At 46.1% G+C, this 55969-nt stretch carries 60 protein-coding genes and 9 tRNA genes (2 of these 69 running past the window's edge); 29 read left to right on the top strand and 40 right to left on the bottom strand.

Annotated elements, in window-relative coordinates; all coding sequences use genetic code 11:
* The 3 genes in view from CSHOW_RS03710 to CSHOW_RS03700 are tightly spaced (each overlapping or abutting the next) and all read left to right on the top strand, a layout consistent with a single transcriptional unit that may run on beyond the window.
* On the top strand, positions 1-30 hold the final stretch of the coding sequence (locus CSHOW_RS03710; RefSeq protein ID WP_002946363.1) for a hypothetical protein. Its footprint begins 465 nt before the window's first position; 30 of the gene's 495 nt are visible here — the last part of the coding sequence; the start codon falls outside the window, past its left edge; it ends in the stop codon at positions 28-30.
* A complete protein-coding gene (gene maf / locus CSHOW_RS03705; protein WP_002946361.1) occupies positions 30-575 on the top strand; it encodes a septum formation inhibitor Maf in 546 nt (181 codons plus the stop codon). The genes CSHOW_RS03710 and maf overlap by 1 nt, the downstream gene beginning before the upstream one ends.
* Positions 572-2497 (top strand): transglycosylase domain-containing protein, encoded by a 1926-nt coding sequence (locus tag CSHOW_RS03700; protein WP_002946358.1) that lies wholly within the window; start codon positions 572-574, stop codon positions 2495-2497. Before maf ends, CSHOW_RS03700 begins: the two co-directional genes overlap by 4 nt.
* 37 nt (positions 2498-2534) lie before the next feature.
* On the opposite strand, the gene CSHOW_RS10525 is transcribed toward CSHOW_RS03700, so the two are convergent.
* The 25 genes from CSHOW_RS10525 to CSHOW_RS03580 all read right to left on the bottom strand — a co-directional run bounded on the left by CSHOW_RS10525 (position 2535) and on the right by CSHOW_RS03580 (position 25508).
* Positions 2535-2657, bottom strand: coding sequence for a hypothetical protein (locus tag CSHOW_RS10525; RefSeq protein WP_002946347.1), 123 nt, complete (start codon positions 2655-2657; stop codon positions 2535-2537).
* Positions 2658-2882: 225 nt separating this feature from the next.
* Positions 2883-3977, bottom strand: coding sequence for a hypothetical protein (locus tag CSHOW_RS03695; RefSeq protein WP_002946339.1), 1095 nt, complete (start codon positions 3975-3977; stop codon positions 2883-2885).
* Between the two features lie 378 nt (positions 3978-4355).
* Positions 4356-6728 carry a tetratricopeptide repeat protein gene (locus tag CSHOW_RS03690; protein ID WP_002946337.1) on the bottom strand — a complete coding sequence of 791 codons (2373 nt, stop codon included), beginning with the start codon at positions 6726-6728 and terminating at the stop codon, positions 4356-4358.
* A 278-nt stretch (positions 6729-7006) separates the two neighbouring features.
* Positions 7007-7765: a hypothetical protein gene (locus CSHOW_RS03685; RefSeq protein WP_002946335.1), complete on the bottom strand. Its 759-nt coding sequence runs from the start codon at positions 7763-7765 to the stop codon at positions 7007-7009.
* Positions 7766-7849: 84 nt separating this feature from the next.
* Entirely contained in the window at positions 7850-8533 is a 684-nt protein-coding gene (gene cuyB, locus CSHOW_RS03680) for a cysteate racemase (protein ID WP_002946334.1), read from the bottom strand.
* A gap of 63 nt (positions 8534-8596) precedes the next feature.
* Complete coding sequence (locus tag CSHOW_RS03675; protein ID WP_002946333.1) at positions 8597-9940, bottom strand: anaerobic C4-dicarboxylate transporter; 1344 nt, start codon at positions 9938-9940, stop codon at positions 8597-8599.
* 90 nt (positions 9941-10030) lie between these two features.
* On the bottom strand, positions 10031-11431 hold the full coding sequence (locus CSHOW_RS03670; protein ID WP_002946332.1) for an aspartate ammonia-lyase: 1401 nt from the start codon (positions 11429-11431) through the stop codon (positions 10031-10033).
* 870 nt (positions 11432-12301) lie between these two features.
* Positions 12302-12634, bottom strand: coding sequence for a cupin domain-containing protein (locus CSHOW_RS03665; protein WP_002946330.1), 333 nt, complete (start codon positions 12632-12634; stop codon positions 12302-12304).
* Positions 12635-12775: 141 nt separating this feature from the next.
* Complete coding sequence (gene rplS / locus CSHOW_RS03660) at positions 12776-13132, bottom strand: 50S ribosomal protein L19 (RefSeq protein WP_002946329.1); 357 nt, start codon at positions 13130-13132, stop codon at positions 12776-12778.
* Positions 13129-13833: a tRNA (guanosine(37)-N1)-methyltransferase TrmD gene (gene trmD / locus CSHOW_RS03655; RefSeq protein ID WP_002946328.1), complete on the bottom strand. Its 705-nt coding sequence runs from the start codon at positions 13831-13833 to the stop codon at positions 13129-13131. The genes rplS and trmD overlap by 4 nt, the downstream gene beginning before the upstream one ends.
* Positions 13833-14360 carry a ribosome maturation factor RimM gene (gene rimM, locus CSHOW_RS03650; RefSeq protein WP_039895017.1) on the bottom strand — a complete coding sequence of 176 codons (528 nt, stop codon included), beginning with the start codon at positions 14358-14360 and terminating at the stop codon, positions 13833-13835. The genes trmD and rimM overlap by 1 nt, the downstream gene beginning before the upstream one ends.
* Positions 14353-14595, bottom strand: a complete 243-nt coding sequence (locus CSHOW_RS03645; RefSeq protein ID WP_002946320.1) for a KH domain-containing protein — start codon at positions 14593-14595, stop codon at positions 14353-14355. Before CSHOW_RS03645 ends, rimM begins: the two co-directional genes overlap by 8 nt.
* Positions 14596-14601: 6 nt before the next feature.
* A complete protein-coding gene (rpsP, locus tag CSHOW_RS03640; RefSeq protein ID WP_002946317.1) occupies positions 14602-14832 on the bottom strand; it encodes a 30S ribosomal protein S16 in 231 nt (76 codons plus the stop codon).
* A gap of 67 nt (positions 14833-14899) precedes the next feature.
* Positions 14900-16240, bottom strand: a complete 1341-nt coding sequence (gene ffh, locus CSHOW_RS03635; RefSeq protein ID WP_002946315.1) for a signal recognition particle protein — start codon at positions 16238-16240, stop codon at positions 14900-14902.
* A 66-nt stretch (positions 16241-16306) separates the two neighbouring features.
* Positions 16307-17065, bottom strand: a complete 759-nt coding sequence (locus CSHOW_RS03630; protein ID WP_002946313.1) for a pseudouridine synthase family protein — start codon at positions 17063-17065, stop codon at positions 16307-16309.
* The gene (gene waaA / locus CSHOW_RS03625) at positions 17062-18201 is read right to left on the bottom strand and encodes a lipid IV(A) 3-deoxy-D-manno-octulosonic acid transferase (protein ID WP_039895013.1); all 1140 of its coding nucleotides are present in this window, start codon (positions 18199-18201) and stop codon (positions 17062-17064) included. Before waaA ends, CSHOW_RS03630 begins: the two co-directional genes overlap by 4 nt.
* A 9-nt stretch (positions 18202-18210) precedes the next feature.
* On the bottom strand, positions 18211-18921 hold the full coding sequence (locus tag CSHOW_RS03620; protein WP_002946305.1) for a zinc ribbon domain-containing protein: 711 nt from the start codon (positions 18919-18921) through the stop codon (positions 18211-18213).
* 9 nt (positions 18922-18930) lie between these two features.
* Positions 18931-19668: a Nif3-like dinuclear metal center hexameric protein gene (locus CSHOW_RS03615; RefSeq protein WP_002946302.1), complete on the bottom strand. Its 738-nt coding sequence runs from the start codon at positions 19666-19668 to the stop codon at positions 18931-18933.
* A gap of 6 nt (positions 19669-19674) precedes the next feature.
* On the bottom strand, positions 19675-20559 hold the full coding sequence (glyQ, locus tag CSHOW_RS03610) for a glycine--tRNA ligase subunit alpha (protein ID WP_002946299.1): 885 nt from the start codon (positions 20557-20559) through the stop codon (positions 19675-19677).
* A gap of 19 nt (positions 20560-20578) precedes the next feature.
* The gene (locus CSHOW_RS03605; protein WP_002946296.1) at positions 20579-22117 is read right to left on the bottom strand and encodes an AbgT family transporter; all 1539 of its coding nucleotides are present in this window, start codon (positions 22115-22117) and stop codon (positions 20579-20581) included.
* Positions 22118-22123: 6 nt separating this feature from the next.
* Positions 22124-22540, bottom strand: a complete 417-nt coding sequence (locus tag CSHOW_RS03600; protein WP_002946294.1) for a GyrI-like domain-containing protein — start codon at positions 22538-22540, stop codon at positions 22124-22126.
* A 2-nt stretch (positions 22541-22542) separates the two neighbouring features.
* Complete coding sequence (locus tag CSHOW_RS03595) at positions 22543-23016, bottom strand: DUF3972 domain-containing protein (protein ID WP_002946292.1); 474 nt, start codon at positions 23014-23016, stop codon at positions 22543-22545.
* Between the two features lie 10 nt (positions 23017-23026).
* Positions 23027-23524 (bottom strand): 5-(carboxyamino)imidazole ribonucleotide mutase, encoded by a 498-nt coding sequence (purE, locus tag CSHOW_RS03590; protein ID WP_002946291.1) that lies wholly within the window; start codon positions 23522-23524, stop codon positions 23027-23029.
* Positions 23521-24780, bottom strand: a complete 1260-nt coding sequence (locus tag CSHOW_RS03585; protein ID WP_002946290.1) for a peptidase U32 family protein — start codon at positions 24778-24780, stop codon at positions 23521-23523. Before CSHOW_RS03585 ends, purE begins: the two co-directional genes overlap by 4 nt.
* Positions 24780-25508, bottom strand: a complete 729-nt coding sequence (locus tag CSHOW_RS03580) for a hypothetical protein (protein WP_002946287.1) — start codon at positions 25506-25508, stop codon at positions 24780-24782. The genes CSHOW_RS03585 and CSHOW_RS03580 overlap by 1 nt, the downstream gene beginning before the upstream one ends.
* 126 nt (positions 25509-25634) lie before the next feature.
* Between CSHOW_RS03580 and CSHOW_RS03575 the strand changes: the two genes are divergently transcribed.
* The 11 genes from CSHOW_RS03575 to CSHOW_RS03525 all read left to right on the top strand — a co-directional run bounded on the left by CSHOW_RS03575 (position 25635) and on the right by CSHOW_RS03525 (position 28912).
* Entirely contained in the window at positions 25635-26414 is a 780-nt protein-coding gene (locus CSHOW_RS03575) for a histidinol-phosphatase (RefSeq protein ID WP_002946284.1), read from the top strand.
* Between the two features lie 85 nt (positions 26415-26499).
* A complete protein-coding gene (gene glnA / locus CSHOW_RS03570; protein WP_002946283.1) occupies positions 26500-27930 on the top strand; it encodes a type I glutamate--ammonia ligase in 1431 nt (476 codons plus the stop codon).
* A 210-nt stretch (positions 27931-28140) separates the two neighbouring features.
* Positions 28141-28216: transfer RNA gene (locus tag CSHOW_RS03565), tRNA-Lys, on the top strand.
* A gap of 12 nt (positions 28217-28228) precedes the next feature.
* Positions 28229-28304 (top strand) — tRNA-Glu (locus CSHOW_RS03560).
* 15 nt (positions 28305-28319) lie between these two features.
* A tRNA-Val gene (locus tag CSHOW_RS03555) sits at positions 28320-28395 on the top strand.
* Between the two features lie 7 nt (positions 28396-28402).
* Positions 28403-28479: transfer RNA gene (locus tag CSHOW_RS03550), tRNA-Asp, on the top strand.
* A gap of 3 nt (positions 28480-28482) precedes the next feature.
* A tRNA-Lys gene (locus tag CSHOW_RS03545) sits at positions 28483-28558 on the top strand.
* A gap of 19 nt (positions 28559-28577) precedes the next feature.
* A tRNA-Val gene (locus CSHOW_RS03540) sits at positions 28578-28653 on the top strand.
* An 8-nt stretch (positions 28654-28661) separates the two neighbouring features.
* Positions 28662-28738: transfer RNA gene (locus CSHOW_RS03535), tRNA-Asp, on the top strand.
* Positions 28739-28741: 3 nt separating this feature from the next.
* Positions 28742-28817: transfer RNA gene (locus CSHOW_RS03530), tRNA-Lys, on the top strand.
* A gap of 20 nt (positions 28818-28837) precedes the next feature.
* Positions 28838-28912: transfer RNA gene (locus CSHOW_RS03525), tRNA-Glu, on the top strand.
* A 358-nt stretch (positions 28913-29270) separates the two neighbouring features.
* Here CSHOW_RS03525 and CSHOW_RS03520 read toward each other — a convergent pair.
* Genes CSHOW_RS03520 through CSHOW_RS03510 form a run of 3 tightly spaced genes read right to left on the bottom strand, consistent with a single transcriptional unit; the run spans position 29271 to position 33449 of the window.
* Positions 29271-31187 carry a DEAD/DEAH box helicase gene (locus CSHOW_RS03520; RefSeq protein WP_002948617.1) on the bottom strand — a complete coding sequence of 639 codons (1917 nt, stop codon included), beginning with the start codon at positions 31185-31187 and terminating at the stop codon, positions 29271-29273.
* Entirely contained in the window at positions 31177-32400 is a 1224-nt protein-coding gene (locus CSHOW_RS03515; RefSeq protein WP_002948614.1) for a M16 family metallopeptidase, read from the bottom strand. Before CSHOW_RS03515 ends, CSHOW_RS03520 begins: the two co-directional genes overlap by 11 nt.
* Positions 32400-33449 carry a dehypoxanthine futalosine cyclase gene (locus CSHOW_RS03510; protein ID WP_002948612.1) on the bottom strand — a complete coding sequence of 350 codons (1050 nt, stop codon included), beginning with the start codon at positions 33447-33449 and terminating at the stop codon, positions 32400-32402. Before CSHOW_RS03510 ends, CSHOW_RS03515 begins: the two co-directional genes overlap by 1 nt.
* Before the next feature lie 309 nt (positions 33450-33758).
* On the opposite strand from CSHOW_RS03510, the gene CSHOW_RS03505 reads away from it, so the two are divergent.
* On the top strand, positions 33759-34130 hold the full coding sequence (locus tag CSHOW_RS03505; RefSeq protein ID WP_002948611.1) for a putative periplasmic lipoprotein: 372 nt from the start codon (positions 33759-33761) through the stop codon (positions 34128-34130).
* 211 nt (positions 34131-34341) lie between these two features.
* Here CSHOW_RS03505 and CSHOW_RS03500 read toward each other — a convergent pair whose 3' ends face one another.
* From CSHOW_RS03500 to CSHOW_RS03490, 3 genes are all read right to left on the bottom strand, one after another.
* A complete protein-coding gene (locus tag CSHOW_RS03500; protein WP_002948608.1) occupies positions 34342-34695 on the bottom strand; it encodes an endonuclease V in 354 nt (117 codons plus the stop codon).
* Positions 34696-34773: 78 nt separating this feature from the next.
* Entirely contained in the window at positions 34774-35172 is a 399-nt protein-coding gene (locus tag CSHOW_RS03495) for an NfeD family protein (RefSeq protein WP_039895211.1), read from the bottom strand.
* Positions 35169-36089 carry an SPFH domain-containing protein gene (locus tag CSHOW_RS03490; protein WP_002948605.1) on the bottom strand — a complete coding sequence of 307 codons (921 nt, stop codon included), beginning with the start codon at positions 36087-36089 and terminating at the stop codon, positions 35169-35171. The genes CSHOW_RS03495 and CSHOW_RS03490 overlap by 4 nt, the downstream gene beginning before the upstream one ends.
* A 107-nt stretch (positions 36090-36196) precedes the next feature.
* Between CSHOW_RS03490 and CSHOW_RS03485 the strand changes: the two genes are divergently transcribed.
* Together CSHOW_RS03485 and CSHOW_RS03480 are read left to right on the top strand one after the other, a co-directional pair.
* Positions 36197-36649, top strand: a complete 453-nt coding sequence (locus tag CSHOW_RS03485) for a copper resistance protein NlpE N-terminal domain-containing protein (protein WP_002948603.1) — start codon at positions 36197-36199, stop codon at positions 36647-36649.
* Positions 36650-36688: 39 nt separating this feature from the next.
* Complete coding sequence (locus CSHOW_RS03480; RefSeq protein ID WP_002948600.1) at positions 36689-37891, top strand: MFS transporter; 1203 nt, start codon at positions 36689-36691, stop codon at positions 37889-37891.
* A gap of 136 nt (positions 37892-38027) precedes the next feature.
* Here CSHOW_RS03480 and CSHOW_RS03475 read toward each other — a convergent pair whose 3' ends face one another.
* The 9 genes from CSHOW_RS03475 to CSHOW_RS03435 all read right to left on the bottom strand — a co-directional run bounded on the left by CSHOW_RS03475 (position 38028) and on the right by CSHOW_RS03435 (position 45911).
* Complete coding sequence (locus CSHOW_RS03475; protein ID WP_002948592.1) at positions 38028-38834, bottom strand: CheR family methyltransferase; 807 nt, start codon at positions 38832-38834, stop codon at positions 38028-38030.
* Positions 38827-39390, bottom strand: coding sequence for a CheB methylesterase domain-containing protein (locus tag CSHOW_RS03470; protein ID WP_002948589.1), 564 nt, complete (start codon positions 39388-39390; stop codon positions 38827-38829). Before CSHOW_RS03470 ends, CSHOW_RS03475 begins: the two co-directional genes overlap by 8 nt.
* A gap of 533 nt (positions 39391-39923) precedes the next feature.
* Positions 39924-40193, bottom strand: coding sequence for a FlhB-like flagellar biosynthesis protein (locus CSHOW_RS03465; RefSeq protein ID WP_002948585.1), 270 nt, complete (start codon positions 40191-40193; stop codon positions 39924-39926).
* A 2-nt stretch (positions 40194-40195) separates the two neighbouring features.
* The gene (gene fliK, locus CSHOW_RS03460) at positions 40196-41893 is read right to left on the bottom strand and encodes a flagellar hook-length control protein FliK (RefSeq protein ID WP_002948583.1); all 1698 of its coding nucleotides are present in this window, start codon (positions 41891-41893) and stop codon (positions 40196-40198) included.
* 30 nt (positions 41894-41923) lie between these two features.
* Complete coding sequence (locus CSHOW_RS03455) at positions 41924-43120, bottom strand: MFS transporter (RefSeq protein WP_002948581.1); 1197 nt, start codon at positions 43118-43120, stop codon at positions 41924-41926.
* The gene (locus CSHOW_RS03450; RefSeq protein WP_002948579.1) at positions 43110-43868 is read right to left on the bottom strand and encodes a hypothetical protein; all 759 of its coding nucleotides are present in this window, start codon (positions 43866-43868) and stop codon (positions 43110-43112) included. The genes CSHOW_RS03455 and CSHOW_RS03450 overlap by 11 nt, the downstream gene beginning before the upstream one ends.
* Positions 43865-44143: an AtpZ/AtpI family protein gene (locus tag CSHOW_RS03445; protein ID WP_002948578.1), complete on the bottom strand. Its 279-nt coding sequence runs from the start codon at positions 44141-44143 to the stop codon at positions 43865-43867. The genes CSHOW_RS03450 and CSHOW_RS03445 overlap by 4 nt, the downstream gene beginning before the upstream one ends.
* Positions 44143-45558 (bottom strand): glutamate-1-semialdehyde 2,1-aminomutase, encoded by a 1416-nt coding sequence (gene hemL, locus CSHOW_RS03440; protein WP_002948577.1) that lies wholly within the window; start codon positions 45556-45558, stop codon positions 44143-44145. The genes CSHOW_RS03445 and hemL overlap by 1 nt, the downstream gene beginning before the upstream one ends.
* A complete protein-coding gene (locus CSHOW_RS03435) occupies positions 45555-45911 on the bottom strand; it encodes a c-type cytochrome (RefSeq protein ID WP_002948576.1) in 357 nt (118 codons plus the stop codon). Before CSHOW_RS03435 ends, hemL begins: the two co-directional genes overlap by 4 nt.
* Positions 45912-45993: 82 nt before the next feature.
* Here CSHOW_RS03435 and folD point away from each other — a divergent pair, with 82 nt between their 5' ends.
* The 12 genes from folD to CSHOW_RS03375 all read left to right on the top strand — a co-directional run.
* Entirely contained in the window at positions 45994-46845 is an 852-nt protein-coding gene (folD, locus tag CSHOW_RS03430; RefSeq protein WP_002948575.1) for a bifunctional methylenetetrahydrofolate dehydrogenase/methenyltetrahydrofolate cyclohydrolase FolD, read from the top strand.
* 3 nt (positions 46846-46848) lie between these two features.
* On the top strand, positions 46849-47715 hold the full coding sequence (lepB, locus tag CSHOW_RS03425) for a signal peptidase I (protein WP_002948574.1): 867 nt from the start codon (positions 46849-46851) through the stop codon (positions 47713-47715).
* Complete coding sequence (locus CSHOW_RS03420) at positions 47712-48365, top strand: site-2 protease family protein (RefSeq protein ID WP_002948573.1); 654 nt, start codon at positions 47712-47714, stop codon at positions 48363-48365. Before lepB ends, CSHOW_RS03420 begins: the two co-directional genes overlap by 4 nt.
* 110 nt (positions 48366-48475) lie before the next feature.
* Positions 48476-48916: a ribose 5-phosphate isomerase B gene (gene rpiB, locus CSHOW_RS03415; protein WP_002948572.1), complete on the top strand. Its 441-nt coding sequence runs from the start codon at positions 48476-48478 to the stop codon at positions 48914-48916.
* A complete protein-coding gene (locus CSHOW_RS03410) occupies positions 48913-49242 on the top strand; it encodes a membrane protein (protein ID WP_002948571.1) in 330 nt (109 codons plus the stop codon). The genes rpiB and CSHOW_RS03410 overlap by 4 nt, the downstream gene beginning before the upstream one ends.
* A 20-nt stretch (positions 49243-49262) precedes the next feature.
* Positions 49263-49811, top strand: coding sequence for an adenine phosphoribosyltransferase (apt, locus tag CSHOW_RS03405; RefSeq protein ID WP_002948570.1), 549 nt, complete (start codon positions 49263-49265; stop codon positions 49809-49811).
* A gap of 1 nt (position 49812) precedes the next feature.
* On the top strand, positions 49813-50418 hold the full coding sequence (locus tag CSHOW_RS03400) for a DedA family protein (protein WP_002948569.1): 606 nt from the start codon (positions 49813-49815) through the stop codon (positions 50416-50418).
* The gene (locus CSHOW_RS03395; RefSeq protein ID WP_002948568.1) at positions 50396-51847 is read left to right on the top strand and encodes a leucyl aminopeptidase; all 1452 of its coding nucleotides are present in this window, start codon (positions 50396-50398) and stop codon (positions 51845-51847) included. Before CSHOW_RS03400 ends, CSHOW_RS03395 begins: the two co-directional genes overlap by 23 nt.
* Positions 51847-52950 (top strand): redox-regulated ATPase YchF, encoded by a 1104-nt coding sequence (gene ychF, locus CSHOW_RS03390; RefSeq protein ID WP_002948567.1) that lies wholly within the window; start codon positions 51847-51849, stop codon positions 52948-52950. The genes CSHOW_RS03395 and ychF overlap by 1 nt, the downstream gene beginning before the upstream one ends.
* 460 nt (positions 52951-53410) lie before the next feature.
* Positions 53411-54829, top strand: coding sequence for a tetratricopeptide repeat protein (locus CSHOW_RS03385; protein ID WP_002948565.1), 1419 nt, complete (start codon positions 53411-53413; stop codon positions 54827-54829).
* Complete coding sequence (locus tag CSHOW_RS03380; protein ID WP_002948563.1) at positions 54819-55394, top strand: hypothetical protein; 576 nt, start codon at positions 54819-54821, stop codon at positions 55392-55394. The genes CSHOW_RS03385 and CSHOW_RS03380 overlap by 11 nt, the downstream gene beginning before the upstream one ends.
* Positions 55395-55624: 230 nt before the next feature.
* Positions 55625-55969, top strand: partial view of a DNA alkylation repair protein gene (locus CSHOW_RS03375; RefSeq protein WP_002948561.1) — the start only. Its footprint extends 393 nt past the window's final position; the window shows 345 of its 738 coding nt (coding positions 1-345); the start codon lies at positions 55625-55627; its stop codon lies beyond the right edge, outside the window.

Here is a 55969-nt window from a genome sequence, read left to right as displayed (position 1 = left end):
TATCTTGGCGTATCTTATAGGGAGTTTTGATGATTATTTTGGCTTCGAGCTCGGTTACGAGAGCTAAGGTTTTACGAGATCACGGTGTTAAATTTGAGCAGGTTTTTTTCGACTACGACGAGAGCGGCGTAGATAAAAATTTACCGCCGCACGTTTACGTTCAAAAGATCGTCGCGGCAAAAAAAGAGCAATTTTTAAAAGCGAATGAAAATGCAAAAAACGTCGTTTTCGCCGATAGCGTCGTCGTATGTGGCGGTAAAATTTTAGGCAAAGCAAAGGACGAAAAGGAAGCTCTAAAAATGCTACAAATGCAAAGCGGGAGTACCGCCAGGATCGTAACTGCGATGATATTTTTGGGCGAGAAATTCGAGCTTTTTAACGTCAGCTTTGCGGAGTATAAATTTGCCAAATTTGACGAAGCCGACCTACAAAACTACCTATCGGGCGATCTTTGGCAGGGCAAGGCCGGAGCCATGACGATAGAAAATTTCAACAAAAAATACATCCTAAGCCAAAACGGCGAAACTAGCACCGCAATGGGGCTAAACGTGAAAATTTTAAAGGCCTTTTTATGAGAATTTTAGCTTCGATTTTGTTTATTATCTTCGTTTCGCTGAGTGCGGCGTTTGTTTATCTTTATTCGCAAGTTACCTTTGATGCGTCAAATATCATCGATTTTAAGCCAAAGCTCACGACTCAAATTTACGATAGAAACGGCGAACTCATCGCAAATATCTTTGACGAAAACAGGATCTACGTCAAGTACGAAGACATTCCGCCGCGCGTCATCGAGGCGCTGGTAGCGATCGAGGATACGAGCTTTTTTGAGCACGGCGGCGTAAATCCCGAGGCTATCACGCGAGCTATCGTTAAGGACATAAAGGCGGGCAAACTAGTCGAGGGCGCTAGCACGCTAACGCAGCAGTTAGTTAAAAACATGGTATTAACCAGAGAAAAAAAGCTAACCCGTAAGCTAAAAGAGATGATCATCTCGATGAAGCTGGAAAACGAGCTAACCAAAGAGCAAATTTTAGAGCGCTATCTAAATCACGTCTATCTAGGACACGGCTATCATGGCATAAAAACCGCAGCAAAGGGATACTTTAGAAAGGAGCTTGACGAGCTCACGCTAAAAGAGATTGCTATCCTAGTGGGCTTACCAAAAGCGCCCAGCACCTACGACCCGACCCGCCACCTAGATCTATCGCTTAGCCGCGCAAACAACGTCATAGCAAGGATGAACGCACTAGGCTGGATCAGCGACGCAGAGTACAAGGCCGCGCTAGTCGAGCAGCCCGTAGTTTTTGACGATACGCTCACGCAAAATAAAGCCCCGTACATCGTGGACGAGGTGCTAAAAGAGGCCTCAAAGCGCTTTGAGGATATAAAAACCGGCGGCTACGTCATCGAAACCGGCGTCGATTTAAAGGTGCAAGATATGGCGTCCGAGGCGCTAAAATACGGCTACAACGAGATACTAAAACGTAACAAAGACGCAAACGCCAGCATCCTAAACGGCGCTATCGTCGTTACGCTACCTAAAACGGGCGAGATCCTCGCGCTAGTAGGCGGCGTAGACTACTCCAAAAGCAGCTATAACCGCGCCACGCAGAGTATGCGCCAACCGGGATCTAGCTTTAAGCCCTTTATCTATCAGATTGCTCTAGACATGGGCTACTCGCCTATGAGCAAGGCTGCTGATATATCAAGGGTTTTTAACGAAGGTAGCCAGTACGAGTGGCGTCCAAAAAACTACAGCGGCGGCTTCCAGGGCTATATCACGCTGCGTGAGGCTCTGCGTCAGTCGCGCAACCTCGCCACGATAAATTTGCTCGACGAGATCGGGCTTGATACGGCGTATAAAAAGCTAACCGAAATGGGCTTTAAAAATATACCTAAAAACCTCTCCATCGCGCTTGGTAGCTTTGGCATCTCGCCATTGGAGTTTGCTAAATTTTACTCGATGTTTCCAAACGGCGGCGAGATCGTGGAGCCAAGCCTGATAAAACGCATCATAAACTATCAAAATTTAGAAGCGGTTTTTGAGCCTGAGCGGACGTTCGTCACTGAGCCCGAGCAGGCATACCTGATGACCGATATGATGAAAACGGTCGTGGAGCGCGGCACGGGACAAAGCGCGAGGCTAAACGGCGTGCAGGTAGCGGGCAAAACAGGCACGACAAATAACAACATAGATGCGTGGTTTTGCGGATTTACGCCTGAGGTCGAGGTGGTCGTATGGTACGGCAACGACGACAACACGCCGATGAGAAAGGTAGAAGGCGGCGGACGTACCGCGGCGCCGGTGTTTAAGAAATTTATGGAAAGCTATATGAAGGAGTACCCGCTAAAACAAAAAACCTTTATCGAGCCAGAGGGCGTCTTTCACACTGCGTACGAGGGCCTGATCGAGGTCTATACGAAGATCTCGCCGGTACCGAAACAAGACGCGCAAGATACGCTTATAAAACAAGACGACGAGGGGTTGATTTTTTAATTTTACCCCAGAATGCCGGCTAAATTTGAGCGATTTGCTATGCAAATTTAGCCACCGCCTCGTCAAATTTGAACCCATTTTCAAAGCCGCTTTTTACCCTTACTTCAAATTTACGTTCAGGTTTTACGGTCAAATTTGATCTCACACGGTTAAAACCCAATTTTAAAAGCGCTTTTAAATTTGCTTGTTGATTTCTAGTCTCGTCAAATTTAAACTTGCCCGCAAATCCAAAAAATTTGAAGCCAAATTTAAACGGTCCAAATTTTACACTATCTTAGGTGCCAAATTTAACCAAGCCTCAAAAACAAGCAGTGTCCATACTGTTTATATTTACCGCCCCGCCAAGAGCAAAAACCGCATCAAACGCCGCTCAAATTGTACGAAATTACGCTTCGTCTTTCGGGATATACGTACTTCGGTTAAACAGATAGCATGCCGCAAAGATAACCAGACAAGCCGACAATACGTTTGAACCGCTCAAAAGCAAGCTCATTGTCTTTTCGTCATTTCTAGCGATCAGAGCTGCTATTATGAGCACAAGCGGATACAAGATCAAAGCAATACTAGCTAAATTTTCAACCGTAAAAATCGTCAAACAAAGTCGCTGATTTTTTATGAAAAATTTGCTGTACTTTTTCGTAGGGTGGCTTTTTAGGTAAATTTTCGTGAAAATATACGGCAAAATTAGCACCACGGCAAGGTATGCAACTCCTAAGATGTTTCCTATAAAGCTCGCAAACCACGAAACCATGAGCGTAAATCCGATAAATGCCATACTAGCGCGCCTGATAAGCCTATGCACGTCGTAACGATTTTTTAAACCCCAAGGTATTTGATCAAATTTTGCGTCCAGGTCATTTAGCTCGTCTAGTTTTTCCTCTGCGGACTTCGCGCTTTGAGCCGCTAAGCCGGACTCCCTGCGCAGATCTGCCCCCTCGGGTGCGGGCTCATATGAGCTTATGTTCAAAGAGTAGCATACGGCAAAAACAAGCAAGCAAATCGGAGCCGCGACAAGGCCGTATAAAAACGCATAAACACCGTATCCGCCGCCGCCCCTTGCGAAAAATGACCCCAAAATAAGCAAAATCGGATATAAAATCAAAACTATACTTGCAAAATTTTCTATCCTAAAGGCCAGGAAGCTAGCGCGCTGATCTCTCACGAAAAGATAGCTGTATCGCTTGGTTTTACTTCGCCTTAAAACATAAATGGTGGCGCAAATAGGCACAACTATCTTCACAGCACCCCGAATATAGCTAAAAATTTCAGGCGGCAATTCTATGCCATTGTTTACAAAAAATGATTTCAAATACGGCGCCAACATCGCAAAAAGATAAAAAACGACAAACGTCGATGACCAGTACGTCATAATCGCCCGCCTGATAAACCTATGCCTATCATACCGCCTTTTTGCGTCCTCAGAGATAGCGGCAAATTTCTCGTCCAGCTCTTTCATCTCGGCTTGAAATTTTACGTTCACGGCTAACTCCTTTTACAAGCGCTTATTTTAGAAATTATATCAAATTTGACGTAGTAAGGCGCCAAAATTCGGGGATTAAATTTGATAGCAAAAACGTAGCTACGTTTTGAAAATTTTACGTTTTACCGCCGCTTGGCAAATTTAATCAAGCAACAACAAAGAAAAAGAACTTAAATTTGACTCGTTTGTCGTAAAAAGATCCACGAATAAAAATATAGTGTAGCGTCCGCACAAGCTAGGGTATGGCGATAAAATAAAAGCGCACCGCCTATTTACGGCGATCAAACTCAAATTTAACCCGAGCTTCCCGGCTAAATTTGAGCGGGTTTTTCAGTCAAATTTTGGCCGAACTTAACGTAAAAAGCAAAAGCTCAAAATTTACTCCACGAGCTTCATCTGCTCGGCGCAGATGGCCTTCCACGAGCTTTGCAAGTTTGAGCCGACGCACTCCTGTAGATACGGCTTTGCTTCGCTTTCGCGTTTTAGTTTGATGTAGATTTCCGATATCTGAGCTAGCGCTCGCAGCCTGTTTTCGGGATCTAGGCGCGTATCTATGAGCTCTTGCGCGGCCTGTAAGGCCTCGTCCAGCCTATCCAGCTTGCTTAGCGAGCCGATGTACTCAAAGTCGATTTTCGGGCTAAAAGTGGCGATATGTAGGCGTTTTTGTAGGTCGATCGCCTTTTTGGCGTAAACCGACGCGTTTAAAAAGTCGTTCGCGCCATACGTCGCCTCGGCCATGCGGTCGTAGAGCTCGATGACCTTAAAGTCGTTTTTGCGTAGCGTCTCGACAGCCGTTATCGTCGCGGCGGCGTCGGCGAGCCTGCCTAGCCCCATCAGCGCTTCAAATCTATAAAAAAGCACGGGCGAAACGTCGGCGTACTCCTGCCTAGACGCGATAGCTAGGGCTTCGTCTGCCACGAGCAAGGCGTCGTTATACTTTTCCGTTTTTATCAAAACGGAGGCTAGTTTGATGAGCCACTCCACGCGGTCGAGCATGTCGGGCGCAAGGATATTTTGCGAGGCGAGCTCGTGCGCGGCGGCGAAGCGCGATAGACGCATATAGCAGTCAAAGAGCTTAAATTTAGCCCCGATTTTCTCGCCTACGCCGTAGTTTTCGGTCAAATTTACAGCCATAGCGCAGTCGTTTTGGCGAATGGCTTCACTCGCTAAATTTAGCGCAGCCTGAGCTAAAACGGCGCTTGCGTCCGTATCGTTTAGATCGCGCACGGCCTGGGTATAGCGCAGGACGGAGTCAAATTTACGCTCTTTTAGATAGAGCGCGACCTGCTCTTTTAGCGCCTTGGCGCCGACGTCCGTTTTGCCGTATTTATCTATAAGCGCGTCGTAGTGCTCGTGTAACTTTGTCGCGTTATTCTCGTCGTTTCTTGCAAAAAATAGCTTATCTAGCGCATTTTGTACGGCGGCGGTATACTGCCCGTCCGCAAACTCGTTTTGGTATCTTTTTAGGTATTCGTATGCTTTTTGCGTATCGGGAGTGCCCGCTAGAGCGATGCCTAGATTTTTTAGCACGGTTTCGTAGTCATCATCGTTTTTGTCTAATCTAGCGAGTAAAATTTCATAAATTCTCGCGGCGATATCGTCCATCTTTTTCTCGTGAAATACCCCCGCCAGCGCCATTAGCTTGGATGCGTCGTTTAGTAGGTACTCTTGATTTCTGTTTAAAATCTTAAGCATAAAGTCCTTGGCGCGGTCAAATTTGGCCTTGTCGATGCTACCTTGCACGAGGCTAAGAGCCGCGCGGCTAGCTACGTCTAGCGTCTGCGCCGAGTACAGCACGTCCTCGTACATCCTCACGGCCTCGTCCTGCCTACCGGAGGCGTAGAGCTTATCGGCAAACTCAAGCTCGGCTAGCTTGGTGAAATTTGAGTTTGGATGCTCGCTTTTAAGGATATCTAGCGTGTAGTTCGCGTCGCTAACGAGCTCCTGCCTGAGGTAGGCTTTGGTCACGAGATAGAGCACCTCGGGGTAGTTTTCGTCCGATACGAACCTGCGCATCCACGCGCGCCCCTCGCTTGCTACATCTGCTGCACCAAGCCCATCAAAGCTATTTTGCGAGTCTAAAATTTTATCCAAGGCGCGCAGTCTATAGAGCAAAAACTCGCTGGCGAAAATGCTATTTGGATATCGGCGTAGCGCCGTCTGCGTCGTGCTTATCGTCTCGTCGTAGCGCTTGGCCTCATAGCTTTTTTTCACATCCAGGTACATGTTTATATCGTTGCTGTCGCCGCTTTCTATAGGGGCCTTGTTTAGATCTAGCGGTCCGATGCTAGGTGCGGTCATCTGCTCAAATATCGGGGCAAAATTTATCCCCGCATTTGCTTGCTTTTTAAATTCGTTTAAATTTTGATCTATCACGATGGCGTGGCGTTTGGCTGCACCGCCGTTTTTGCTAAACGGCACGGCGGATGCGCCGTAAAGAGACTCGCTAGAAGATATCAAGCGGGAGCTCGCGTGCGGCACGATATAGACCCGCATGCCGCCTTTTTCCTCGCGGAATCTCACCTCCGCAAGAGCCAAAATTTTATCCTCGACCTTCGGCAACGCGCCGCCAGGAAGATCGCAAAAATAAAGCTTACGGTCGTAGGCGAGGATCTCCTCTTTGCAGACGAGTCCCTTCTCGTCGCTGACGTTTATCACGGTGTAGGGCCTGCCGTCCTCTGCGCCCGAATTTACGCTCAGGCTAAAAGAAAACGCCAAAATCGGTAAAAAAAGTAAAAAATATTTTCTCATGCGACCATTATACCCTTTTTCGTTTAAAAAGCGCTATAAAAGCGAATATTACGCGCTTTAAAGGCTATTTTTTTACTAAATTTAGCGCGTTTGGATAAAATTTTATTTAGCCTAAATTTAACTTTGGCATACCCAGGAAATTTGGATTTTAAAGTGTCGATTGCGGGCAAATTTTAGTTCGGCGGTCAAATTTGACGCTACGACGCCGCGTTTTTAGATTAAATTTAGCGTAGCGCGCCTCGGCGGATAAAACTATCCGCCAAATTTAACTGCACTAGCTACTGCGCCATTTTTACGATTTTAACCAGCTTAAACGCGTATCCGCTAAATTTCGCCCTGCAAAGCGCAACCGTGCCCTTCATCTGTGGCTCTAGCCTAATTTTAGCCTTTGCTTCTACGCCCTTAGCCTGCACGCTTACTATATCGCCGTCTTTTACCTTTGCAGCGGCGGCAAACGACGCCGAGCCGATTAGCTCCTTTACCTCGCCGCTCAAATTTGGCCCGTCCGCCTCATCCATAAAAAACACGACGCTGCCGTCAAAGCTCTCAGGTTCTTTTAACGGCGTTAGCTCGCCGTCCGTTTTAAACTCGCCCTGCTCTGCGTCAGCCAAAACGACGTTTCTACCGAGCATTTGCAAAAACTCTAATATATTTTTCGCATCCGCATGGGATAAAAAGGAGCTATCGATCACGATATTTTCGCACCCTTCTAAAAACTCCGCGATCTGCTCAAACTCCTCCTCGCCGACGTTACACTCGCCGCTTAGGTATCCTTCGTCTAGCCCCTCAAAATATTCGCGCGTTTGCTCATCAAATTTAGCCGCGTCGAGCGAATATTTGCAAAGCAAAGCCAGCACGTAGCTAGCCGATCCGATCTCACAGCGAACGAGATTTTCTGTACCTAAAATTTTATCCTCAAAGCAAGAAATATATAAAAATTCATTTTGCTTTATCTGCTTTGCTAGCTGCAGGTTTTGCTCGCAAAGTAGGCTCGCCAGGCTTAAAGTTTTTGCATTTTTAAATTCGCCAAATTTCATCGTTTATCCTTTAAATTTAGCTTGGATTTTATAAAAATTTGTTTTAAGAGGGGGTAAATTTGCGCCGATTAGACGCAAATTTAGTTATTTTTCTAGGCCGAATTTGACGGCTGCTTTAGCAAGCTCGAGGGTAGCGTCTACGAATTTATCTTTTTTCGTCGCGTACGGCAAAAACAGCGGTATCTCCGTGCAAGCCGCGATATATGCGTCAGCCTCGATAGCCGCGATCGTGTCGTTAAAGAGCTCAACGTACTCTTTTAGCTTGTTTGCTTTGGCGCCCTTGTAAATGCAGTCCATGATGTTTGTCATCAAATTTTCGGGGATTTTTACGCACTCTAGGCCTGCGGCGATCAGCTCATTTTCGTAAATTTTAGCCGCGGTCGTGCCTGTGGTGGCGATGACGGCGATCTTTTTAGCGTGCGGGAAATTCGACTTTATCGACGCGGTCGCAATTTTAGCTATGTGCAGGATATTTACGCCGCACTCGTCGGTTAGACGCTTGGCAAAATAGTGAGCCGTGTTGCAAGCTATGCAGATAGCCTCACAGCCCGCGTTTTTGAGCCTCGTCGCGGACTCTTTCATAAAAGGAAACGGATCCTCGCCTCCGTGCAGGATATACGCCGTGCGGTCGAGGATCTGCGGATGGTTGTCGATTACGATGGGGATATTATCCTGATCTTTTGCGGCGTTTGTGAGTTCTACGATCTTGGCGTACAGATCTATCGTAGCTAGCGGCCCCATGCCGCCTAAAATTCCGATTCGTTTCATGAAAAAGTCCTTAAATTTAAAAAAGCCGAGAGCGAAGTCTCGGCTAAATTTGGCTCAAAATTCTTAGAGAAGAACAGGAGCGATGAGGAATGCTAACGCAACCGAAAGAGCAACCATGATGGTGCCAGGTACGAAGAATGAGTGGTTAAATACAAATTTACCGACTCTAGTCGTACCGGTATCGTCCATAGCGATAGCGCCCAAAGTCGTAGGATACGTAGGAAGTACGAATAGTCCTGAAACAGCGGCAAATGAAGCTACTAGGATCCAAATTTGACCTGAGTTTTCAGGCGTAGTCATACCTAGCGCAGCAGCGACTGCAGGCATCATAACGCGAGTGGTTGCGGCTTGAGAGTATAGCAAGCAGCTTAGGAAATATAGCGCGACGGCTAATATAAACGGATACTGCGTAACGACGTTTTTAGCTACCTCTTTGATGCTATCGATGTGGCCGTTAACAAAAGTAGTGCCTAGCCATGCGATACCGATGACGCATATGCACGCATTCATACCGCTTTGGAAAGTGCTGGTTGAAAGCAATTTGCTAGTGTCGACCTTACAAAGCGTAGCGATAAGGAAGCCGATAGTAAGCATAAAGCTGATGATAGCAGCGTCTCTAGAAAGGATAGGTTTTTCCACGATACCAAGGCTCTTTGAAATAACGAGCGCATAGCAAACGACGACTAAAACGCCGACGGCAAATATTGCAACCGATCTTTTTGCATAAGGTTTTAGCGCTTGATACTCTACCTCTTTTATCTCTGCAACCGCGCCTCTAGCAAGTCTGTCTTGATAGATAGGGTCTTTTGAGAGGTCAAGATCGTAAAATTTATTTACGATGAAGGCCGTAATAATCATAGCTACGAAAGTAGTAGATATGCAGATGAAAAGTAGCATCGGATAGCTAGCGCCAAGAGGCTCGCAAACGCCCGTCATCGCAACGAAAGCCGCAGATATAGGGCTAGCGGTGATCGCTACTTGAGATGAAACGACCGAGAGCGCAAGAGGCGCGCTAGGCTTGATGTTTTGCGTTTTAGCAACCTCTACGATAACAGGGATCATAGAAAACGCAGTGTGACCGGTACCTGCTAGGATCGTAAGCAGATAGGTAACGATAGGCGCTAGGTAGTTGATTTGTTTTGGGTTCTTGCGCAAAATTTTAGATGCGACCTGGACCAAATAATCAAGTCCGCCCGCGACTTGCATCGCAGTGATGGCCGAAATAACGGATGCGATGATTAAAATAACGTCCATCGGGATATCTTTCATATCCACTTTCATGCCGAGCATCGCCAAAATAACGACGCCAAGACCACCGGCGTAACCTACGCCCATACCACCTAGCCTAACGCCTAGATAGATACCTCCGAGTAGGACTATAATCTGTAAAATCAGCATTATATCCATAGGAAAACTCCTTGTATTAAATTTTATTTTTCACTTACTAAATTTAAAAGGCGCCGAATTTGACTTCGGCGCTTTAAGACTTTTGCTCAGTTATTTGCCCATGTGAGGGTTTAGCATATTTTTAGGTTCTAGGATCTTGTCTATCTCCTCTTTTTTCAAATATCCTCTCTCTAAGCAAATGTCGCCTACAGCTTTACCTGTTTGCAATGCTTCTTTAGCGATGCTTGCAGATTTTTCGTAACCGATGTATGGGTTAAACGCAGTTACGATACCGACTGAGCCAAGCACTGATTTTAGGCATGCCTCAGGGTTTGCGGTTAGTTTTCTGATAGCTTTTTCGGCTAGGGTTTTCATCGCGTTTTCAAGGATAAAGATAGAGTTAAATAGCGCGTAAGCGATACCCGGCTCAAACGCGTTTAGCTCAAATTCGCCTCTCTCGCTGCAAAGCATGATGGTTACGTCGTTGCCGATTACCTCGTAGCATGCCTCGCCTACGACCTCTGCGATGACTGGATTTACTTTACCAGGCATGATAGAGCTACCAGGCTGCATCTGTGGTAAATTTATCTCGCCAAGACCGCATCTTGGGCCTGAGTTCATTAGTCTTAAGTCGTTTGCGATCTTGCTTAGGCGAACGGCAGCAGTTTTTAGTGCGCCGCTAACGTGAACAAAATCCGCAGTGTCTTGAGTAGCCGCGATAAAATCATCGGCAGGTTTAAAGTTTACGCCTGTGATTTGGCTCAAAATTTTATGAACGGCCGCTTTGTAATCAGGATGGCAGTTTATGCCTGTACCGATCGCAGTTGCGCCCATATTTAGCACAGCCATAGACTCTCTTGCGGCGGTGATTTTTTCGATATCGCTTTTGATATAGCTTGCAAATGCGTTAAATGTGTTGCCAAGAGTAGTAGGAACGGCATCCTCTAGCTCGGTTCTACCCATTTTGATGATATCTTTGAAGTCTTTTGCTTTAGCCTCTAGCTCGCTTTTTAGCAGCTCCATAGCCTTTAGAAGGTCGGTTAATTTCGCATAAGCAGCGACTTTAATTGAGCTTGGGTAAGAGTCATTGGTGCTTTGACCGAGGTTTGTGTGGTCGTTTGGATGCAGGTACTGATACTCGCCTTTTTTGTGTCCTAGGCTCTCGAGCGCGATGTTTGTGATAACTTCGTTCGAGTTCATATTGGTGCTAGTGCCGGCACCGCCTTGAATCATGTCTACTACGAATTGATCTAAATATTTACCCGCAATTATCTCGTCGCACGCTTTTGCGATTGCGTCGGCTTTTTGCGCATCTAGAACGCCAACCTCTTTGTTTGCTAGAGCTGCGGCTTTTTTGATTTGGGCGAATGCTTTTACAAAATACGGATAGTCTTTGAGCTGTCGTCCGCTCATATGGAAATTCTCAAGCGCCCTAAATGTTTGCACGCCGTAATATACATCATCAGCTATCTCTAGCTCACCTATGAAGTCGTGTTCTCTTCTGGTTCCCATAATGGTACTCCTTGTGATGAAATTGAATAGTGAAACTATAGCGCAATTAAACTGATATTTAAATTAAAAGTTTAATTTTCTATTTATTTTTTTATTACTATTTTGTTATTTTTATCTATTTATGATAGCTTAATTTATCTTTAAAATAGCGTAAATAACGCAATATTTTTTGCTTTTCAATATTATATATTTTTTAAATATAAGCACCAAATAAATTAGATAATGTTTCTAAATTTTAAAGTATTAACTTTTTTATTTTATTATTCTGAAATTAAAACAGAGCTTAAGCTTAAAATGTTATATTAATTTTTCTTTAAGAGGGTCGTTGGTTTAAATTTTGATTTTTGAATATATTGACAGTTGTAAAATTTGATTTTTGTCAAGGCATAAAAATAGTTTTTTTAAATTTATAAAATCTTTAGTATAAAATTTAATTTGTCTTGTTTTTGTGTACCGTTTTTCATTTTGGCTATGTTTCAAAATTTCTAGCCAATTTAATGCAATTCTTTCAAATATACACTATCACTTAAATTTTATAAAATTTAAAGACTCATTGGTTTAAATAGATACAGCATGGTTTTACATACTAAAGGGCTTGCATAGAAATAATGCAATCAATCTTGCCACCCATATTTAGGGCTTACTTGTCTGCATTAAAATGCTTTCCACAATAGCAGAAGTGTAGTCAAATTTGAATGAAAGGCAACTCCAAAAGCAAATTTGTGGAGCCACTCGTCTTAATACATTTTTGTGGTTGTATTTTATAAGAATATAAATCTATGCAGCACCGCTGCGATCATTCTAAAAGTACAAATTTATCGATAAATTTTATTCCCAACCTGATATTCTAGTATGCATAAAAATCAAGCACTAGGATTTTAAAACTCTAAAAACCCTACTTACGTCATCATTTTTACTTAAGCTAAGCCTTACTATGCTATTTTCCAAAGCAGTCAAAGCATGCATGACGTTTGGCTCTAGTGTAATCATATCAAGCGCACCCAAGATAACATTTTCGTTACCAACGCTAAAATCTACCTTGCCGCTTAGAACCTGCACCATGATAGCACCAGGTGCCTTATGCTCCTTCATTTGAGCGCCTTTTTCTAAATTTATGCGTATTTCCTTGCTGTGCGGCCCATCAAAAAGCTTAGCTATAGTAACGCCGTTAAATACGTCATTTTGCCATACGATTTTTTCCATTTACAACCTTTATTATAAAATAGTCACGGTATTGTAACTATAATTTTAAATAAAAGTGTTGATTTTAATTAAGCGATTTTTGAAATTTAAGAAAAGAGATAGCAGCAAAAGCCTAAAACTAGACTTTTGCAAGGAGTAAAATTATTTTTTAAGCTCTTTAATGCGAGCGGCTTTACCACGTCTATCGCGCAGATAAAATAGCTTAGCACGGCGAACGCGACCTTGTCTTAGAACAGTTATGCTCTCTAGGCTTTCGCTATAGATAGGGAAAATTCTTTCTACGCCTACGCTGTTTGCGCCAATTTTTCTGATGATAAATGTTTCGCCAGTTCCGCTTCCGCGTCTTGCTATGCAGATACCTTCAAAATTTTGAATTCTCGTTTTATCGCCCTCTTTGATGCGGATAGCTATACGCAAAGTATCTCCAGCACGAAAATCAGGCACAGACTTTTGGGCTATTTGAGCTTGCTCAAACGCCTCTATATACTTGTTTCTCATATTTTTTCCTTAGTCGGCGGCTCAAATTTTCGGTATAAATCCGGACGAAAAAACCTAGTTTTTAAGAACGCCATATTATTTTTCAAAGCTCTGATTTTAGCATGGTCTCCCTTTAAAAACGCTGAAACCACACCAGAACCTTTGTAATCACTGGGTTTTGTAAAAGACGGAGCCTCAAGTAAATTTCCTTCAAAACTCTCAACTTCAAGACTTTCATTGTTTCCTAAAACGCCGACTATATTGCGAGAAATCGCATCAGAAATACAAAGCGCCCCCAGCTCGCCACCCGTCATCACAAAGTCGCCAATACAAAAAATTTCATCTGCATATTTTTCAATTATACGCTCGTCTATACCCTCATATCTACCGCAAACTAAGCAAATATGCTCTTTTTTTGCCAAACGTCTAGCGTCGTTTTGAGTAAATTTTTTCCCGGCGGGTACAAGAAAAATAGTATGGGGGTTTGGCTTATTTTTTAGTAAAAATTTTAAAGTATCATCAATAGGCTGACACGTCATGAGTAACCCTGCGCCGCCTCCAACCATATAGTCATCTACCTTTTTATGCTTATCTACGCTAAAATTACGAGGATTTAAAAAATCAACCGAAATAAGCTTCTCTTTTTTGGCGCGACCTAAAATACTATCTTCAAAATAAGGCCGTACAAGGCTTTCAAAAAGCGTAACAAAGGTAAATTTCATTAGGAATTTTCCAAAATCAAGATAGCGTTTTTGGTGTAAATTTTTTTATTTTCTACATCTACTTTTTCTATATAAACGTCGATATACGGAATGTAAAAACTTTTTTCCAACCCTTTGGAAATCAAATTTTCATCTGTTTTTACCAAAAAAAGATGATTCGCCCCAACCTCGTCTATATCCTCTACTTCACCCAGCCTTTGATTATTTTCGTAAATTTCGCAACCGATGACATCAAAATAGAAAAATTCACCCTTTTTTAGTTTGCAGTTTTTTCTAGTTTCTTCTTTTGTAGTGTAGATTGTTTTATTTGTGAGAGTTTTTGCGCTGTCTATATCTTCAAAACCGTAAAAAGAGATCGTATCGTTTGCGTGATTGTAGCTTTTTACGACAAGTTCTTTACCGTCTTTATCACAAAATGTAGCATTTTTTTTAAACTGGTTAGGAAAGTCGCCTTTATTATGAAGCTTGACAAATCCCTTTAATCCTACCGTTTTGCCAAGCAATGCGACTTCTATAAGTTCATTCAAGAGGCTTTACCGTAACGCGGTATGACGTCGCATCTTTGGCTTTATAGCCTACGATTACAGTCTTTATCGCGTTTATCATTCTGCCGTCTTTGCCAATAAGTTTACCAGTATCGACTTTATCGGCGTAAATTATCAGCTCGGCAAAATTTTCGCCAAGCTCGACTCGCTCGAGTTTCACTTTATCTGGAAAATCGGCGATGAGCTTAGCATATTCAAGTAAAAAATTTTCTACCATTTTTAATTATTTGCTAGTTATTTTTGCAACCCTACCGCTAAGTTTCGCACCAACGCCCTTCCAATAAGCCAAACGCTCAGCGTCAAATTTGACCACCTCAGGCTCAACCATCGGGTTGTAGTAACCGATCGACTCTATCCAGCCGCCGTCTCTTCTTTTTCTGCTATCTGTTACGACTATACGATAAAAAGGTTTTTTCTTGCGTCCCATCCTCGTTAGTCTTACTACTGTTGCCATTATATTTCTCCTTCTGTTTTTTAAATAGGCTTAAATTTAGCCACGCTCGTAGCCAAATTTAAGCCCTTTAGTTAGGGCGAGCGTTTTTAGCTTGGTTTAGTAAATTTCCAAGCCCTTTTAGGCCTTCTTTGCCTGAAAATCTCTTTGCTATTTTTGATGCGTTTTCAAACTGCTTCAAAAAGCGATTTACCTCTACTTGAGATAGTCCAGATCCAGCAGCCAAACGCCTTTTTCGGCTATTGTTTAGCAGGTCCGGATTTTCGCGCTCTTTTTGCGTCATCGAATTTATCATAGCTTTGATATGCAAAATTTCCTTTGAGTTATCAAGGTCTATGTCTTTTATCTGATTTGCCACGCTTGAGAGCCCTGGTATCATACCGATTAGACTTTTCATATTTCCAAGCTTTTTGACGCTTTCCATTTGTGACAAAAAGTCGTTAAAGTTAAACTGTCCTTTTTTGATCTTTTTGTTTATTCTTTTTGCTTCTTGTTCGTCTATTACGGCGCTCGTTTTCTCAACCAATGTCGCCAAGTCGCCCTCGCCCATTATGCGGCTCACGATACGCTCAGGAATAAAACTCTCCATATCCCCGACTTTTTCGCCGATACCTACGAATCTAAGCGGTATATTTAGCTGCTTTGCTATACCGATAGCCACGCCACCTTTGCTGTCCGAGTCAAATTTACTTAGCACCACTCCGCTTATTTTTAACGCATCATTAAACGTGCTTGCCGTTTTTACGCCGTCTTGTCCGCTCATGGCGTCTGCTACGTAGAAAATTTCATGCGGTTCAAGCGCTGAATTGATGTCTTTTATCTGCTTCATCAAAGCTTCATCTATCGCTAGGCGTCCCGCCGTATCAACCAAAAGCACGTCGTAAAGCCCGCTTTTTGCCTTAGCTAGCGCTTGTTTGGCTACGTTTAGCGGATCAGTTTCGTTTTCTATGCTAAAAAGCTCTATCTCGTTTGCTTCGCAAAGCTGACGAAGCTGCTCGACGGCCGCCAAGCGCTGCAAATCGCACGCCGCAACTAAAACTTTTTTCTTTCTAAGCTTTAGATAATTTGCTAGCTTTATCGTCGTAGTGGTTTTTCCGCTACCTTGCAATCCCGCCATAAGGACAATCGTAGGAGCCACGGGCGCAAAGACAAAACCTTGATTGCCCGGAGTAGTTAAAACCTTCGTCAAATTTGACTTTATAGCGTCTAAAAACTGCTTTTGGCCTATCCCGCTTTGTTTTAGGTCAGCCTCGATGAGAGCTAGCAACTCTTTGGTAACTTTGTGATGAACATCGGCTTTTAGCAGTGCTTTTTTAAGCACGTCAAGCGCGTTATTTAGCGCTTTTTCATCGTCTACGAAACGAATTTTACTAACGGCTAAACGAAACGACTCGCTGATTTGTTCAAACACATTCTACCTTTTATTTACATTTATAGCTAAAGCGCGTATTTTATTAAATTTAAGCTTTATCGCTCTTTAAATCTCAAAATTTCTTGAAATTTCAAAACCTAGCCTATTAAAATCACTGCTCAAATTTGACCTAAATTTATATCCTAAAAGCTCGATTTTATAGGCGTGCAGATACATTCTTGCGGCTTTATTTTTAGCGTATTTTTCATCCCCCACGATCCCATATCCAGCGTGATTTAGATGCACTCTGATCTGGTGCGTTCTACCAGTTTTTATTTCGACTTTTACGAGACTTTTTTTGCCTGCGACCATCACTGGAATTACGTGCGAAAAGGCCTCTTTACCGTTTGGCGAGATTTTAGAAAACGCGCCGCCCCTGTTTTTTAGCGTGATTATTGGTTCGTTTATGCTAAATTCCTCGCTCACGATACTTTTTACTGCCGCGACGTACTCTTTTTTTACGCGGCAGTTTTTAAACTCCTCGATCGCTTTTTTTTGAAATTCCTCATTTTTCACAAGCAAAAGCACTCCGCTAGTTTCCTTATCAAGCCTGTGAAGTAGCGGAAATTTATAAATTTCGCTCACTTTTTCCGACGTTAAAAATGCCGGTTTATCAACCGCGATCAGGTTTTCATCCTCAAAAATCACGCTTGGACGTGGTAGCTTTTGCACGTTAAATTTAGTCGCCGCACTCATCATCGCGCGCGCCACGGCGATCCTCTGTCCTTTGGCGCTAACTAAGCCTGCGTCGATCAGCTCCTTTGCCTCGTTGTTTGAGATGCCCTCCTGGATCGCCAGCAGTTTATAGGCTTTTTCTTCTTTCATAAATTTTCCTCAATATCTTTTAAAATCTCGCTCGCATCGCCTTTGGCGACTATTTTTGCCCTTGGTAAATTTTGCTTTAAAAGCAAATTTATCTCGTCCGCTTTTGCAAATTTTATGCCGTCAACCGCACTATACAGGGCTTTTTGATTAAATATTAACTCCCCGCTTATCACCGCGTTTTCAAACTGCGCCGCCTCTATCGGATTGTGTCCGCCGACGTTTGGTACGAAGCTGCCACCAAGCACTACGACGTCGCTAAATTTATAAATATTTACCAGCTCGCCCATCGCATCGACCAGCACGCACTGCGCGTCAAAGTTTTTAGCTTCGCTAAATTTAGCAAAACTTAGTCCACTTTTAGCGGCAAATTTAGCCAAAATCTCGCCAGCTTCGCCAAATCTCTCAGGATGACGGGGAACTAAAATCAGCTTGTCGTTTGCGCTCAAATTTAAATCACGCAAAATCAGCTCCTCTTCCCCTGCATGAGTGCTAGCCAGCACGATCACGCGCTCTTTTGGTTTGGCGTAAATTTTACTCGGGTTTGGCAAAAAAGCTGATTTTATATTACCGCTAACGACGATATTTTTAGCGCCGAGCCGCTGTAGACGCTGTTTATCCAGATCGCTTTGGGCGTAAATTTTATCTATAAATTTAAACAAATACCTGTAAAAAAAGTCAAATTTGAGATAACTTTTGTAGCTCCTATCAGAGATCCTAGCGTTTATCAAAATGACGCGCGAGCCCTTAAATTTAGCCCAAAAAACAAGTCCCAGCCAAAGCTCGGCTTCAAAAATAATCGTTATTTTAGCGTGTTTTAGCCAAAACGGTAAAAATATCTCAAACGGCAAAAAGCGCGTATTTGGCGTGATTTTTTTTGCCTCGTCAAAACCGGTTTTGGTTACGACAGAGACTGCGGCCGCGTCTTTAAATTTGCTAACTAGCGGCGCGATAGAACGCACCTCGCCAAAACTGCACGCGTGAAAATGCACGCGCGAGGCGTCAAATTTGGGATTTTTAAACAAAAAAAATCTAGCGGGGATTGAGGCTCTGTACTTTTTCTTAAAAGCTAAAATCGCAAGCGGTAAAGCCCCCAGGGCAAACGCCGCGAGGACTAAAACGTAATAAATTATTATCAAATTTAAAGGCTAGTTCGCCGCTTCTTTGTATAAAATTCGGCCGCAATGAGGGCAGGTCACGATGTCTTCGCCCTTGATGACGGCAGAATAAGTCTTGTCGTTTATCTGCATAAAGCAACCGTAGCAGGCCTGCTTTTTGACCGGCACGACGGCGGTGTTGTGCGCCCATTTGCGGATCTTCTCGTAAAATGTCAAGATTTTTTGATTCATCTCGCCCACTAGCTTATTTTTCTTAGCGTATATTTCATCTCTTTGCTGCTCGATAGCGCTGACTTCGGCCGAGATTTCACTCTCGATTTTTGTCAAATTTTCGCCAAGCTCCGCGGCCTTCGCCTCAAGCTCGCTTTTAAGCGCATTTTTGCTATCTATGATTTTTTCTAGTCTTTCGACCTCTTCGTTTGCGGCTTCTAGCTGCTCTTTAGCTAGCTCGTCTTCTAGCTGAAGCGCCTTTATCTCTTTTTCTGTTTTTGCAGCGCCGCTTTTTTTGGCGACGTCTTTTATTTTCGCGCTAAATTCGGCTATGTGCGCGTTGGTTTGAGATTTTTGATTTTTTAGCTCGGTCACGCTCGTGGTCGCATCCTCGATCTGTGCTAAAATTACCGCCTGCTCGTCTTTAGTCGCTTTTAAAACGCTTTGAACTTTCTCAAGGCGCGGAGTAAAATCGTCGATGTCTTTATCGATGCTTGAAAGCTCGACTAGCTGTTCTAAATATTTATTCATCTTTTTCCTTTAACTGTATGAAAACGGGTTTTTTGAGTTGGATATTATAGTAGGAATCGGCAAAATTTGCAAATATTTTGCAAGCGACTCCCCAAAATACCGCTCACTCTCAAAGTGTCCGATGTCTAGCATAGTAAGATTATTTTGCACGGCGCTCATGGCTTGATGGTACTTCAGATCCCCGGTTAAAAACAGGTCCGCTTTAACGATATCAATCAAATCACCGCCACTTCCCGTACAAAATGCAAGGCATTTTATAGGCGCATTATGATCAAATTTTCGCCCCTTACAAACCCTTAAATGGCTCAAATTTAGCTTTGTTTTTACCCTCTCGCAAAGCTCGTCAAAGCTCAAATTTACGTCCGCATAAAGTACGAATCCATCGCGCTCCTTTGGCGTAAAGCCCAAAATTTCGCTTAGCACGTACTCATTTAGATGGCTTAGATCATAGTTCGTATGCATAGCGATTAAACTTAAATTTTTAGCCATCATTTTTGCGATTAGGCTACTTGGATATGTGTCAAAATTTAACGACTTTAGCCCCTTAAAAATCAGCGGATGATGCGCGATGATGAGCGAGTTTGGCTGCACCTCGTCTAAAAGCTTGTCATCGACGTCAAGGCTAAGGTAAACGCGCTCCACATCCGTCTCAAACGAGCCCACGAGCAGTCCGCTGTTATCCCACTCCTCTTGACTCGCAAACGGGCTAATCTCGTCTAAAATTTTATAAATTTCGCCGATTTTCATCAAATTTTATTCGCCCTTCGCGTCGTTTTGGGCGGCAGCGTCGATACTAGCTTTATACGTCAGCGCGCACTCTTTGGCTAGCTCGCGGATTTTTAGGATGTAGTCTTGTCTTTGCGTTACACTGATCGCTCCGCGCGCGTCAAGGACGTTAAACGTATGCGCTGCAAGCATGCAATAATCATACGCCGGTAGCGAAATTTTAGCCTCCAAGCAGCGTTTACACTCGCCGAATGCATTTTCAAACTGGCGAAACAGCATATCTACATCGGCGATTTCAAAGTTATATTTGCTCCACTCAAATTCACCCTGCTTATGCACGTCGGCGTAGGTAACGATGTTGCCGCCCCTATCGTCCCAAACGATGTCGTAGACACTATTTACGTCTTGTAGATACATAGCTAAGCGCTCGAGGCCGTAGGTGATCTCGGCAGAAACCAGCTCGCATGCGATGCCGCCTACTTGCTGAAAATACGTAAACTGCGTCACCTCCATGCCGTCTAGCCAGACCTCCCAGCCTAGCCCCCAAGCGCCCAGCGTCGGGCTCTCCCAGTTATCCTCGACGAAGCGAATGTCATGATTTTTCAAATTTAACCCGAGCTTTTCGAGGCTTTTTAGATAAAGCTCCTGTATATTTTCGGGGCTCGGTTTAATGAGCACCTGAAACTGATAATAAGCGCCTAGGCGGTTTGGGTTTTCGCCGTATCTACCATCGGTCGGACGGCGAGACGGGGCTACGTAGGCAGTCGCCCACGGCTTTGGTCCGAGGCTCCTTAAAAATGTCGCCTGATGATAGGTGCCAGCACCCGCAGGCATATCGTATGGTTGCAGTATCACGCAACCCTGCTCGCGCCAGTAGTTTTGTAACGTCAAAATAATCTCTGAAAACGTCATTTTTCTTCCTTTTTAAAATTTATTTTAGATAATGTATAACCGTGCCCGGCCCCAAAGGTAGGTCAAAAGCATACCAAACCGACATCAGCGCCGCCCACGAGAGTAAAAATGCGACCGTATAAGGCAGCATGATCGAGACTACCGAGCCGATTTTCAGCCCCTTGTCGTAGCGCTGCATAAACGCCACTATCAGCACGAAAAACGGCATTAAAGGCGTGATAATATTTGTCGTCGAGTCGCCTATCCTAAACGCAGCCTGCGTTAGCTCGGGCGAGAGGCCTAGATTCATAAACATCGGCACGAAAATAGGCGCCATCATGGCCCATTTGGCCGAATCCACGGCGATAAATAAATTTATAAATGCAATCACGACTATAAAAACGATAATGAGGCTAAGCCCTGTTAAGCCGATATCTTTTAAGAAAACCGAGCCTTTTATCGATAGCACCAGCCCGATGTTTGAGGCGTTAAAGAGATATGTAAACTGAGCCGCAAAAAATATCAAAACTAAAAATCCCGATAGCTCGGCGACGGCTTGCTCCATAAATTTGACCGCGTCGCCGCTGTTTTTTATCGTCCCGGCTCCTGCGCCGTATGCTGCGCCCGCTACTATAAAAAATAGCATCATAAAAATGATGATAGAGTGCATGAAAACGGACTTCGTAAAGCTCTCGCCCTCTTTTGCACCAAAGAGCGAATTTGACGGTAAAAGCGCCGCCAACAAAAGGACCTCGAAAACAACCGTCGCGATGAGTGCAAATTTTAGCCCGCGTTTTTGCTCCGCGCTGATCTGGTCGCGCTCGCCCAAATTTAACACGCCCTCAAAGCTAAATTTACCCAGCCTAGGCTCGACGACCCTATCGGTCACGAAAGAGCCCACGATCACGATCAAAAAGGTAGAAGCTATCATAAAGTACCAATTTGCCGTAGCCAAAACGACATAGTCGGGATTTAGCACGCTAGCTGCCTGCGTAGAAAACGCCGCAAACATCGGATCGTTCGTGCCGATTAGCAGATTTGCCGACCAGCCACCGCTAACGCCCGCAAAAGCCGCCGCCAGCCCCGCGATAGGATGGCGTCCAAAGCCCGCAAACAAAATAGCCCCGAGCGGTATCAGTACGACGTAGCCGACTGAGGAGGCGACATTTGACATTACGCCCAAAAAGATCACGATAGGAGTTACCCATTTTTTAGACGATTTTAGAGCGATTTTTTTAACCAGCGCCGATAAAAGCCCGGCCTTGTCCGCCACGCCGATACCTAAAATGATCGCAAAAACCACGCCAAGCGGATAAAAACCGGTGAAGTTTTTAAGCACGGACGAAACAAAGGTCCTGATACTATCAGCTGAGAGCAAATTTACGACGTTTGCGCTTAGTTGCGAGATCTGACCGTCTTTGATAGCCTGATAGCTAACTCCGACGCCAAGCCTCTCTAGCACAAACGACAGCAAAATCGTAATAACCGAAAGATAGACGAAAAGCATGGTGGGATTAGGCAGCTTGTTGCCGAATTTTTCGATAAAGCTTAAGATCGATCCGCTATTTTTGTTGTCCATTTTGTCCTAATCTAAAACCGAGATATAAATTCTTATACCGTCGCTACCGTAAAGCTCAAAGTCCGTTTCGTAGGCTCTTTTTAGCTTTGAGCCTTCAAAATATTTCCAAATTTCTCCCCAAAATTTCGCTACGTTATGCGGCTCACATGGAAAGCTAAAAACGGCGTATTTACCGCTTTTTATCTCTAAAATTTCACCGCCGCAGCAAAGCGACTTCGTACCGATAAATAAATCATAAAGCCCGTTTACGCCGTTTTCGTAACTACAATAAACGCCGTAAATTTCACTTTTACCGTCATAAAATTCTTTTGTAAATTTAGCCCACAAGGCTGAGATTTTACCGTCGCCGTTTATCTCATCGGCATTTTTGGTGCGAGTTTTTAGTCCGCAAATTTTAAAACCATCTACCGCTAAAATTTCCACGACTACTCCTTGTCGCCTTTGAAATTTTCAACCGCTTTGTTCCACATAAGTTTGTATTTTCGTTTTAAAAACTCGACTTCGTCTTGCGAATTTTTTAGCTGCTTCGTGAGCGTCTCGACCGTTTTTCTATCCTCGTCGTAAAGCTCTTGCATCGAGATTAGCGCCTCTTTTAAAAATTTATTTTCGTTGCGCAGGGTCTCTAGCGTCTCGTCTTTAGCGTCGAGCACCTTTTCGTGTAAATTTAATATCGTGCCGATCGTCTTTTCCACGAAGCTAAAGCCATCCGCGCCGATCTGGGGCGCAGGTACGGCCACGACGCTAGGCACCACGCTCATCGTGCCTTGGCTAGCTTCTATGAGGATTTCGCCTCCTTCTTCTTTCGTATTTAGCACGCCGCGGTTTATCATCCCCTCGATCACCTCGCGCTCTAGGTGCACGAGCTTGCAAAATTCGTCTATGCTTAAGTATGTCTGCATCTTTGCTCCTTTAGGCGAGTAAAACTTCCACCTTCGCCGAGTCCTCTTCTACCTGCTTGGCTTTCGTCGCTCGGTCGGCTTTTAGCATTTCGTCTAGATTTTGGTCGTTTAGAGCCAAAATTTGCATTGCCAGATAGGCTGCATTTACTGCGCCGGCCTTACCGATAGCGACTGTACCCACGGGCATGCCGCCGGGCATCTGCACGGTCGAATAAAGCGCATCCACGCCGCTAAGCGCGGAGCCTGCCATCGGTATGCCGATCACCGGGCGAGTGGTGTTTGCCGCGATAGCGCCCGCTAAATGCGCCGCCATGCCGGCAGCTGCTATAAAGACCTGCGCGCCTTTTTCCTCGGCTGCAGCGACGTATTCGCTAGTTCGCTTCGGACTTCTATGTGCGGAGCTAATAATCAGCTCGTAAGGAACGTTAAATTTCTCAAGCGTTTTCGCCGCCTCGCTAACCACGTCGTAGTCGCTCTTGCTTCCCATTATAATTGAAACAAATTTCATTTTATTTCCTCTCTTAAAAAGCTAAATTTAGGCAACTTCGCGCCCAAATTTACTTCGTTTTCGTTGCCGCTGTGGATTTCTGCTATTTCCTTGCCTTTTTTGGTTACGAGCTTTTTAAATTTGATAAATTTCTTGCCGTCACGAGCGAAAATTTGAGATATTTCGTTCTCGCACTCATCTATCTGGGCGCCCAGTGGAGCTACGATCTCGTACTCGTTGCCAGGAAAAATTTTATATTTGCATTTAAAAAACTCGCCGTCTAAAGTCATAGCGTTTACCTGATGGGTGCCCTCCTCTAGGCTGCTAGCGTGATTTTGCGTATCAGCCTTTTCAAACGGGCGATTTACCAGGTAGCCGTCGGTAAAACCGCGATTTTTTAGCGTATTTAGCTCGCCGGCGTAAATTTGCGCGTCAAATTTGCCGGCCGCTGCGTCATCTACGGCCATGCGGTAGGCTCTAGTCGCACAGGCTGCATAGTATTCGCTTTTCGTACGGCCTTCGATTTTTAGGCTATCGACCGCACCGCTTTCGATGATGTCTTTGATGTGTGCGGATAAATTTAAATCCTTCGAGTTCATCACGTGCGTGCCGCCTTCATCCTCCTCGAGACGAAACAGCGTCCCGCTCTCGGGGTTTTTGGCGTAGAGTTCGTATTTAAACCTGCAGTCGTTGGCGCAGCTGCCGCGGTTTGATTGGCGGCCGCTTTGAACCGCGCTAACCAAACAACGCCCCGAGTAAGCAAAGCACATCGAGCCGTGCACGAAAATTTCGATATCGAGCGTCGGGATTTGCTCTTTTATCTTCACGACGTCTTTTAGGCTCATTTCGCGTGCTACGACGATACGTTTTGCGCCCATTTCGTGGTAGATTTTGGCATCCAGCGCATTCATGACGTTTGCCTGCGTCGAGAGGTGGATCTCGATGTCTGGGGCTATCTCTTTTGCCAGGCTCATGACGCCGGGAGTCGCGATGATAAAGGCATCCGGCTTCATTGCAGAAATCGTTTGCAAGTGGCGTTTTAGCGGCTCGATTTGAGAATTAAAAGGAAACGCGTTTACCGTCGCGTAAAATTTCTTGCCCTTTGCGTGCGTGTACTCGATAGCTTCTTTAAATATTTCAAGGTTAAATTCGCGCGCCGAACGAGTGCGAAGAGAAAAGCTCGCAACAGAAGCGTAAACCGCGTCCGCACCGTATTCTAGAGCTATTTTTAGCTTGGTTAAATTCCCTGCGGGAGATAAAAGCTCGGGCTTTAGCACTATTTTTTGCCCAAACTTTCTATCAGAGCTTCGATGTCGTCGTTGCTGACGAGGTTTTCGGTGTGCGTATCGCCCGCGATATGTACGGCTGAGGCTACGCGCTTCTCGTCGTCGATCTTGCCCTCAAACAGACTGCTCATATACTTGCTAAGCGCACGCATGACGTTGATAACGCGCTCGATCTTTTGTCGGTGGATGTCTTGATACTGCATCATATCCATAGCCATCATTATCTCGTCCTCGGCCATCCTGACGTTATCTAGCGTCGTTTCTGCAGAGCTTTTTAGTGCGTTATTTTTCTCTAGCGCCTCGGAAAAAGCGGCGATATTTGGGAATTTTTCGTGTAGTTTGGTAAAAATTTCGATATTAGCCTCTATGCCGCTAATAATCTCGCCAAGCCCGCTTTCGGCGTCCATAGAGAAGTTATTGATCGCGTCAAGTTTATCAAACATCTGCGTGGCTTTTTCCTCGCTGTCCTTTGTGACGTCGTCTAGCTGATGAACCATCTTGTGATCATCGGTTGGAGGCGGCGGAGGCCACGATATGTTTGAGGATGCTCTATAGTCGCCGTCAAATTTAACGTCATCATCTTTGCGCTCCGCTACTTCTTTGTCGGCAGCATTTAGGTCTAAATTTTCATCTCCGCTAGCTTGCGCGTCGCTCTCGTCTGCAGCGACGACGTCATCCAGATCGCCCGCCATCAAGGCGTCAAGTTCTTCTTGCGTCATAAAAACTCCTATTTAAATTTGGGCTGATTATATAGAAAATTAACGAAATATAAGTTTAAAAACCCAAACTTTATCCTTAAATTTATTAAATTTTAGGTAGCATTTGCAAAATATTTAAGGACAAAAATGAGAGTCGATCTACACAACCACACGCCGCTTTGCAAACATGCCGTAGATGAGCCTAGGCAGTATGTTTTAAGCGCGATAAATTCTGGCTGCGAGTATTTTGGTTTTAGCGATCACGCGCCAATGAAATTTGACGAAGCGTACCGCATGGAGTTTTCGCAGATGGAGTCTTACGAGAGCGAGATTTTGCGCCTTAGAGACGAATTTGACGGCCGGATCAAAATTTTGCTTGGCTACGAAGTCGATTTTTTAGAGGGCTTTATGGACGAGCGGGTTTTAGCGCGCAAGGTTGATTACCTAATCGGTTCGGTGCATTTTTTAGGCGGTTGGGGCTTTGACAATCCCGAATTTATCGGCGAATACGAAAAACGCGACATAGATCAAATTTGGCGGGATTATTTTTACTGTATCGAGAAAATGGCAAAGTCGGGCAAATTTGACATCGTCGGGCATTTGGATTTGCTAAAAGTATTTAAATTTATGCCAAAAACCGACGTTAGACTCCTTGCCAAAGATGCGATCAACGCTATAAAAAAGGCAAATTTGACGGTCGAGATAAATGCAGCCGGTTTTAGAAAACCGATCGGTGAGCAGTATCCCAGCGTAAATTTACTAGAAATGATCGCCGAAAAAGACATACCTATTACGTTTGGCTCGGACGCGCACGCAAAAGATCAAGTCGGTCTAAACGGCGAAAAATGCGAGCAAATCGCTAGAAATTTGGGCTTTAGCAAGTGTGCAGTATTTAAAAACCGCGACAGAGAATTTGTAAAATTTTAGATCGGGTAGAAAAAATTATTTAAATTAATCTTAAAAGTAAAATTTTATGATAAAATTACGAAATCAATAAACACAGGAGCGAAAAATGGGAAAATTTGTAAAAAGCGTCGATCATTTTTTTGATTTTTGCAAAGAACACGAGGTTAAATTCGTGGATTTTAGATTTACCGATATGAACGGCGCTTGGCACAGCATATCTTATAACATAAAATTCGTAGAAAAAGATCACTTCGTAAACGGAATACCGATGGATGCGAGCTCGCTAGGAGGGTGGCAACCGATCGAAAGAAGCGACATGCTGATGTGTCCTGAGGCGACCAGCGCCTTTTTAGATCCTTTTACCGCCGACGTTACGGTCGTGGTTTTTGCCGATATTTACGACATTTACAAGGGTCAAATTTACGAAAAATGCCCGCGCTCGATAGCCAAAAAAGCTATGGCTTACGTAAAAGAGAGTGGCATGGGCGACGTGGCGTATTTTGGGCCGGAAAATGAGTTTTTTATATTTGATAACGTAAAAATAGTAGACAGCCCAAACTGCGCAATGTTTGAAGTGGACAGCGAAGAGGGCGAGTGGAACGACGCTAGAGACTTTAAAGACAGCTACAACACCGGCCATCGCCCAAGAAGAAAAGGCGGCTATCTGATGACACAACCGACCGATAGCATGGTCGATCTGCGTGCCGAGATGATGCAGGTTTTAGAGCAAGTTGGCCTTGAAGTCATGCTAGGACACCACGAGGTCGCGCAAGGACAAGGCGAGCTGGGCGTTAAATTTGGTACGCTTCTCGAGGCCGCCGACAACGTGCAAATTTACAAATACGTCGTCAAAATGGTCGCTCACCTAAACGGAAAAACGGCGACGTTTATGCCAAAACCGCTCTACGGCGACAACGGTAGCGGCATGCACGTGCATCAGTCGGTGTGGAAAGACGGCAAAAATTTATTTTACGGCGAGGGAAAATACGCAAATTTAAGCGATTTTGCACGTTGGTACATCGGCGGAATCCTAAAACACGCAAGGAGCGTCGCGGCGTTTACAAACCCGAGCACAAACAGCTATAAACGCCTAATACCGGGCTTTGAAGCTCCGTCAATCCTAACGTATTCTAGCCAAAATCGCTCCGCCTCGATCCGTATCCCGTACGGCTCCGGAGAAAAATCAGTCCGCGCCGAGATGCGTTTCCCTGACGGAACTGCAAACCCGTATTTAGCCTTTTCAGCGATGCTGATGGCGGGACTTGACGGCGTAAAACACAAGATGGAGCCGGTCGGTCCGATGGACGAAAATTTATTTAAACTTACGCTTGATGAGATCCGCGAACGCGGTATCGAGCAGCTTCCTCATACGTTGAGGGGCAGCCTAGAGGCGCTGATTCGCGACAACGAATATTTGCGTCCAATCATGACTCCGACGTTTATAAACGCGTATCAGCATTATAAATTTGAGAGTCAAGTATGGCCGTACGAAGCACGCCCTACTCCGTATGAGTTTAAGACTTGCTTTTCTTGCTAAATTTAAGGGACTATAAAATCCCTTTTTAGTTTTTTTCAGTCAAATTTGACCTTTTTAAATTTGGGCCAAATTTGACTTTTTATGCGTTTTTGACGAATGCAAAATTTGTCAAAATAAATCAAATTTGAGGCTAAATTTGAAAAACAGCGGCTTTTTGTCTTGACAAATCAGCCTTTTTTATATATAATCACGTTTCGTTTTTTAAAAATTGTCTTGTTAGCTCAGTCGGTAGAGCATTTCACTTTTAATGAAGGGGTCGCTGGTTCGAGTCCAGCACAGGACACCATTTTTTTACATAGACCCTTTCGTCTAGTGGCCCAGGACTCTACTCTCTCAGTGTAGCAACAGAGGTTCAAATCCTTTAAGGGTCGCCACGATTTAGTCTTTTTGGTCGCTTAGCTCAGTTGGTAGAGCGCCACCCTTACAAGGTGGATGTCATAAGTTCGAGTCTTATAGCGACCACCATTTAGGTGCAGCGGTAGTTCAGATGGTTAGAATGCCGCCCTGTCACGGCGGAGGTCGCGGGTTCGAGCCCCGTCCGCTGCGCCATTTGTCTTGTTAGCTCAGTCGGTAGAGCATTTCACTTTTAATGAAGGGGTCGCTGGTTCGAGTCCAGCACAGGACACCATTTATTTTTGTTAAATTTGGGTCGCTTAGCTCAGTTGGTAGAGCGCCACCCTTACAAGGTGGATGTCATAAGTTCGAGTCTTATAGCGACCACCATTTTAGGTGCAGCGGTAGTTCAGATGGTTAGAATGCCGCCCTGTCACGGCGGAGGTCGCGGGTTCGAGCCCCGTCCGCTGCGCCATTTGCCTCGTTAGCTCAGTTGGTAGAGCATATCACTCTTAATGATGGGGTCGTAGGTTCGAGCCCTACACGGGGCACCACGATTTATTTTATCATTGTTGGCCCTTTCGTCTAGCGGTTAGGACACCAGCCTCTCACGTTGGTAACACGAGTTCGATTCTCGTAAGGGTCACCAATCCACTTTTTTAAATTTACATCTTTGCTTTTAAATTACTTTGCTCAAATTTACTTTAAAACTTAAATTTTCTAATAGTAAGATTTTTCTTAATTACAACACAAGTTCTCACTAGCATACCTATGGTTTTTACAAAAAACCATAATCGCAAGCATTTGGTTTCGCACTGATTCCGCGCTTCAACAATCCACTATAAAAGCTACTCCACGCAATTATAATAGCTTTAACCAAGTCGAAAATATAAAAAATCATCTTTAAATTTCAGATCAAGCAAATTTTACCGATTTTATTTCAAATTTTAATCCACTAAAAAACCAAATAGGCCACCAAATTTTGCAAAATTAAAAGACAAAATTAGCTAAATTCCAAGCCTATCCTTCGCCGCTTGCGTAATTTCCTCTTCATAGTCGTAGTATTCAAATATCGCACCGTGCTGAAACGCGCCGTTTAGGATATCGCCACTTTGGCGATTTTTTAGGTCTATCTCGGCGATCTTAAAGCCGTCCAGCGTCTGGCAAAACTCCCTCAGGCGCGTTGGCGGATTTTTGAGCTTTGTAAATAAAAAGCAAAATCCGCTACCTCCGTTTCGCCCTACTCGTCCGCGCAGCTGATGTAGACTCGCTAGCCCTAGCCTTTCTGCGCCAACGATTACGATCGTGCTAAGCCGCGGCAGCGAGATGCCGACCTCAACAACCGTCGTCGAGAGTAGCACGTCTCCGCGCTCGCGAAATTCTCGCAGCACCTGCTCTTTTTCTTTGTCTTTGCCATGCGTGACGTAGACATTTGCAAAATTCGCCCGCCAAAATCCTTGCACTTCCTCCAGCCCCTGATAGTTCGAGTTTTCGCTACTTTCGACCAGCGGATATATCACGGCGACTTGCTTGCCTTTGGTGATTTGCGCTTTGATATGCGTCAGCAACTCACCAAAGTCCGCACTCTGTAAAATTTGCGTGTGGATGTGTTTTTCAAACGGCATCTGCTTTAGGAAACTAAATTCTGCAAAGCTGCTTTGTATCATGCTTAGCGTTCGCGGGATCGGAGTTGCGGAAAACTGCACGACGTGAGCCTTGGTCTCGTCCGCCTTTTTTGCCTGCCGATCTTCGGGCACGATTTCAGTCAAATTTGACTGCTCACCCTCCTTAAATTTACCGTCAAATTCGCCGTCCGCTTCATCAAGCTGCGGGTCTCGCCCAAGCTCTCCGCTAGCTAGAGCGTTGATTTTCTCGCGCTGATTCGAGCCGAAACGGTGCTGCTCATCTATCATAACGAGCGGCGCTGCGGGCAAGCTTTGATAAAGCAAAACATGCGTGCCGATGATGAGATTTACGCCGTCAAATTCGGGCTTATCGCCGCTTTTAACTAGCAAAACGCGCATAAAATCAGGCAGCAAACGCGCCGCCTCTGCGTAAATTTGCTCAGCTAGTATCGACGTAGGCGCCATGATGAGCGCAGCGCGTGGATATACGCTAAGCGCGGCGGCTAGCATCACGAGAGTCTTGCCGCTGCCCACATCGCCCATCACGACGCGCCGCACCGCCTCCTCGCCGCTAAAGTCCGCACGCAGATCAGCGATGGCGTTTAGCTGATCGTCCGTGGGTGCAAACGGCAAATTTTTAAGCCACGAAGAAATGTCAAAAAGCTTGATTTTAGGCGCCTTAAAGTGAGTTTTTTTGGCATTTAGTTTTTTTAGGTAGTTGTAAATTTCGACAAATTTTAAAACGTCCTCGCCCGCTTTTTCTCGAACGAGGGCATCTAGTATCGCGACGCTTTTTTCGTCTCCTCGGTGCAGATCCAGCAAAAACTCGGCCTCTCTGGGCGCGAGTCCCGCCTCGATCAAATTTGGCAAATTGACGTATTTTTGGATCAAATTTTTAAACGAATCGTCTCTAAGAGTGAGCTTGTATTTTGGTATGATTTCGTTTATTTTCGTGACGATTTTTGGATTAGTTAGCTGCCACGAGCCGTAGGCGTAGACGCATTTGCCGCTTACAAATACGCTTTTGCCGACCTTAAAAGCGCCGTGATGCCAAGGCTTGGCGTTAAAAATCACGATCTTGACGTTTTGCTCCCACGCCTCGCACCAGCATACGGCGTGCAGCATCCCGCCCTGGCGATACGCGCTTTTTATCTCTACGGCGACGCTCACGTGTCCGTCTTTTGGCGCGGCGGCCAGGCTCGTATCCTCGAAGCTTTTAGGAAGCTTAAGCGCGAGGTCGAGCAGAGTGGTTACGCCGATTTTTTTTAGATTTATTCTGTCTTTTTCATCAAATTTCATTGTAAAGCACGGCAAAACTGAGCTTTTCTATCTCCGCGTGCTCCGCTATAAACGCGTTTAGCTCGGCAAGCTTTAGCTTTGATATTTTTTCTAGCTCGTCTTTAAAATTTCCTAATTTAAAGCCGTTATAAAACTCGCTCTGAGCGATGTTTAAGCGGTTAAAAAGCGTCTCCTGGCGTAGCGGCTGAGAGCCTAGCAAAAATCTTTTGGCCTGCGCTAGTTCGCCAGCTTTCACGCCGTTTTTGACGAATTTTGCAAATTCGTCTTTCACGACCGCGACCGCCTCGCTCCTGCTCTCGTTTTTGGTTTGCAGATAGCCCCAAATTTGCGAGTGACTGAGCGCAAATTCGCTCCTAGCGTACGCCGAATACGCTAGCCCGCGCTTCACGCGGATCTCCTCCATCAGCCTACTGCCAAAGCCGCCTTCGCCCAAAATAAATGTCGCAACCTTTGCTTTATATCGCTCTTCGCGGGAAACGTCAAAAGGCGCGCCAAAGTAGATATAGGCTTGCTCGCTAGGCTTGATTATGGACTTTTGGCCGCATTTTTCATCTGTTTTTAGCAGTTTTAGCTCGCGCGCTTCGCCCGCCTTTAGTGAGCTTAAAATCTCGTCCAAATTTAGCTCCTCTGGCGTCACTTCGCCACCCAGAACTACGAATAAATTTGCCAGATCAAGCTTGCTAGCGATGAAATTTTTAACGTCCTCCAGCGTGATGCTCTCCACGCTTTGCTTCGTGCCGATGCTAGGCCTTGCTAGATTCGTACCAGGATATAGCAGCCCGTTTAGCGCGACTCTAGCTAGATAGTCGTAGTCGCTCTCGTTGCTAGATATCTCGCCCAGAGTCAGAGTTCGCACCTTCTCAAAGCTTTTTTGGCTTAAATTTGGCTCTTCTAAAAGCTCTTTTAGCTTAGCAAGCGCAAAAGAAAAGTGCTCCTTTAGACAGTTTAGCTCAAACGCAAAGGTCTCAAATCCCGCGCTCGCGTAAAGGCTAATCGCGCGCGTTTCAAGCTCTTTGGCAAAGCCCGCCGCGCCCTTGCTTAGCGTTCCTTCGTCAAAAATTTTAGCGACGAATTTAGCAAGTCCGGCCTTTTCCTCCGCGCAAGCTCCGGCGACCTTGAAAATAAGCTTTAGGCTCACCGCTGGCAAGGTTTTGCTAGCCTCGTAAACGGTAGGGATTTGTAAATTTGCGGCTTTTAAATTTATGATTTTCATCAATAAAACCTTTCTAAAATATCGTAATTGGTATTGCGTTTGGCGGGTTTTTCGCCGATGTCCTTGATGAGGCGTATCATCTCGTCTTGATTCATGCGGTAACTAGCGCCCGCGGCCTTGACGACGTTTTCCTCCATCATCGTGCTGCCTAGGTCGTTTGCGCCAAACAGCAAGGCTAGCTGCCCGATGTAGCTACCCTGCGTAACCCAGCTGCTTTGGATATTTGGCACGTTGTCTAAAAACAGCCTAGAGACCGCAAGCAGGCGCAAATAGCGATTTGAGCTTTGCTTTTTGATCTCGGGATGCTCGGCGGCTAGGCGGGTGTTTAGCCCCTGAAAGCTCCACAGTATAAACGCTCTAAAGCCGCCCGTAACGTCTTGTAAACTCCTAATATGCTCCCAGTGCTCCACGATATCGCGCGTGGTTTCGACAGTGCCAAACATCATCGTAGCAGTCGTCTTTAGCCCCTCCTCGTGCGCCTCGCGGTGGATGCGCAGCCAGGTCTCTACGTCGCATTTTTTAGGCGCGATCACGTTGCGGACGCGGTCGCTGAGTATCTCTGCTCCGGCGCCCGGCATCGAGTAGAGCCCCTTTTCTCGCAGCCTACGCAGCACCTCCCTCGTGCTGATACGCGAAATCCTCGCGATATAGTCGATCTCGACTGCGGAAAATCCGTGAATCGTGATGCTTGGATATTTTTTTGCGATAAACTCCACGAGATCCTCGTACCACTCGATTTTTAGCTTCGGGTGTACGCCGCCTTGAAATAAAATTTGCGTCCCGCCGATAGCGATGAGCTCCTCGATCTTTTGCCCGATCTCGTCAAAGCCGAGCACATAGGCCTCCTCGTCCTTGTGATCGCGGTAAAACGCGCAAAATTTACAGTCCACCCAGCATGCGTTCGTGTAGTTGATATTTCTATCCACGATAAAGGTCGTGACGCCATCTGGATGCAGCTCGCGCTTGCGCGCCAGAGCCATCGCTCCAAGCTCGTTTAGCTCGGCGTTTTCTATCAAATTTACCGCCTCGTCTACGCTTAGTCTAGTCAAATTTTTCCTTTAAATTTTTTACGCGAGTTTAGCGAAAAACGCTTTTATCTTTGATAAATTCACGTCTTTAACGTCTTGCGGATATCATTTTACGGCATACGCAAAGACAAAGAAATAATTTTAAAATCCGCAAAAGACACTTTCAAGCTAAAATTTAGCCTTTTGTCGCTAGCTGCGACGCTCCGCACCGTCACAGATAGTCGATTGCATAAAACCTAGAGTCAAATTTGCAACGGCTTTTTAAATTTAGCCCTATTTATAAAGCTTAAATTTGATAAAATCCCGAGACATTTTATCAAAGGAGAAAAGATGAAAAATTTAGTTTTAGCTGTGATTTTGGCGCTAGTTTTTGCAGGCTGCGCAGCAAACAAACCAGCTCCTGCCCAGCAAAACGCGCAAGAGTATCGCCACGCTACGCAGATAAAAGACGCAAGCTGCCCTCATCACGGCATGGCAAACGCTAGCTGCGCCCAGTCTCACGGCGCGATGAAAGAGTGCCCTCATCACGGAAATCACGGAGCGGACAAAAATCTCGGCTGTAGTGGAGACTGCGCCAAATCAAAACCATGCCCAAAATGCGACGCGAAAGCGCACGGGTGCGCGCAAGATAAAGGCTGCGCCCATCACGGCAAAAGCAGCGCAAGCGACAAAGCGCACGCCTGCCCTCATCACAAACACTAAAATTTAATGCGATCAAGGTCAAATTTGATCGCACTTCCCATCAAATTTACGCCAGCTGGCAACAGCAAAATTAAGCTCGAATTTCGCAACAAAGTAGTTAAAAATCGCTTTTAGTCTCGCCGCTCATTCCCTTTACGAGCCGCGCCGCTTCGTCTAGGTCGATACCGGCCGCGCTAACAAAAAGCGGCCTTTTGCTACCGCCTCTGCAAATTTATCTTACGAGCTTGCAGCTGCCTTTAAAAGGCGATTTGGCTACGCCTACGATCTGCACTCTGCGCTCCAAACGCTCGTATAAATGCCCGCCCAGACCGTATCTGCCATCGTCGTCAAGATAAACGAAACCGTCGACCACGATGAGCGAGATATCCCGCACATCCAAATCCTGCAAAAGCGAGACGATGCACGGTAGCTCCCTTTTATAAAAGCTTCCGCTCTCATAGGGCGCTACGTCGTCTACTATTTTTGATATGATTTCAAGCGGCTTTTCGTCGCTAAAGTTTTCAAACAAAACCCCTACGACTTTAGCCTTGCTTCCCGCATAATACGCATCTACGGCAAGTTTCACCGCTATCCTTTTTTACTTAAATTTGAGCGACGCAAAAAAGCAAACAAAGCATCAAAAAGCCGCCCTAAAAAGTCAAATTTAATCTCGCTCTAAAACGACTTTATTCCCCTTCGTGCCAAGCACGCGCACCTTCGAGCCCTCGGCTAAATTTCCGTCGTAGTGCCATAAAGTGCCTTTAAAATAAACCATACCCTCTCTGATCTCGCCCTCGCCGCTCTCGTTTAAAAAATCGTCTTTGACTTCGCTTTCGTGCTGGTTAAATTTGGCCTTTAGCGGCTTTCTAAGCGCAAAAAGCAGGACCAATGAGACGATAGCGATGAGTAAAATTTGATACTCCCAAGCGATATCGATAAAAAATCCCAAAACTCCGACCGCTAAAAATCCAAGCCCGAAAAATAGCACGAAAAAGCTACCCAGCATAAACTCGAGCATGATTAGGCCTATGCCCGCAGCCAGCATTAAGTACGCGGGTATCATTTCGCCGCCCTAGCGCCTAAAAAGTCCTTTAAGACGCTTAGAGAGCCAATGAGCTCGGTCGCTTCGTAAGGGACTAAAATTTTATCTTTCGAGCCGTTTTTGGCTAGCTCGTTAAAGGCTCCTACGCGGTCGCGCGCGAGCAGGAACTCGGCGGCTTTTGCGTTTTGCGCCATGCTTTCGTTTATCATGTCCATCGCCTCTTTTTGAGCCGTGGCTAGCGCGATTTGCTCGTATTTTTTCGCATCGGCCATACGCTCGATAGCTTCGGCTTGCAATACTTTTTCTTGTTTTAGCGCCTCAGCGTTGCGGATGAGCGCCTCTTTTTCGGCCTGTGCTTTTAGCTCGATCGCGCGTTTTTCGCGCTCGGCTTTCATTTGTAGATTCATCGCCTCTTCGATGCCGTGCGGGACGGAGATCTCGGAGATCTCGACGCGCATGATCTTTACGCCCCAGTTATCGGCGGCGTCTCCGAGCGCTCTTTGTAGCGCGGAGTTTAGGCGGTCGCGCGAGCTAAGCGTATCATCGAGATTCATCGCACCGATCTCGCCGCGCAGCGTCGTCATGGCTAAATTTGCGATCGCGCGCTTGTAGCTATCGACGTTATATAGAGCCATTTTGCCGTCCACGACCTTTAAAAACACGATGCCGTCGACGCTTATGTTTACGTTATCTTTTGTGATAACTTGCTGTTTCGTGATATCTACTAGCTGCTCGCGCACGGTGATCACGGCGCGGATCTGATCTACAAACGGGATGATGATATGAAATCCGCCGTCAAGCACCTTGTGAAATTTACCCAAACGCTCGACGATGTAGATATCAGACTGTGAGATGATCTTAATGCCAGCTTTTAAAAACAAGACCGCAAAGGCCAGCACGACCACGGCAAATACGACAAACGGGATACTCTCTTCCATGACTACTCCTTAAAATATTTTTCATCATTTTAGCCGCTTTTTGCTAAAAAATCGCCATTTTAGCGGAAAATTTTTAGTATAATTAGCCAAAATTTTAAGGATAAATCATGAAAAATATTTTATTTTTAGCCGCAGCTGCGATGATATTTGCGGGCTGTGCGGCAAGCGGCGGCGCAAGTGCGGTAAATAGCAAAAAGTGCGGCAGCACGGAGGTTTTTGAAACGTGCGGCACCGAGGTAGATAAGGAAAATTTGATCGGCGTTTACGAGGCTAAGGTGTTTTGCGACGGATGTAGCGAAAACTCAAAAAGCACGCTAACACTAAACGCCGACAAAACGTTTAAAATCGACACCGTTTATCAAAAAAAGATCGCGCAAAGAGAGCTGCAAACGGGCATTTACGAGATAGAGGGCAACACCCTAAGAGTGACGAATCAATACCGCGAAAAGCTAAATTTCGAGATTAGCGGCGATACGCTACGCCAGATCAGCAACCAAAACAGCTTTATCAAAGAAAATTTCGCCCAGGAGCGCATCTACAAAAAAGTAGAAGCAAACTAAACGGCAAATTTAGCGCTCAGATTTAACCCTAAGCCCAAAATGAGTAAATTTATCGACCTACTAAAAACCCAGCCCGTTTTCGCGCGCCTCTCGCTCATACAGCTGATTTGTTATTTCGGCGTTTGGTTCTCGCACACTGGCATTTTTACGCTGCTTATTGAGCTTGACGCGCCCGTTTGGGCGATCACGGCGGCGGCTGCGTTAGCTTTCGTGCCGGGCGTGCTACTATCGCCTTTTAGCGGTATCGTGGTTGATAAATTTAGCCCCAAACCTATGCTAATAGCGCTCACGGTCGTAGAGATGGCGACGGTTTTTATGCTAGTTTTTATCGACAAACTCTCCTTGATGTGGCTGCTATTCGTGATAATATTTATCAGAGTCGGAGCCGGTGGGACGTATTTTCAGGTCGAGATGAGCCTTTTTCCTAAAATTTTAAACAAAGACGAGATAAAAACCGCAAACGAGATCCACTCGCTCATTTGGGCGTTTTCATACACAGCGGGCATGGGGCTAGCGGGCATTTATATCCATTTTTTCGGGATCAAAAGCGCCTTTTTGCTAGACTGCGCTCTTTACGGCGTGGCGCTCATTGTCCTGCTTAAAACAGATATCGCCGTGCGAGCTAAAAAAGGCGGCGAAAAAGTCCGCGAGATGCTAAAAAACGGCCTAAAATACGTAAAACAAAACCCCCTCATCGCGCACCTCATCATGCTGCACGCTGTAGTAGGCGTGACTAGCTACGACGCGCTCGTGGCGCTACTAGCCGACTATCCGTACGCAGGCCTACTCTCGGCATCGCTCATCATCGGCTACATAAACGCCTGCCGCGCCGTCGCTCTCATCGTCGGTCCGCTCGTGCTTAGCAAATTCGTCTCAAACGCTAATCTCGTCTATATCTACGTCGGGCATGGTCTTGGCGTCATTGCGTGGAGCGCACTGCAGTTTAACTTTTATATCGGATTTATCGGGATTTTCTGCGCCGGGTTTTTCACCTCGACGCTTTGGAGCTACACCTACACGCTCATCCAGCAAAAGTGCGATCCGGCGTACTACGGCCGTATAATCGCCTATAACGACATGGTTTATCTGGGCGTCGCGGCGGTGATCTCTAGCGGCATAGGATTGCTTTTTGAGCTAGGACTCAGCCTCTCGCTGATCACGGCTCTAATAGGCTGTATGTTTTTTGCCGGAGCGATTTATTGGATATTTGTGCGTAAAATTTACAGAGACGAGCTAGCGTAAATTTGCTCTACAGCGCGGGTTTGGCAAGTGGCAAATTTAGTCAAATTTGAGCCGGTAAATTTGCCGTCCGCGTCAAAAACGCATCCGTCCTCTCACGTCAAATTTATCAATCAAATTTAACAGCAATTTACCCCGCTCAGGCTTTAGCGTAATAAGTCGTTCCGTTTGAAATATGCTTTTTATAAAGCGTCGTAAACGGCACCAGATCAGCATGTCCGACATAGAGCCTGCCGTGATCGCTCAAAATTTTATGAAAGCGCTCGACGGTTTTTAGCTTAAATTCCTCGTTAAAATAAATCATCATATTTCGCGAGAAAATGATGTCAAATTTGCCGAGCTTAAAGATCGCGTCGTCAAAGATATTTGCCACGCTAAACTCGCATCTAGGCAGCATCTCGCGCTTGATTTCGTACTTGTCGTCGCGTTTTGTAAAGTATATATTTTTTTGATTGTCGTTTAAGCGGTGCAGTGAGCGCTCGTTATAAACGCCATTTTTACAGCTATCAATAGCCTCGGAGTTTATGTCTATACCCACGATGCTGACGCGATTTACGTCGAGCAAATTTGAGTGTGCTAGCATACCTAGCGAGTACGCCTCATCGCCCGTCGAGCACGGTGCGCACAGTATCCGCACGTTATCAAGCTCCTCTCTGGCGTAGTATATCGCGGCTTGTAGCTGCGGCAACTCTCTGTAAAAATAAGTCTCGTTCGTGGTGATCAAATTTACGATTTCTTGCCTCATAAAGCGGTCTACGACGACTTTTGAGCTTAGCGCTTCAAAGCTTAGAATGCCGTTTGCTTGGCTGAAATTTATTAGGCGCTGTTTTATAATATCCTTTTTGGACTCTAGATCCACTCCGCACATATTTTTGATGACTTCAACGAATTTATTTAGCCCCGCCGCATCGCTAGGAGCGGGTGCCAAATTTGCATTTTCAAGCATGTAAAAACCTTTCTAATTCCGCCCTTATACCGCCGATGGGTAGCGACCTTAAATTTGCGTTGATTTCTTTCGCGCGTTTTGGCATGCCGTAGACGATCGCGCTCTCCTCGTTTTCGGCGATACATTTAGCGCCGGCTTTATATAGCTCGTTTAGCCCGCGCGCGCCGTCGTCGCCGATGCCAGTTAACAGGATCGCCATGACGTCGGCAAATTTGCAAGCCTGCACGCCCGAGTGAAAAAGCACGTCTACGTTCGGGTTATACGTGGTCTCTTTCATAGGCGAGCACATGCCGGCCGTTAGGGGGCTAGCAGAGATTATCTCGGAGTTTTTCTCGCAGATATATATCGCGCTTTTTAGCTGCACGGGCGCGCCTAGCATCACGACCTGCGCCGCGCACTCTTTGTCAAACTGCGAGATAAAACTAGGGATGAAAGCCAGGCTCATATGCTGCGCGATAACGACGCTAGCTCCGTTTAGCTCAAGTCCTTTAAAAAGCCTTTTTAAATGTCCCGGACCGCCCGTCGAGGCGCCGACTAAGACCAGTTTTTGTTTCAAATTTATTCCGTTTTTTGAGTTAAATTTACGGCTATTTTATCTTTATTCGTATTAAATTTAGCTATAAGGCAAAAATACATAAAATAATACAAACAATTTTACGACAACTGGGTGCTGCGGCAAATTTTGGACGAGATTTTTGCGCTTGCAGTAGCGGCGGAATAGTCGTCAAATTTTACTTTAAACTCGGCATTTGTACCTAATTTTATGCGTCATTTTTGTATCTATCTTAAAATTTACGGCTTTTTGCTACGAGATTTCCGTCAAATTTTACTTGATAGCGGGCGGTTTTATCTTCTTTGGATGAGGCTCTTTTTATCATGCGTTACCGCTTTTTCTAGCGCGTGTTTTGGGTAGTTTGCGCCTTTTGACGCATTACCGCTAGCAAAAAACTAGAGCCAAAAACAAGATTAGCAAAGGCAAGGCTAAAATTAGTATTATCCCGACCGTCTTTTTCATTTAAATTTCCCGGTTCAAGTCCAAATTTACGCTTAAAAATAACCCACTATTGCTTCTGTTTTGCCGTAGACGCCCTATTTTTTATTCGTCATTTGATACAAAAAGTTAAAGATTTCGGCGACTGCTTTATATAGATTTGGCGGGACTTCCTCGTTTAGATCGACCTTACTTAGAACCTCGATTAGATCGGCGTCCTCTTTGATCGGTATGTCGTGGGATTTGGCTAGGTTTATGATATTTTTCGCCACTTCGCCAGAACCCGTAGCTAGCACCTTAGGCGCGTTATCTTTTTGGCGGTTGTAGCCAAGAGCCACGGCTTTTTTAGTTTTTTGTACTTTCGCCAAATTTACGCCTTTTTATCAAAGCCCATATCAAGCCTATCCAGACCGCCGTAAACGCCGCTAAGGCGCAGTTTAGGCATAGTTTTTAGGCTAAAATTCGATACTATCAAACCCTGCTCGCCGATAGCCTTTTTTAGCTCCTTCGCGCCGCTTAAAATTAGCTCCTTAAACTCCTCTTTTTGCGTCGCGATCGCAAGGTCGATGTATTTGTTTTCGCTAAGCGCCACCATGATGTTGATCTGCCCGAAATTTTGAAAATTTAGATCGATTTGCGCGTAGTGTTTTTGCTTTTTGCCCTGCTTAAACCTGATGTTTCCGCCCTCTACGCCCTCCCAGACGTACGGTAAATAGGTCTGCATGCCGCCTGCGACCGCGGAGGCTAGCTGATGCATCTCGATTTGAGCGAGCAGCTTTGAGGCGGCGTCTTTTACTGGGCTAGCGTCTGGGGACTTTGACTGCATATTTAAAAGCGCGCTTTTTACGTCGTTTTGTAGCACCTTTGCCGTCTCTTCGGCGCTTTTTGGCGTCACGGCGCCAAGCTCGGCGCGAGCGATGTTTTGCTGCTTTATTAACTTGCCGACCTCATCTAAGTTATTTTTTGCTTCAAAGCCCGCTTTATCGGCGATTTGCAGGGCGAAATTTAGCTTTCTAGCCGCATTTTGCAGCTTGTCTTGCAGCGTCGCGCTCTCGTTTCCCTCTGCGCCATCTTGGATGATTTTTTGCGCGAAATCGTTAAATTTATCCTGCGAGGCCGCAAGCGCGCTAAGCTCGTCCGTTAAATCTTTTATCGCGCTTTTTAGCTCGGCGAAATTTAAAGCAAAGCCCCTGTTTTGACTTAGCTTTTCGCTGTTTAAATTTTGCATTTTTTCGCCCGTGTTTGCCAGCAGCTGCGAGATTTTATTTAGCTCGGCGTTTAGCGTTTTTTCGTTTAGGCTTAGTCCGCTGCTACTCATCGCATTTGCCTGTTTATCCATAAATTTAGCCGCGTTTTCGAGCTTATCAGCGATCTCAAAAAGCTGTTTAAAAGGCGAGCTCGCTAGCGTATCTTTGGCCGCGGTTTTAGCGTTTTGTAAAATTTGATCAAGCCTCACAAAGCTCTCGTTCGTGCTTAGGCTGTCATCCTTAGCTAAGGCTGAAATTTGCTCCAAAAGCTGCTGATTTGAGAGATTTTTTATATCGCCAAACAGCTTATTTATCGCACTGGGTAGATTAAATTTGCCGTTTAGCGCCTCTTTTAAATTTGCCTCCAGCATGATGCCCGAGTTTTTTATCTGCTCGTTTAGCGGAGCGCTTTTTAGATCGGCGACGGGCTTTAAAAACTCCTTTAGTTTAAGCGCGAATTCCTTTAGATCAGGCTCGTTTTCGGCAAGTGCGACGAGGCTTTTCATATCTTTTGCGAGATTTGGAGAGAGCTGCAGATTTTTCGCCTGCGCGGCTAGCTCTTTGGCCTGCGTCGGGCTTGATTTTAGCTCGTTTAAAAGCTTATTTACGAGCTTATCTAGATCCTTTACGGCATTATCCGCGGCCTCGGAGTCCAAATTTTGCGAGGGTGCTGGCTGATTTTTAAAAAGATTTTTAGTTTCGCCTGCTTGCCCCGTTTGTCCGGCGTTTGCGCCGCCTACGCCGCCGGTTTTGGGTAGCGCGCCGCCGACTGCGGCCTGGGTCGCGATTTGCGAGCTTACTGAGTTGCTTACTGATTCCATACGGCTATATCGTCAAATTTGAGATTTTCATTAGCTATTTGCCATCGTGCCGGGGCTGTGCTCAAAGTCGCTTCTGCTTTCAAGCGGAACGGTCTTTTGCGTGAGGCAAAACGCGATAAGAAACGCAAGCAACGCCACGTAAACCCACATAAAGCCGTCAAAGCCTAAAATTTGCATGCTAGCGCCCATTATCACGGACGAAAGAAGCGAGCCGAAAGAGTAGCTAAAAAGTACGGCGCGCCCTACTTCGATGCCTTGATTTTTGTGTTTTAAAACGTCGTTGGCGCGAGCAAGCGATAACGCGTAGAGGCAAAAAGCGCCAGAACCCAAAAAAAACGACAAAACGTACTGCGCGTAGATAGAGGGCTTAAGCGCCAAAAAACAAATAGCCGCACACAGCGACACGCCCGCGCAGCACATTATCGCAGGACGGCGACCGAATTTATCCGAAAAGCCGCCTATGAGAGAGTGGGCGATAAAGCCGCCCGCCATCGCGACGGTCATAAAAAACGAAACCTCCCTCGCGCCGTATCCTTGCAGCAGGATATAAACGCTAGCCATCGCAAAAAAGCCGTTTATGAGGATGCCCGCTACGATGCTGGTAATGAGCGCCAAAGGCACGAGCGCAAAGACCTTCGGGATCGAGACGCTCTTTTTTTCGGGGATCGGCGGCTCTTTGATGCGGATTAAATTTAAAGGAATACTCGAAAACAAAATAAACGCCGCGCTAAGCAAAAGCACGTGCGAAGTGGATAAATTTAGCGATAGCACGAGGATACCCAGCCCAAAACATACGTAAAACGTGATCTCGTAAAATGCCAGTACTCGCGAGCGCACTTCGTTTCTAGCGCGCGCGTTGAGCCAGCTTTCGATTATCATTAAAATCGAGTAGTAGCAAAATCCCAAACACCCGCGCAAAAACGCCCAAAAGTAGAGATTTTGGCTAAGGTCGTGAAACATAGCCGCGATACCAAAAAGCGACGCAAATATCCCAAAGCTCCTGATGTGGCCGACTTTTGAGACGATTTTGTGCGAAAATATCGTAGCCGCCATAGCTCCAACGAAAAATACTGCGATGACAAATCCCGTCTCTAGCTCGTCCGCGCCCATTTTTTTTAGCTCGACGCCCGCAGAGCTGATGATGAGGCCGTTTCCCACAAACAAAAACGCCATCCCCACAAATAGTGCAAACATCGATCTGATCGTTATTATCGAGCTATTTCTCATTGCTTTTTACTCCATATATCAAAGCGCCCGCGGGCATCGCCGCAAGCGCGATCAAAAACGCGGCGATATCAAGATTGTCTTGTCTTTTTAGCGCCAAAAATCCGACGACCAAAACCGCATACGCGATCAGCCGAAAAGGCACGAAGGCGGTGAAATAGTTGGACGAATTTTGCTTTAAATTACGCGCAAAATTTTGCTTTTTTGATGGCTTGGCTTCGCTATCTTGATTTGATTCGCTCAAATTTGACTCGCTTGCCGCGCTCAAATTTGACCCGCTATTTTGGCTTGTGCCGCTTAAATTTTGCTCGTCAAATTTGCCCTGCGCGGCTTTGTTTTGTCCTGTTGCCGCGTCAAATTTAACCAGCACGTTTTCGCCGCTTAAATTTAACTCCGCCGCTTGGTCAAATTTCGCATCTGCTTTTACCGAGCCGTCCAAATTTGACGCGTCCAGACACTTGGCATCTTCGCGGTGCGGGTCATGCCCGTCAAATTTAGCGTTTTCAGCGCGATCAGGAAACTCCTCGTGATTTTCGCCCCATTCGTCTATGTCGTCCTCCGCATAGGCGTCATAGTCTCGCACGCCGTTTTCTACGCGTTTTTTGTAGGCTCTAAAGGTCGCAGCCAGCACCAAAAGCGAGCCCGCAAACGCAACCTGCGAGCTGTAAAACCACGCGCGGCCAAATGCCGCCGAGCCCAGCAAAAGCAAAGCCTCAAACGCGCCGTAAACGGCAAGGAGCTTAAAATTCACTCATCGTCCTCGTCATCGTCTTTCGCGGGTTTAAATTTACCTTTATCTTTTAGTTCGTCGAGACTTTTTATCTGCGCATCGTAGGCCTTTTTGATGTTTAGGCCGGCTGCGGCGATACCGACTGCGATGCCCGCAAACAGCGTCCACGTCCAGCCGGTTTCCTTCATCATCCAGTAGCCAAACCCAGCCCCGATAGCAAGCGCGACGACGATAGAAACGCCCAGACTTAGCTGCTCGGCTCCCTTTACGACGTCGCCTAAATTTATCTTCGCCATTAGGCAAATCCCCAGCTGTTTTTCATGCGTTCTTGTATCGCTTCGCGCTCTTTTCTGGCCTCTTTTAGACGCTCTTCTAGATCGGCGATCCTTGCTTTTACCTCGCGCATCTCCTCGTTCTCGCTCGCGTCTTGCGCGACTATCTCCGCAAAGCTCTCGTCTGCGGACTTAATCGCAAATTTAATATCCTCTTCGCTCATCGCGTCGCAGATAAAGCCCGTCTCAAACTGGCTAGGCGCTAGATAAACGCCTTTTTCAAGCATTTTGGCGTGAAATTTGGCGTAAAGTTTGACGTCGCTTTTTAACGCATCGTCATAGTTTTTAACCTCGCTTGCGGTAAAGAAAAAGCCAAACATCGAGCCTCGCACCGTCGTTTGCAGTGCGATGCCGTGCTTCGTGGCGACGCTTTTTAGCCCATGAGCGAACAGTACGGCTAGCTTGTTTAGACGGTCGTAAAGATCATGATCGGCGAAAATTTTACTCAGGCTTGCGATGCCGGCGGCCATAGCTACGGGATTACCGCTTAGCGTACCTGCCTGATACACCGCGCCTTCTGGGCTTAGACAGTCCATGATCGCAGCCTTTCCGCCAAACGCCGCCGCCGGGCAGCCTCCGCCGATAACCTTACCAAAGGTCACGAGATCGGCCTCGATGCCGTTAAATTCAAACGATCCGTGCCTACTCGCGCGAAATCCGCTCATAACCTCATCAAATATCAGCACCGCGCCGTTTTCGTCGCAAAGGCGTCTAAGCTCGCTCAAAAACTCGTTATCTGCAGGCACGAGCCCCATATTTCCCGCGATCGGCTCGATGATTAGCGCGCCGATTTTGCCCGGATTTGCCTCAAATATCGCTCGCACGCTTTCTATATCGTTATAGCGCGCTAGATACGTGTTTTTCACCACGTCCGCCGGTACTCCGCCGCTGGAAGCATTGCCGTAGGTGGTCGCGCCGCTACCTGCCTTTACCAAAAGCGCGTCGCTGTGCCCGTGGTAGCAGCCTTCAAATTTTATCAGTCCGTCCTTGCCGCTAAAGCCGCGCGCCACGCGTATCGCGCTCATCGTGGCCTCCGTGCCCGAGCTAACAAAACGTACCTTTTCTACGTTTTTAAACTCGTCGCAGATTAGTTTAGCAAGCTTTGTTTCCAAATTTGACGGAGCGCCAAAGCTTAGTCCTTTTTTGGCAGTCGCTATCACCGCACTCTCGATATCAGGGTCGCAGTGTCCGAAAATGAGCGGTCCCCAGCTCTGAATGAAGTCTAGATAGCGGTTTCCCTCGATATCGACTAGATACGCGCCCTCGCCGCGGTCCACCACAAACGGCTCGCCGCCTACGCTGCCAAACGCGCGAACGGGCGAATCCACGCCGCCCGGGATATATTTTTTAGCCAGCCCGAAAGCTTCTTTGTTTGTCATTTTTTATCCTTGTTGAAATTTATAACGTATTCGTAAAGCAAATTTATCTCTTCGTCGGTTAGAAAGTAGCTAGGCATCACGCTTTTTGCGCTTAGTACACCCTCTTTAAACGTCTCAAAATCAAGATTGTTTATCCTGGGCGCTCTTAGCTCGTCGTCGATGACCTGCTTGGTTTTTTTATCGAAATGTCTATATTTTGATATGAGCGAGCCTTCGCCGCCCTTGCCGTGACACTTGTCGCAGCCGATGCCGCGCGGGTTTTGATAGAGCATCTTCGCGTATTCGTTTTTCGTGATAAAATCGCTCGCAAACGCCGCGCCACAAAGCAACCAAAAAATCAGCCAAATTTTCATAAATTCTTTCGCTTTTTCGTAAATTTAATCTAAAATTAGCTATCATACAATCTTTGCGATTAAAAAGTAATAAAGGACGAAAATGACGATATTAGACGGCAAAAACGTAAGCGCGCAGGTAAAGGAAAGAGTAAAAAACGAAGCGTTAAATTTGAAAAATCAAGGCATAGAGCCGGCGCTTGCAGTGATACTGGTCGGCGAGGATAAAGCCAGCCAAACCTACGTCGCGGCAAAAGAAAAAGCCTGCATAGCCTGCGAGATAAAAAGCGTGATGCACCGATTGCCCGAGTCTACGACGCAAAGCGAGCTAATCGCGCTAATAGACGTGCTAAATTTAGACGACGGCATCGACGGCATCCTAGTACAGCTGCCGCTACCAAAGCATATAGATACGAATAAAATTTTAGAAACCATTAGCCCCGCAAAAGACGTGGACGGCTTTGCCGCGATAAATGTCGGCAAACTAGCTAGCGGGCTTGACGGGTTTGTGCCGTGCACGCCGCTAGGCATAATGGAAATTTTTAAAGCCTACGATATAAATTTAGAGGGCAAAAACGCCGTCGTGATCGGACGCAGCAACATCGTGGGCAAACCGATGGCAAATCTGCTGCTAAACGCCAACGCGACCGTAACCGTGACGCATAGCAAAACGCAAAATTTAAAAGAAATTTGTGCAGACGCCGACATCCTAGTAGCCGCTATCGGCAGGGCTGATTTCGTAACGGCCGATATGGTAAAAGACGGAGCCGTCGTAATCGACGTAGGCATAAACCGCATGGACGACGGCAAGCTAAAAGGCGACGTCAAATTTGACGAAGTAGCGCCAAAATGCTCCTTTATAACGCCCGTTCCCGGAGGCGTAGGCCCGATGACTATCGCGATGCTGCTCTCAAACACCATAAAATCAGCCAAAAACCGCGCGAAAAAGGTATAAATTTTGAAAAAAACGTTTAATAAATTTTTGGATTTTTCAAACAGCTGGACGGGCACGGTCATCATCGTCTTGCTCGTGATTTTCTTTGTCGCGCAGGCTTTCGTGATACCCTCAGGTTCAATGAAGGATACTCTTTTAGTCGGCGATCATCTTTTTGTTAAAAAATTTAGCTACGGCATCTCGACTCCGCGCATTCCGTGGATCGAGGTCAAGGTTTTGCCCGATTTTAACGGCAACGGCCACCTCATCGAGGGAGCAAAGCCCGAGCGCGGCGATATCGTGGTTTTTCGCTATCCGCACGATGAAAAGATCCACTACGTCAAGCGAAATTTTGCAGTCGGCGGCGATGAAGTGATTTTCACCGAAAAGGCGTTATTTTTACACCCGCACGAGGGCGAGGAGTTTATAAAGGCAAATTTTGATGAAAAAGATATAGTAAAATTTGGCGGCAAGCTTTTCGTACGCGAGCCATATAAATTCGGTGGCATACACTACGACGAGAAGGTAAATTTATTTGAACTAGCCGTAAACTACTTAAACGCAAACAAATTCGCCATGCAACCCGTTATCGTAAACGAGCTGCCAAGCGTGGGCAACTATCCGTTTAACGCATTTTATTTTCAGGTTCCAGAGGGCGAGTTTTTCATGATCGGCGATAACCGCGATCACTCGAACGACAGCCGCTTTTGGGGGCCCGTGGCCTATAAAAACATAGTCGGCAAGCCCTGGTTTGTATACTTTAGCTGGGACGACGAATACAAAATCAGATGGAACAGAGTCGGTAAGAGCGTGGACTTTATACAAAATTCGCCTGAGCTACTAGACGCCGCCAGAGCCGAAGCTAAAAACGACGGAAACAAGATCGAATGAACCTTGACAGCATCGACTTCGTGCAGGTTGCGATCCTAGTCGCAGTGCTCGTTATCTCCGTCGTCGGACACGAGATCGCGCACGGATACGCGGCGTTTAAATTTGGCGACCTAACGGCTAAAAATTTGGGGCGGCTCAGTATAAATCCCATAAAACACGTCGATCCGCTAGGCACTATCGTCGTGCCGGCACTCATGTATCTTAGCACCGGAGTGACGTTTGGCTGGGCTAAACCCGTACCCATAAATTTACGCACGGTGCTTTATAACGGCGGCTATAAGGCCGCTATCATCGTCGCGCTTGCGGGTATCGCATACAACCTCGCTCTTTTTGCGCTAGCTTTCTGTGCATTTAAATTGATCGGCTTTGAAGGCTTTTTTGACGGTGCGGTAGCGGAGTTTGTTTTTATGCTTGCAGCCGTAAATTTAGTCCTAGCCCTCTTTAACCTCTACCCTATCCCGCCTCTTGACGGCTCAAAGGCGCTTGAGTATCTTTTACGCATTTTTGGGCTTCACGGCTCGGCAAACTGGCTAAATAGCATGCAAAGATACGGCTTTATCGCGTTAGTCATCATCGTGGTCTCGCCGCTAAAGGATTATTTTTTCGAGCCGATACGATATGCCGTGGCGATCATGAGGATGTTTTTGTAAACGGCAAATTTTAAAATTTAGCCTAAATTTCGCTCCTAAAGGCTCGCGGCGAAATTTTACTTTAATGCTTTTTTGCTATAATTAAGCATTTTTTAGCTTATGGAAATTTCATGAAAATAGACAAAATTTTTATCGCTAGCGACCACGCGGGCTTTGATCTTAAGGCGCAAATTTGCAGGCTTTTAAAAAACGAAGGTTTTGACGTATGCGATCTAGGAACGCATAGCAAAGATAGCGTTGATTATCCAGATTTTGCCGAGCTTATGGCACAAAATTTACGCGGCGATAACGAATACGGCGTGCTAATCTGCGGTACGGGTATCGGCATCAGTATCGCGGCCAACCGCCATTCGCACGTTCGTTGCGCGCTTTGTCACGACGTCACCACGGCAAAACTAGCGCGCGAGCATAACGACGCAAACGTACTAGCCATGGGCGCTAGAACGATCGGCGACGCGGTCGCGGCAGATATGATAAAGGCCTTTTTCGCTACCGAATTTGCCGGCGGCAGACACGAAAGGCGCGTGAAAAAACTAGGAGGCGAGAAATGACTGATTGGCTCGTACTTACCGTTTTGATCTGCGTTTGTATCTACCTCACCGTTATGGTGTTTTACTTTAAGACCTTGCTTAAAAAAGAGCGTGCGACGCGCGATTTTATGAAAAATAATCTCCAAGATACCGAAGTCGTCATCCGCAAGCTGCAAGTCCAGCTACAGCGCGGCCTGGGCAATATCGACATCCTTACTGACGAGCTAAATAAGGTCAAAAACGACGCCAACGCCCTTCGCACCAGAAACTCGCAGTACCGCCTGGAAAACGACAAACTCCGCCAGCGCATCCGCGAGCTAGAGGGCAAAATCGAAGCGCTACTATAAATCAAATTTAAAGGCAAAAAATGAAAGAACTAGACAAAGCGGGGAAGGAGTTTTTATTAAATTCTATCCGCTGCATAAACGATTTTCCAAAACCCGGCATAGTATTTCGCGACATCACGACGCTGCTAAACAACAAAGAGGCGTTTAATTTTCTCATCGACCACCTTGCGGCTCGCTACGAGAACGCCAGTATCGACTTTATCGCCGGCATCGAGTCGCGCGGATTTATATTCGCAGCGGCTTTGGCGGCTAGACTACGGCTGCCTTTCGTGCCGATTAGAAAGCCTAAAAAACTACCCTACATCACGATTTCTCAAAAATATAGCCTAGAGTACGGCGTGGACGAGGTGCAAATCCACATCGACGCATTTGGCGAAAAAGCGGGCGCAAAGGTGCTTTTAATCGACGATCTAATCGCTACGGGAGGCACGGCCAAGGCTAGCGTCGAGCTAATCAATCAAACAAACGCCGTTTGCGTAGAGGCCTGCTTTTTGATCGATTTAAAGGATCTGGGCGGTAGCAAAAATTTACGCCCTCTAACCAAAATTTACAGCATACTAGAGATCTGAGATGGAAGAATTTTTCATAAAACTGCTCATCGAGTACGGCTACATCATACTTTTCGTCTGGTGCATAATGGAAGGCGAAATGGCGCTCATAATGGCGGGAATCCTCTCTCATCAAACGCATATGCATATCGCGCCGGCCATCTTCGTAGCAGGTCTGGGCGGCTTTGTCGGGGATCAAATTTACTTTTATCTAGGCCGCTACAACAAAAAATATATCGCTAAAAAACTTCACACTCAGCGCCGTAAATTCGCCATCGCGCACATAATGCTGAAGAAATACGGCTGGCCGATCATTTTTATTCAGCGCTATATGTACGGCTTTCGCGTCATCATACCGTTGACCATCGGCTTAACCGGATACAGCGCGAAAAAATACGCGCTCATCAATCTAATAAGCGCGTGGTGCTGGGCTGCGATAACGATAATCCCCGCATGGATCCTCGGCGAGCACATACTTGACATACTGCACAAAGCAAAAGAGCACTGGTACGTCGCCGTGCCGGTAGTGGCGCTATTTTTGGGCATTTTGCTCTACGGCTTTAGGCGCATAGAAAATAAAATTTTAAACGAAAGGAAACACAGAAGTGCGGTTTCAAATAACAAATAAAAAACTAAGCGAAATCAAGGCTGATTTGGAGCTAATTTTCGTCGTAGATAAAAACCTAAAACATAAATTTATAAAAGACGAAAAGGCGTTTAAATTTGCCAACTACAAGGGCGAGAGCGTCTTGCTTTTACTTGAAAGCGGCAGGATCTACGTCCCGCTAAATAAGCTTGATTACGACGAGCTTCGAATAGCCGCGGCAAAAACCTACAACGCGGTAAAATCGCTAAATGTAAAAAGCCTAAAACTAGCCTCATACGTCGCAGGCTGCCAAAAAATGAGCTTTCAGGCTCTAATCGAAGGCTTTTTGCTGGGCGCTTACGAATTTAACAAATACAAAGAAAAAAAAGAAAAATACGCGCTAAAAGATGTTATTTTTAGCAGGGAGGAATTTAGCGGCGAGGACGTCCGCGAAAACGACGCGAAGGACGGCTTTGCTCACGGCGAGATAATCGCTTCGGCAACAAATTTCACCAAAGACGTCGTAAACGAAATACCTGAAATTTACACCCCGCAAAAAATGGCGGAAGAGGCTCAAAATTTAGCCAAAAACTATCCAAATTTAAGTTGCAAAATTTACGACGAGAAATTCCTCGAAAAAGAAAAGATGAACGCATTTTTGGCCGTAAACAAAGCCAGCGTCCACCCACCTCGCCTTATCCATCTTATCTATAAGCCAAAAGGCGCGAAAAAGCGCGTAATCTTCGTCGGCAAGGGGCTAACCTACGATAGCGGCGGACTTAGCTTAAAGCCGGCTGATTTTATGCTAACTATGAAAGCCGACAAAAGCGGCGCGGCTGCGGCGATGGGTATAATTAAAGGCGCGGCGGAGCTAAATTTGCCGTTTGAAATTCACGCTATTTTAGGCGCGACGGAAAATATGATCGGCGGCAACGCCTATAAACCCGACGACGTGCTGATCTCTCGCAGCGGCGTTAGTATCGAGGTGCGAAATACCGACGCCGAGGGCCGTTTGGTGCTCGCAGACTGCCTTAGCTACGCGCAGGATTTTAAACCCGATATACTCATCGACATGGCGACGCTAACGGGCGCTTGCGTCGTGGGTCTTGGCGAATACACAAGCGGCATAATGGGCAACAACGAGGAGCTAAAGGCTGAATTTAAAGCAAAAGCTGCAAAGAGCGGCGAACTAAATACGATTTTGGAGTTTAACCCTCATTTGCGCGAGCTGATCAAAAGCCAGATCGCAGACGTCAGCAACACAGGCTCTAGCCGTTACGGCGGTGCGATCACGGCGGGGCTTTTCCTCGATAAATTTATAAAAGACGAATTTAAAGACAAGTGGATACACCAAGATATCGCAGGCCCCGCATACACCGAAAAAGCTTGGGGGTATAATCAAGCGGGCGCAACGGGAGCGGGCGTGCGAATGAATCTTTATTATCTATGCGCTATGGCAAAGGAGCTGTAATGGGACTAGCAGTAGGTATCGTAGGCTTGCCAAACGTCGGCAAATCAACCACTTTTAACGCGCTAACCAAAGCGCAAAACGCCGAAAGCGCGAACTATCCGTTCTGCACTATCGAGCCAAATAAAGCCGTCGTACCGGTGCCCGATAAGCGCTTAGGCGAGCTAGCCAAAATCGTAAATCCAAATAAAATCCAATACTCCACGATCGAGTTCGTCGATATCGCGGGTCTCGTAAAGGGCGCAAGCGCGGGCGAAGGGCTAGGAAATAAATTTCTCTCAAACATCCGCGAAACCGAGGTGATTTTGCACATCGTACGCTGCTTTGAGGACGAAAACATCACGCACGTAGAAGGCGGCGTCGATCCCGTCAGGGACGTCGAGATCATCGAGACAGAGCTCATCCTCGCCGACATTGAGCAGCTAAACAAAAAAATCGAGCGCCTGACCCGCGAAGCCAAAGCAAATGCAAAAGGCGCAAAAGAGGCGCTAGAAACGGCAAATGCGCTGTTAGCTCACCTAAATGACGGCAAAAGCGCGAGCAGTTTCAGCGGCAAGGACGACGACGCATTTATAAATTTAAACAAAGAGCTAAGGCTACTCAGCGCAAAAGAGGTCGTCTATGGCGCAAATGTGGGTGAGGACGGCATCTCGGAGGACAATAAATACGTGCAGGCGCTTCGCGAATTTGCCGCGCGCTCGGGGCATGAGGTCATCAAGCTTTGCGCCAAGATCGAAGAGGAGCTAGTGGGCCTTAGCGACGAAGAGGCGCATGAGTTTTTAAGCTCGCTAGGCACAAACGAGAGCGGCCTAGAAAAGATCATCAAAACGGCGTTTGCGAAGCTAAATTTGATCAGCTATTTTACCGCGGGCGTCGTCGAGGTGCGCGCATGGACGATCGTAAAAGGCTGGAAGGCACCAAAAGCCGCCAGCGTCATCCACAACGACTTTGAGAGGGGCTTCATCAGAGCCGAAGTCATCGGCTACGAGGACTACATCGCATGCGGCGGCGAAAACCCGGCCAAAGAGGCGGGCAAAATGCGCCTAGAGGGCAAGGACTATGTCGTTCAAGACGGCGACGTGATGCATTTTAGATTTAACGTCTAAGTCGCAAAATCGGTCAAATTTGGCTTTTACAACTAAGCAGTTTTTTGTCCAAATTTGACTACTCTTGCTTTATACCTTGCGGCCATTGGTCTAAACGCGGGCAAAATAAATCTGACGCCTTTTCGTGCCGACACTGCGCTACAAAATTTGTTTTAGCCTTTAAGAGCGTGTTAAATTTAGCTCGGCGCGGTTTTGCCGCTCAAATTTGACTCGCGCTAAATTTAAGGAAAAAATTGAAAAAGATCATAGCCGTTTGCGTAACCGCATTAAATTTACTCCGCGCCCAAATAATTTTAAAGAATGCCAATGTCGCGCGATTTTAGTATATCGTCGCGCTATCAAGGCAGCACAAGACGCGACAACCTACCCGTCCAATACAAACAGGACTGTGGCATACAAAGAAGCAAAATAGGTTAAATTTGAGAAAAATCAAGCTAGTAAAATTTAACAAAGGAGCGCGATGATAAAACAGCTCTTACTACTGCTTTTTGCGCTAAATTTAGCTCTAGCAAATTTGACGAGCGAAGGTCAAACAGCCTACGACGCGGGCGATGAACAAAAAGCGGCTCAAATTTGGCAAAAAGCGTGCGAAGCAGGCGAGACGCGCGGCTGCGTAAGGCTTGGGTTTTTATACCAAAGCGGCAAAGGCGTGGAGCAAGATGACGCAAAGGCTAGCAAATTTTATGAAAAAGCCTGCGACGCGGGCGAGCTATCAGGCTGCGACAGCTTAGCCTCGTTACACCAAAACAGCGGCGAACACGCCAAAGCCGCCGCAATTTTTGAGAGAGCCTGCGAAAAAGGATTTGGTTTAAGTTGCTATAATCTAGCTCAAATTTACGAAGCAGGCATCGGCGTCGCGCTGGATGAAAGCAAAGCGTTAGAGCTCTACGTAAAAGCCTGCGAGCGCGGATACGCGGTAGTTTGCTACTATCTAGGCGGCATGTACGCGGACGGTGCAATGGGCAAAAACGACGAAGCCACGAAAAACTCGAAAAACGCGCTCAAATTTTACTCGCTTGCCTGCGAGGGTAAAATTTACGAAGCGTGTGAGGCTTTGGGCAGGCTTTACGAGGACGGCGAGGCTGGTTTTGCGCAGGATATCAAGGTCGCCAGATCCTACTACGACAAGGCCTGCACCGCAAATGCCTACAAATGCGGCGGCAGCGAGCGTCTGGACGAGCTATACGGCGGCTGGGCGCAGTATCAAAGCGGGCAGTTTGAGGCAGCCTACGAGCTCAGCAAAGAGGCGTGCAGCAGGGGCGTAGCAAACGGTTGCGCGGCGCTAGGGGAGCTCTACGCAAAGGGGCTTGGCGGAGTACGGCAAGATAGCGAGCTGGCGGTTAAATTTCACGAGAAGGCCTGCGAAGGCGGCTTTGGAGCTTCTTGCGCCGAGCTTGGCGAGATGCTATCTCTAGGACGCGGCACAAAAAAGGACGTTCCGCGCGCGCTAGAGCTTTTTGAAAAAGCCTGCCTACTTTGGCGACTAGATGCTTGCGAGAGCCTAGCGGACGCGTATTTTGAGGGCGTAGATGTGCCGCAAGATATCCCAAAAGCCTTTAACTTTTACGGGATCGCCTGCTACAACGGGCTAAAACCGGCCTGTACGAATCTAGGCGCGATCTACGAAAAAGGCATAGGCGAAGTGGTAAAAGCCGACGCCAATGAGGCTGCGAGCCTTTTTGGCGAGGCTTGTGAAGCCGGAGATGCGCGCGGGTGCCTAAATCTAGCGCGCCGCCTTGAAAACAGCGACAAAAAACAAGCCGCCGTGCTACGCCAAAAGGCGCAAAAGCTGCACGAAAAAGAGTGCAAGGCGGGGCTAGTTAAAAAGTGCATGGAGTTTAAAAAATCAACTAACAAAGGAGAAAAACATGAGTTTTAAAAAAGTTTCGTTTGCCGCCGTTGCGGCCGTTTGTCTATTTTTAGGCGGCTGCACCCAGCCTAGAACCACGCAGATAGAGCTACCAAAAAGCGCGCTAGATAGCGTAAATCTACCAAACGAAGTAGCCATAGACGGCGAAAAATTCGTCTTAAAGCAAAAAAACGCAAGAACGGCTGAGTTTTATCTACCAAACGAAAAAGTGGGCTTTAAATGGAACAAGCTAGTAAGCGTCACCGTCGATGAAAACGCCGATATCAACGAATACCAAAAGGCCTTTATAACCGCGCTAAAAAGCGGACAGTTCGGCAAAGCGGAGTATGATTTTAAATTTATAAACGATAAAGAGTATCAAGCTTACACGATCTACTATCCGATCGCGGGTAACCCGGATTTTGACAACTACGAGATCAATCTAATCAACGTAAAAAGCCTTAACTGCGGGCTTAGAGTCACGCACTACGCGCTAAAGTTTCTAAATATCGCCGATAGAAGCAAATTTCACGCGCTAATCAAGCAAAAAATGCCGATATTTTTAGCGCAGATGCCGCAAGTTGAGTGCAAATAGTTTTACTTTCGGGCGTTATTTTTAGTTTTTTGCTAAATTTGGCGCCATTTTTTGTGAGCTAATTTTTAAATTTTAGCCCTTAAACCGCGACAAATTTGACGCTTTGCTTGCACGGGCGGCTAAATTTAACGAGCGTAACGGCTGCAAATTTAACGCCGCTTAGTTTTAGGCGGTAAATTTTATGATTCATGCCTGCTTAAAGGCTAGATAAAACTACCCAAAGGGAAAATATGGAAAACGGCGGACTGGCGGTATATTTCGGAGAGAATTTGGCACAAATTTTATCGCAAAAGATAAAGGCGGTTTATCCTAAATTTGACGCGCAGAGCTATTGCTACCAAATCGTTAAAAGCACGCCAAATTTTGGATATTCGCAACGAATTTTGGCGCATGCAAACGCGCTAAATGAACTTTTGCCACCGGATTTTAAGCGCATGGCGGAGATTTTGGTCGCAATTTTAGGCGAAGAAAACCCGAACGAAACGGGCATGTTTAAGCACTTTTACTGGACTTTGCCGCTGGCAAAATACGTCGAAATTTACGGCCTGGACGACTTTGAAACCTCGATGAGCGCG

It is taken from the genome of Campylobacter showae, assembly GCF_004803815.1.
GTDB classification, from domain to species: domain Bacteria; phylum Campylobacterota; class Campylobacteria; order Campylobacterales; family Campylobacteraceae; genus Campylobacter_A; species Campylobacter_A showae.
This window is presented reverse-complemented; position numbering and strand designations above follow the sequence as displayed.

Excerpts from the sequence above, each read along its gene's own strand:
- maf (WP_002946361.1), top strand. The coding sequence starts at position 30 with ATGATTATTTTGGCTTCGAGCTCGGTTACGAGAGCTAAGGTTTTACGA.
- CSHOW_RS03700 (WP_002946358.1), top strand. The coding sequence starts at position 572 with ATGAGAATTTTAGCTTCGATTTTGTTTATTATCTTCGTTTCGCTGAGT.
- CSHOW_RS03690 (WP_002946337.1), bottom strand. The coding sequence starts at position 6,728 with ATGAGAAAATATTTTTTACTTTTTTTACCGATTTTGGCGTTTTCTTTT.
- CSHOW_RS03685 (WP_002946335.1), bottom strand. The coding sequence starts at position 7,765 with ATGAAATTTGGCGAATTTAAAAATGCAAAAACTTTAAGCCTGGCGAGC.
- cuyB (WP_002946334.1), bottom strand. The coding sequence starts at position 8,533 with ATGAAACGAATCGGAATTTTAGGCGGCATGGGGCCGCTAGCTACGATA.
- CSHOW_RS03675 (WP_002946333.1), bottom strand. The coding sequence starts at position 9,940 with ATGGATATAATGCTGATTTTACAGATTATAGTCCTACTCGGAGGTATC.
- CSHOW_RS03670 (WP_002946332.1), bottom strand. The coding sequence starts at position 11,431 with ATGGGAACCAGAAGAGAACACGACTTCATAGGTGAGCTAGAGATAGCT.
- CSHOW_RS03665 (WP_002946330.1), bottom strand. The coding sequence starts at position 12,634 with ATGGAAAAAATCGTATGGCAAAATGACGTATTTAACGGCGTTACTATA.
- rplS (WP_002946329.1), bottom strand. The coding sequence starts at position 13,132 with ATGAGAAACAAGTATATAGAGGCGTTTGAGCAAGCTCAAATAGCCCAA.
- trmD (WP_002946328.1), bottom strand. The coding sequence starts at position 13,833 with ATGAAATTTACCTTTGTTACGCTTTTTGAAAGCCTTGTACGGCCTTAT.
- CSHOW_RS03645 (WP_002946320.1), bottom strand. The coding sequence starts at position 14,595 with ATGGTAGAAAATTTTTTACTTGAATATGCTAAGCTCATCGCCGATTTT.
- rpsP (WP_002946317.1), bottom strand. The coding sequence starts at position 14,832 with ATGGCAACAGTAGTAAGACTAACGAGGATGGGACGCAAGAAAAAACCT.
- CSHOW_RS03630 (WP_002946313.1), bottom strand. The coding sequence starts at position 17,065 with ATGAAAGAAGAAAAAGCCTATAAACTGCTGGCGATCCAGGAGGGCATC.
- CSHOW_RS03620 (WP_002946305.1), bottom strand. The coding sequence starts at position 18,921 with ATGAATAAATATTTAGAACAGCTAGTCGAGCTTTCAAGCATCGATAAA.
- CSHOW_RS03615 (WP_002946302.1), bottom strand. The coding sequence starts at position 19,668 with ATGAAAATCGGCGAAATTTATAAAATTTTAGACGAGATTAGCCCGTTT.
- glyQ (WP_002946299.1), bottom strand. The coding sequence starts at position 20,559 with ATGACGTTTTCAGAGATTATTTTGACGTTACAAAACTACTGGCGCGAG.
- CSHOW_RS03605 (WP_002946296.1), bottom strand. The coding sequence starts at position 22,117 with ATGGACAACAAAAATAGCGGATCGATCTTAAGCTTTATCGAAAAATTC.
- CSHOW_RS03595 (WP_002946292.1), bottom strand. The coding sequence starts at position 23,016 with ATGCAGACATACTTAAGCATAGACGAATTTTGCAAGCTCGTGCACCTA.
- purE (WP_002946291.1), bottom strand. The coding sequence starts at position 23,524 with ATGAAATTTGTTTCAATTATAATGGGAAGCAAGAGCGACTACGACGTG.
- CSHOW_RS03580 (WP_002946287.1), bottom strand. The coding sequence starts at position 25,508 with ATGACGCAAGAAGAACTTGACGCCTTGATGGCGGGCGATCTGGATGAC.
- CSHOW_RS03575 (WP_002946284.1), top strand. The coding sequence starts at position 25,635 with ATGAGAGTCGATCTACACAACCACACGCCGCTTTGCAAACATGCCGTA.
- glnA (WP_002946283.1), top strand. The coding sequence starts at position 26,500 with ATGGGAAAATTTGTAAAAAGCGTCGATCATTTTTTTGATTTTTGCAAA.
- CSHOW_RS03520 (WP_002948617.1), bottom strand. The coding sequence starts at position 31,187 with ATGAAATTTGATGAAAAAGACAGAATAAATCTAAAAAAAATCGGCGTA.
- CSHOW_RS03515 (WP_002948614.1), bottom strand. The coding sequence starts at position 32,400 with ATGAAAATCATAAATTTAAAAGCCGCAAATTTACAAATCCCTACCGTT.
- CSHOW_RS03505 (WP_002948611.1), top strand. The coding sequence starts at position 33,759 with ATGAAAAATTTAGTTTTAGCTGTGATTTTGGCGCTAGTTTTTGCAGGC.
- CSHOW_RS03495 (WP_039895211.1), bottom strand. The coding sequence starts at position 35,172 with ATGATACCCGCGTACTTAATGCTGGCTGCGGGCATAGGCCTAATCATG.
- CSHOW_RS03490 (WP_002948605.1), bottom strand. The coding sequence starts at position 36,089 with ATGGAAGAGAGTATCCCGTTTGTCGTATTTGCCGTGGTCGTGCTGGCC.
- CSHOW_RS03485 (WP_002948603.1), top strand. The coding sequence starts at position 36,197 with ATGAAAAATATTTTATTTTTAGCCGCAGCTGCGATGATATTTGCGGGC.
- CSHOW_RS03480 (WP_002948600.1), top strand. The coding sequence starts at position 36,689 with ATGAGTAAATTTATCGACCTACTAAAAACCCAGCCCGTTTTCGCGCGC.
- CSHOW_RS03475 (WP_002948592.1), bottom strand. The coding sequence starts at position 38,834 with ATGCTTGAAAATGCAAATTTGGCACCCGCTCCTAGCGATGCGGCGGGG.
- fliK (WP_002948583.1), bottom strand. The coding sequence starts at position 41,893 with ATGGAATCAGTAAGCAACTCAGTAAGCTCGCAAATCGCGACCCAGGCC.
- CSHOW_RS03455 (WP_002948581.1), bottom strand. The coding sequence starts at position 43,120 with ATGAGAAATAGCTCGATAATAACGATCAGATCGATGTTTGCACTATTT.
- CSHOW_RS03445 (WP_002948578.1), bottom strand. The coding sequence starts at position 44,143 with ATGGCGAAGATAAATTTAGGCGACGTCGTAAAGGGAGCCGAGCAGCTA.
- hemL (WP_002948577.1), bottom strand. The coding sequence starts at position 45,558 with ATGACAAACAAAGAAGCTTTCGGGCTGGCTAAAAAATATATCCCGGGC.
- CSHOW_RS03435 (WP_002948576.1), bottom strand. The coding sequence starts at position 45,911 with ATGAAAATTTGGCTGATTTTTTGGTTGCTTTGTGGCGCGGCGTTTGCG.
- folD (WP_002948575.1), top strand. The coding sequence starts at position 45,994 with ATGACGATATTAGACGGCAAAAACGTAAGCGCGCAGGTAAAGGAAAGA.
- CSHOW_RS03420 (WP_002948573.1), top strand. The coding sequence starts at position 47,712 with ATGAACCTTGACAGCATCGACTTCGTGCAGGTTGCGATCCTAGTCGCA.
- rpiB (WP_002948572.1), top strand. The coding sequence starts at position 48,476 with ATGAAAATAGACAAAATTTTTATCGCTAGCGACCACGCGGGCTTTGAT.
- CSHOW_RS03410 (WP_002948571.1), top strand. The coding sequence starts at position 48,913 with ATGACTGATTGGCTCGTACTTACCGTTTTGATCTGCGTTTGTATCTAC.
- apt (WP_002948570.1), top strand. The coding sequence starts at position 49,263 with ATGAAAGAACTAGACAAAGCGGGGAAGGAGTTTTTATTAAATTCTATC.
- CSHOW_RS03400 (WP_002948569.1), top strand. The coding sequence starts at position 49,813 with ATGGAAGAATTTTTCATAAAACTGCTCATCGAGTACGGCTACATCATA.
- ychF (WP_002948567.1), top strand. The coding sequence starts at position 51,847 with ATGGGACTAGCAGTAGGTATCGTAGGCTTGCCAAACGTCGGCAAATCA.
- CSHOW_RS03385 (WP_002948565.1), top strand. The coding sequence starts at position 53,411 with ATGATAAAACAGCTCTTACTACTGCTTTTTGCGCTAAATTTAGCTCTA.
- CSHOW_RS03380 (WP_002948563.1), top strand. The coding sequence starts at position 54,819 with ATGAGTTTTAAAAAAGTTTCGTTTGCCGCCGTTGCGGCCGTTTGTCTA.